This is a genomic window from Cupriavidus pauculus (assembly GCF_002858765.1).
In the GTDB taxonomy this organism is placed as follows: Bacteria; Pseudomonadota; Gammaproteobacteria; order Burkholderiales; family Burkholderiaceae; genus Cupriavidus; species Cupriavidus pauculus_B.
Map to the genome: position 1 here is coordinate 232,598 of NZ_PJRP01000002.1, position 57,671 is coordinate 290,268.

Below are 57,671 nucleotides of genomic sequence, written 5' to 3' on the forward strand. Positions count from 1 at the left end.
CTAATATTCGCCCCCTCGCAACACGAACCGCGCTGCAAACGCAGCAGCGACAAGGGTTGCGGGGTCAGCAGGGGGTTGGGGTTGCGAGGTTTGCAGCGCTGACCGGCAGAAAAAAGTTCTGCAAAAACTGTTGACGAAACGTTGAATGCTCTGCATAATCTCGTTTCTCCGCTGCAACGAAAACGACGCAGCGACAGCGAACGGCAAAGCCGGCCGCTGGAGTTCTTTAACAAACAAACAACCGATAAGTGTGGGCGCTTGATGGCGAACGCCGCGGAGACTTCGGTCTTCGTGATGCTTCAAAAGTTATCAGTGCTCGCACAGTAAAACATGTTGGTTTGCGTCGCGAGACGTGAACCAGTCAGTTTTCTGAGAGTGAGCGACCGCTCGAAAGAGCGAGGTGCTTCGGCACCACACAGAGATTGAACTGAAGAGTTTGATCCTGGCTCAGATTGAACGCTGGCGGCATGCCTTACACATGCAAGTCGAACGGCAGCACGGGAGCAATCCTGGTGGCGAGTGGCGAACGGGTGAGTAATACATCGGAACGTACCCTGTTGTGGGGGATAACTAGTCGAAAGATTAGCTAATACCGCATACGACCTGAGGGTGAAAGCGGGGGACCGAAAGGCCTCGCGCAGCAGGAGCGGCCGATGTCTGATTAGCTAGTTGGTGGGGTAAAGGCCCACCAAGGCGACGATCAGTAGCTGGTCTGAGAGGACGATCAGCCACACTGGGACTGAGACACGGCCCAGACTCCTACGGGAGGCAGCAGTGGGGAATTTTGGACAATGGGGGCAACCCTGATCCAGCAATGCCGCGTGTGTGAAGAAGGCCTTCGGGTTGTAAAGCACTTTTGTCCGGAAAGAAAACGCTCTGGTTAATACCTGGGGCGGATGACGGTACCGGAAGAATAAGCACCGGCTAACTACGTGCCAGCAGCCGCGGTAATACGTAGGGTGCGAGCGTTAATCGGAATTACTGGGCGTAAAGCGTGCGCAGGCGGTTTTGTAAGACAGGCGTGAAATCCCCGAGCTCAACTTGGGAATTGCGCTTGTGACTGCAAGGCTAGAGTATGTCAGAGGGGGGTAGAATTCCACGTGTAGCAGTGAAATGCGTAGAGATGTGGAGGAATACCGATGGCGAAGGCAGCCCCCTGGGACGTCACTGACGCTCATGCACGAAAGCGTGGGGAGCAAACAGGATTAGATACCCTGGTAGTCCACGCCCTAAACGATGTCAACTAGTTGTTGGGGATTCATTTCTTCAGTAACGTAGCTAACGCGTGAAGTTGACCGCCTGGGGAGTACGGTCGCAAGATTAAAACTCAAAGGAATTGACGGGGACCCGCACAAGCGGTGGATGATGTGGATTAATTCGATGCAACGCGAAAAACCTTACCTACCCTTGACATGCCACTAACGAAGCAGAGATGCATTAGGTGCTCGAAAGAGAAAGTGGACACAGGTGCTGCATGGCTGTCGTCAGCTCGTGTCGTGAGATGTTGGGTTAAGTCCCGCAACGAGCGCAACCCTTATCTTTAGTTGCTACGCAAGGGCACTCTAGAGAGACTGCCGGTGACAAACCGGAGGAAGGTGGGGATGACGTCAAGTCCTCATGGCCCTTATGGGTAGGGCTTCACACGTCATACAATGGTGCGTACAGAGGGTTGCCAACCCGCGAGGGGGAGCTAATCCCAGAAAACGCATCGTAGTCCGGATCGTAGTCTGCAACTCGACTACGTGAAGCTGGAATCGCTAGTAATCGCGGATCAGCATGCCGCGGTGAATACGTTCCCGGGTCTTGTACACACCGCCCGTCACACCATGGGAGTGGGTTTTGCCAGAAGTAGTTAGCCTAACCGCAAGGAGGGCGATTACCACGGCAGGGTTCATGACTGGGGTGAAGTCGTAACAAGGTAGCCGTATCGGAAGGTGCGGCTGGATCACCTCCTTTCCAGAGGCTTGTGTTCACAAGTCAAGCGTTCACACTTATCGGTTTGTTTGCTGTTACAGCCAAGGGTCTGTAGCTCAGGTGGTTAGAGCACCGTCTTGATAAGGCGGGGGTCGTAGGTTCAAGTCCTACCAGACCCACCAAGTTATCGCGCGGGGGATTAGCTCAGCTGGGAGAGCACCTGCTTTGCAAGCAGGGGGTCGTCGGTTCGATCCCGTCATCCTCCACCACTACCTTGGGGTTAGTTGTCAAAGAGAAGCACTTGTTGAGTGTTTGTCTTTGGCTATTGCCAACGAGCATTAGCTCGGCTGTTCTTTAACAATATGGGATGTAGTAAAGGTGTCACGGAACGTTGATGAGACGTTCATGTAGTTTAACGTGATACCGGGTTGTGATTGTATCAACCAAAATGTATTTAAGTGATCGAAAGATGACTTGGAATACGGCACAAACGCGAGAACTCAGACCTGTAGCCAGCGTGGATAACGGAAGCGTTAGACACACTCGTTATAGGGTCAAGCGAACAAGTGCATGTGGTGGATGCCTTGGCGATCACAGGCGATGAAGGACGCGGTAGCCTGCGAAAAGCTTCGGGGAGCTGGCAAACAAGCTTTGATCCGGAGATGTCCGAATGGGGAAACCCGGCCCGAATGGGTCATCCCTGACTGAATACATAGGTCAGGGAAGCGAACGCGGCGAACTGAAACATCTAAGTAGCTGCAGGAACAGAAATCAACCGAGATTCCCAGAGTAGTGGCGAACGAAATGGGAAGAGCCTTGCACTCTTTAGCAGAACGGTTAGCAAAACGGGATGGAAAGCCCGGCCATAGCAGGTGATAGCCCTGTATGCGAAAACCGATTTGTGGAACTAGGTGTGCGACAAGTAGGGCGGGACACGTGAAATCCTGTCTGAAGATGGGGGGACCATCCTCCAAGGCTAAATACTCGTGATCGACCGATAGTGAACCAGTACCGTGAGGGAAAGGCGAAAAGAACCCCGGGAGGGGAGTGAAATAGATCCTGAAACCGCATGCATACAAACAGTCGGAGCCTGGAAACGGGTGACGGCGTACCTTTTGTATAATGGGTCAGCGACTTACATTCAGTGGCAAGCTTAACCGATTAGGGAAGGCGTAGCGAAAGCGAGTCCGAATAGGGCGTTGAGTCGCTGGGTGTAGACCCGAAACCAGATGATCTATCCATGGCCAGGTTGAAGGTGCGGTAACACGTACTGGAGGACCGAACCCACTAACGTTGAAAAGTTAGGGGATGAGCTGTGGATAGGGGTGAAAGGCTAAACAAATCTGGAAATAGCTGGTTCTCTCCGAAAACTATTTAGGTAGTGCCTCGTGTCTCACCTTCGGGGGTAGAGCACTGTCATGGTTGGGGGGTCTATTGCTGATTACCCCGCCATAGCAAACTCCGAATACCGAAGAGTGCAATCACGGGAGACAGACATCGGGTGCTAACGTCCGGTGTCAAGAGGGAAACAACCCAGACCGCCAGCTAAGGTCCCCAAATATAGCTAAGTGGGAAACGAAGTGGGAAGGCTAAAACAGTCAGGAGGTTGGCTTAGAAGCAGCCACCCTTTAAAGAAAGCGTAATAGCTCACTGATCGAGTCGTCCTGCGCGGAAGATGTAACGGGGCTAAGCTATATACCGAAGCTGCGGACGCACAGTAATGTGCGTGGTAGGAGAGCGTTCTGTAAGCCTGTGAAGGTGTCTTGTAAAGGATGCTGGAGGTATCAGAAGTGCGAATGCTGACATGAGTAGCGATAAAGGGGGTGAAAGGCCCCCTCGCCGTAAGCCCAAGGTTTCCTACGCAACGTTCATCGGCGTAGGGTGAGTCGGCCCCTAAGGCGAGGCAGAGATGCGTAGCTGATGGGAAGCAGGTTAATATTCCTGCACCGTCGTATGATGCGATGGGGGGACGGATCGCGGAGGGTTGTCCGGGTGTTGGAAGTCCCGGTCCCTGCATTGGAGAAGGCGCTTAGGCAAATCCGGGCGCGGAATTCAAGGATGTGGGGCGAGCGGCTTTATGCTGCGAAGCAATCGGAAGTGGTTCCAAGAAAAGCCTCTAAGCTTCAGTCATACGAGACCGTACCGCAAACCGACACAGGTGGGCGAGATGAGTATTCTAAGGCGCTTGAGAGAACTCGGGAGAAGGAACTCGGCAAATTGGTACCGTAACTTCGGGATAAGGTACGCCCTTGTAGCTTGACTGGCCTGCGCCAGGAGGGTGAAGGGGTTGCAATAAAATGGTGGCTGCGACTGTTTAATAAAAACACAGCACTCTGCAAACACGAAAGTGGACGTATAGGGTGTGACGCCTGCCCGGTGCCGGAAGATTAAATGATGGGGTGCAAGCTCTTGATTGAAGTCCCGGTAAACGGCGGCCGTAACTATAACGGTCCTAAGGTAGCGAAATTCCTTGTCGGGTAAGTTCCGACCTGCACGAATGGCGTAACGATGGCCACACTGTCTCCTCCCGAGACTCAGCGAAGTTGAAGTGTTTGTGATGATGCAATCTCCCCGCGGCTAGACGGAAAGACCCCATGAACCTTTACTGTAGCTTTGCATTGGACTTTGAACCGATCTGTGTAGGATAGGTGGGAGGCTTTGAAGCGTGGACGCTAGTTCACGTGGAGCCGTCCTTGAAATACCACCCTGGTTTGTTTGAGGTTCTAACCTTGGCCCGTGAATCCGGGTCGGGGACAGTGCATGGTAGGCAGTTTGACTGGGGCGGTCTCCTCCCAAAGTGTAACGGAGGAGTTCGAAGGTACGCTTGGTACGGTCGGACATCGTACCTAAAGTGCAATGGCAAAAGCGTGCTTAACTGCGAGACTGACAAGTCGAGCAGGTGCGAAAGCAGGACATAGTGATCCGGTGGTTCTGAATGGAAGGGCCATCGCTCAACGGATAAAAGGTACTCTGGGGATAACAGGCTGATACCGCCCAAGAGTTCATATCGACGGCGGTGTTTGGCACCTCGATGTCGGCTCATCTCATCCTGGGGCTGTAGCCGGTCCCAAGGGTATGGCTGTTCGCCATTTAAAGAGGTACGTGAGCTGGGTTTAAAACGTCGTGAGACAGTTTGGTCCCTATCTGCCGTGGGCGTTGGAATCTTGACGGGGGCTGCTCCTAGTACGAGAGGACCGGAGTGGACGTACCGCTGGTGTACCTGTTGTCTCGCCAGAGGCATCGCAGGGTAGCTATGTACGGAAGAGATAACCGCTGAAAGCATCTAAGCGGGAAACTCGCCTGAAGATGAGGATTCCCTGGAGGCTTGACCTCCTTGAAGGGTCGTTCGAGACCAGGACGTTGATAGGCTGGGTGTGGAAGCGCAGTAATGCGTTAAGCTAACCAGTACTAATTGCCCGTAAGGCTTGATCCTATAACCAGTGTGTTTGACCTGGTTGGACGAGAGTCCGCGTGTGCCACCTGGCATACAACACAACCTCTTTACTACACCCCAAATTCGCTGCGCTGACGCCAGTCAGTGCGGCAACCAGTCATGCCTGGTGACCATAGCGAGTTGGAACCACCCCTTCCCATCCCGAACAGGACCGTGAAACGACTTTGCGCCGATGATAGTGCGGATACCCGTGTGAAAGTAGGTCATCGCCAGGCTCTTATACCCAGAACCCCCAAGCCCTAAAAGCTTGGGGGTTTTGCTTTTGCGGCGCGCGAAACGATATCGCTCCTGCAGTCGGTGCAAATGCCGGCGGGAGTCCTCCCTCTCCCTGTACATAGAACAATTCCGAAAAGCACAGCCCGTCATGTTGGGCTGTTGTATTCAGGGTACCCGAGCATTCCGGCCATTCCGTGCATCTGATATGGTCTGGCCCAAGCGCTGAAAAATTCAGCACGAAGCAGTCAGCAATACCAAGCCTCGGCGCCGAATAGCCAGGACGTTGGGATTTCGACGAACGGGTAAAAATCAGGGTATCAGGGTCCAGGGGGTTATCGTGGCCATGAAGTTTCGGCCAGCACTGGCTTGTGTGGTGAGCACGCTCATGCTCGCCGGTTGTGCATCATCGACGGTCGCACCGACCGATCCATCAAAGTTGGCTGCCGTCTCTGACGGAAATTGCGCGACGTTCGCGGAAAAAGGCTTGTTGAAGGCTTCAATTCGGAGCCAACCAGCCGATGTCCTCGAACTGGCCAATCGCACTGCAAATCTTGCAGCCGAATCCGAAGCGGGTAGCGATGGCGAGGCGGAAGCCGATGCCGCATCGTTGCCGTTGCTGGCGGACCTGCCGCTATTCTCCGCATCCCCTCTCCCGACTGTCGTTCCCACTGGCTGGCAGCCCTGGAGGGTCAATCGCAACAAGACCCCCACGCGATATTCGCTGGTCGAGGTCGACCAGCGCACCGTGCTGCATGCCGAGGCAGATGGTTCAGCGTCGGGTCTCTACGTTCCGCTTACCGAGCGAGATCCCCGGATGCTGCGCTGGATGTGGAAAACACGTGATGTGATTCGCGTAGCGGATAACGCCGTCAGCCATCGTGAGGACGCGCCTCTGCGGATTTTCGTGGCGTTCGATGGCGATCGCAGCACGTTGTCGCTGAAAGACCAGTTGATGTATGAAATGGCCCGGATCACCACGGGCCGGGAAATGCCGTACGCCACGCTGATGTATATCTGGGGCGGAAAGCGTCCGGTCGGCAGCATCCTGAACAATCCCCATACCGACCGGGTCCGCATGATCATCGTGGACTCCGGCACGCGCCATACCAACGAATGGCGATGCCACGAACGCGACCTGCGCGCTGACTATCGCAAGGCGTTTGGTACGGATCCGGGCAAGATCCTCGCGGTCGGCCTGATGACCGATACTGACAACACCAAGAGCCGCGCCGAAGCCTGGTACGGCGATATCGCGCTGGACTGAGCCCGCGCCCGCCTTCAGACCTGGGTCCGCGAGGCGCCTAGCCGACGCCCAGGTCTTCGAGCGCCAGCAGCGCGAAGGTGGCGAGCCAATGCGTGGCAACGTACTGGCCGTCCACCGCTTGCGGTAGCGACACCGCGAGATGGTCGGACCAAGCGCGCACGGCCAGCGGCTGCAGCGCCGATGGCAAGGCCGGGCCCAGCAGCCGCCAGCACCAGGCGCGCGACAGGTTCAGCCCGTCCAGATGCGACATCTTCGGATCTGTCCGGTCCGCGACAGCCACCGGGGTCAGCCAGGTCCCGAGCTCGGCCTGTCCCGGCGAGAACAGCTCCCACCATTCGTCAAAGCCGCAGTCGTCCATCACCTGCCGCATCAGCACGGCTTCCATCAGGCCGCCAGACAGGAATTCGTCGCCGCCCGGCTCGTAGCGGGCTGGATAGCGCAGATCATGCGCGAACCAGCGATGGGCGCGACGGACGATCGACTTGCGCAGCGCGGGATGCTGGTCCTGCCGCGCGTAGAACAGCGCCATCACCAGCGCAAACGCACTATTGAAATGGGTGCCGGTGCGCACCGGAAAATCGGCCACGTCGATATAGTCCATCAGACGTTGCGCCAGATGGTTGGCCAGCGGCGCGCAAGCGGCGGCCCATCTGGCCGCCTGTGCGTCCCTGAGCCCCAGCGCGCCAAGCTCGGCCTGTAGCCGCAGCACCCACGCCCAGCCATAAGGCCGCTCGAAGGTACGGGATCCCGGTCGCTCGAAATAGGCCAGTTCCGCGGCGATGGCCTCCGGGCGGAAGTGAGCATCGAGTGCGGCCCGGATACGGTCCGCATCCGTCAGGTTCGGACGCAAGACCAGCAGCCGTACCAGCAGCCAGTGCATGTGCACCGACGAATGCCAGTCGTAGCTGCCGTAGAAGACCGGATGACTGACGGCCGGTGCGGCCAAGTCACCGGCGTCCACCATCAGATGGTCCACCTTGTATGGGTACGGGCGCACGATGTTGTCGAGCGCCACCCGGGCGAATCGCGCCGCCATGGCGTCATCCAGCAGCGTATGGGGCATCGTCCGTTGCCTGGAAGGTCTCAATCAGTGCCGGATCAGGTCGGCGCGAGCCATTTCTCCACCAGCTTGACGAAGAACGTGGAGCCCACCGGCAGCAGTTCGTCGTTGAAGTCGTAGCTGGGGTTGTGCAGCATGCACGGCCCCATGCCGTGGCCGGCCTCGCGATGCGAGCCCTCGCCGTTGCCGATGAACAGGTAGCAGCCCGGCTTCTCTTGCAGCATGAACGAGAAGTCCTCGGCGCCCATGGTCGGTTCCACGTTGCCGTCGACGTTGTCGGCGCCCACCAGTTCGCTGGCGATGCCCACGGCGAATTCGGCTTCTGCGGCGCTGTTGATGGTGGGCGGATAGTTGCGGCGGAATTCAAAATCGATCGTGCAATCGAACGCCTGCGCCACGGCGCGCGACACTTCTTCCATGCGACGCTCGATCAGGTCGAGCACTTCCACGGTGAAGGTGCGCACCGTGCCGCCCAGCCAGACTTCATTGGGCACGATGTTGGTGGCGTCGCCGCCGTGGAACTGCGTGACCGAGATCACCGCGGTATCGATCGGCCGCTTATTGCGGGTGATGATGCCTTGTAGCGCCGACACGATCTGGGCGCCCGTGAACACCGGATCGGCACCGTTGTGCGGCATGGCCGCGTGCGCGCCCTTGCCACGCACGGTAATCTTGAATTCGTTGCTCGATGCCATCAGCGGGCCGGCCGTGGTGCCGAACGAGCCGACCGGCATGCCCGGCCAGTTGTGCATGCCGAACACGGCGTCGCACGGAAACCGGTCGAACAGGCCGTCCTTGATCATCTCGCGGGCGCCGCCGCCGCCTTCCTCGGCCGGCTGGAAGATCAGGTGAACGGTGCCGTCGAAATTGCGATGCTCGGCCAGGTAGCGCGCCGCGCCGAGCAGCATCGCGGTATGGCCATCGTGGCCGCACGCGTGCATCTTGCCCTCGTGCTGCGAGCGATGGCCGAAGGTGTTCGCTTCCTGCAGCGGCAGCGCGTCCATATCGGCACGCAGGCCGATGGATTTGGCGCTTTTGCCATTGCGGATGATGCCGACCAGACCCGTGGTGCCCAGGCCGCGATGGACCTCGATGCCCCAGGATTCCAGGTTCTTGGCCACCACGTCGGCGGTGCGCTGTTCCTCGAAACACAGTTCGGGATGCGCGTGGATGTCACGTCGAATGGTGCGGATTTCGGCTTGCGCCTGCAGGATTTCAGGGATGAGCTTCATGATGCCGGTCCGGGCGAATGGGGCAATTGGATACCCCCGATCATACGATGCCTATCGTAGAAGCGCCAAAACAAGGCGTTCCCGGCACCTCGCGGCAACGGCGGTCGCATGCCGGTGCGCAGACTTCCCGAGCGGGCATACATTGCTGCGGCGACGGCCCCGCTGCTCTTGATCCGCACCGCACGAACTGACGCAGCGCAGCATGGCCGATGCCCCCCCGGGCGGGTGGGTTTCCCCGCATGGCGGACGCCTTGCACTGCTGGAACAGTTCATGCTTGAAGTGCCCGGCCGGTCGCGCGCCACGTTGCCCAGCAGAACGCCGCACCAAAATGCGGCGCTTCTGGTGAGACATTCGGGACATGCGCGACTGATCCTTTTCGTCATTTCAAGACTTCCCACTGGGAGAATCGTGCGATGTCCCTTCGTCACGTCAAGAAGGCTGTCGGCAAGGCGGTCGGTGCTGTCCTGCTGACCGGTGCCCTCGGCCTGGGCCTTACCACTCAGGCCCAGGCGGTTGATCTCAAGATCGCCATGAGTTCGCCGCCCACCTCGATGGATCCGCATTTCTACAATCTCTTCTCGAACATCAATGTGTCCGAACACGTGTTCGAGTCGCTGATCAAGCTCGACCCTGACAGCAAGGTGGTGCCGGGCCTGGCCGAGTCGTGGAAGCTGGTCAACAACCTCACGTGGGAATTCAAGATCCGCAAGGGCGTGAAGTGGCATGACGGCACCGAGCTGACCACCGAGGACATCGCGTGGTCGCTGGATCGCCCGGCCACCATCGTCAACAGCCCGGGCAAGTTCGATGTGTACACCAAGGCGATCATCAACAAGAAGATCATCGACAAGTACACCATCCAGCTGACCACCAACCAGCCGTACCCGCTGATGCTCAACGATCTGACGTCGGTGTTCATGGTCCAGAAGAAGGCCACGCAGGGCCTGTCCTCGGACGACTTTGCACAGGGCAAGGGCATGATCGGCACCGGCCCGTTCAAGTTCGTCAGCTATGCGCGCGACGACCGGGTCGAACTGGTGAAAAACCCCGACTACTGGGGCGCCAAGTCGGCATGGGACAAAGTGACGCTGCGATTCATCCCGAACCCGGCCACGCGCCTGGCCGCGCTGCTGTCAGGCGACGTGCAGGCCATCGAGAACGTGCCCACGCCCGACCTGCCGAAGGTGCGAAGCGATCCCAAGCTGTCGTTCTTCTCGAAGATCTCGCACCGCGTGATCTACCTGTACTTCGACGTCAAGCGCGACAAGTCGCCGTTCGTGACGACCAAGGATGGCCAGCCGATGGACAAGAACCCGCTGAAGGACGCGCGCGTGCGCATCGCCATCAGCACGGCCATCAACCGCCAGGGCATCAAGGACCGATTGATGGAAGGCCTGTCCGAGCCGACCAACAACCTGGTGCCGCCGACGCTGTTTGGCTACAACCCGGCGCTGAAGACGCTCAAGTACGATCCGGAGGCGGCCAAGAAGCTGCTGGCGGACGCCGGCTATCCGAACGGCTTCGGGCTGACGCTGCATACGCCGAACAACCGCTACGTCAACGACGAGAAGATCGCGCAGACCATCGCGCAGAACCTGACGCGTATCGGCATCAACACCAAGGTGGAAGGCATGCCGATGGCCACGTACTCGTCGAAGGCGATCAAGCGTGAATGGTCGTTCGGCCTGGTTGGCTGGGGTGCCCAGACCGGCGAGGTCAGCTCGCCGCTGCGCGCGCTGGTGGCCTGCGAAGACTCGAAGAAGGGCTTTGGCACGACCAACTGGGGCGAGTACTGCAATCCGAAGATGGATGCCGAGTTGGAGAAGGCCCTGGCGACCGTGGATGACAACGAGCGCTCGAAGCTGCTGCAGGACGCCACGGCCATCGCGGTGCTGGACGGCGGCATCATCCCGGTCCACCATCAGGTGACCACGTGGGCCACGCAGAAGGGCATCACGTACGTGCCGCGTACCGACGAACGTACCTACGCGCACCTGTTCAAGCCTGCCCAGTAAGCCAGCCGGGCAGCGCGGAGCCGCCAAGGGCTGGCGGCTCCGGTATGATCGCGGCCCCGGTCTTCCACGAGAAGCCGGGGCGATGTTCCCACGATGTCCCCCGTGGGCCGCGAACCCGCCGGCAGTGCGCCACCGTGCGCCGGCGAAAGGATAGGCGTCTGGAAAATGCTGGTATTCATCATCCGGCGACTGATGCAGAGCGTGGTTGTGCTGCTGGTCATGTCGTTGCTCGTGTTTCTTGGCGTTTTTGCGATTGGCAATCCGATCGACATCCTGATCAGCCCGCAGGCCGATCAGGAAGACATCAAACGCACCATTGCCGCGCTCGGCCTCGACAAGCCACTCTGGGAGCAATACTGGATATTCCTGCAGAACGCGCTGCACGGGAATCTGGGCACGTCGTTCGCACATGGCACCCCGGCACTCAAGCTGATCTTTGAACGCATGCCGGCCACGCTGGAACTGGCGGTGTGCGCCATCCTGCTGGCCATCGTGCTGGGCATCCCCCTGGGCCTGTGGGCGGGGCTGCGGCCGAACGGGGCGGCCGGCAAGACCATCATGACCGTATCGATCCTGGGCTTTTCGCTGCCCACGTTCTGGGTCGGGCTGATGCTGATTATGGTGTTTGCCGTGCAACTGGGCTGGCTGCCCTCGAACGGCCGCGGTGAAACCGTCCGCGTGCTGGGCGTGCCGCTGAGCTTTCTGACCGTGGACGGCATCCGGCACCTGATCCTGCCCGCCGTGACACTGTCGCTGCTGAACATCGCCATGGTGATCCGGCTCACGCGCGCCGGCACCCAGGAGGCGATGCTGCAGGACTACGTGAAGTTCGCCCGCGCCAAGGGGTTGTCCAACACGCGCATCGTCGGCGTCCACGTTCTTAAGAATATTCTGATCCCGATCGTCACCGTGATCGCGCTGCAGTTCGGCTCGATCATCGCGTTTGCGATCGTGACCGAATCGATTTTCGCGTGGCCCGGCATGGGCAAGCTGATCATCGATTCGATCCAGTTGCTGGACCGCCCGGTGATCGTGGCCTACCTGATGGTGATCGTGACGCTGTTCATCCTGATCAACCTGGTGGTGGACATCGTCTACAGCATGCTCGATCCGCGCGTGCGCATTGCCGACAACAAGGGCTGAGCCATGAGTACATCGACCGTCCCCCAGCAAGCCCCGGCCCAGCCGACACCGGCGCCAAAGGACCAGACCCCGTGGCGCCGCTTCGCGCGGCAATTCTTCGAGAGCAAGCTCGCGGTGGTGGGCCTGGTGGCATTGCTGCTGATCATCCTGATCGCAATCTTCGCGCCGCTGCTGGCACCGCAGAATCCTTATGACCTGGCCACGCTGGACGTGCTCGACGCGCGCCTGGCCCCGGGCGAGCAGGCCGGCAGCGGCATGACCTTCCTGCTTGGCTCGGACGAGCAAGGGCGCGACATGCTGTCCGCCGTGATGTACGGCCTGCGCATCAGCGTGGGCGTGGGCGTGGTCAGCACGGTCATCGCGCTGCTGCTGGGCGCCACGCTGGGCCTGCTGGCCGGCTTTCTCGGCGGGCGCACCGAGGCGTTCATCATGCGCGTGGCCGACCTGCAGCTGTCGTTCCCGCCGATCCTGCTGGCGCTGATTCTTCTGGCGTTTTTGCGACCCGGCATCGGCAACATCGTGATCGCGCTGGTGGCGGTGCAGTGGGCCTACTACGCCCGCACCACGCGCAGCGCGGCGCTGGTGGAGCGGCGCAAGGAGTACATCGAGGCCGCCACCTGCCTGGGGCTGCCGCCGCAGCGCATCATGTTCCGCCATCTGCTGCCGAACTGCCTGCCGCCGCTGATCGTGATCGCCGCGCTGCAGGTGGCATCGGCCATCACGCTCGAAGCCACGCTGTCGTTCCTGGGGCTGGGCGTGCCGGTCACGGAGCCGTCGCTGGGCATGCTGATCGCCAACGGGCAGCAGTACATGCTGTCCGGCAAGTACTGGATCAGCTTCTTCCCGGGCATCGCGCTGGTGGTCACCATCGTGGCGATGAACCTCGTGGCTGACCAGTTGCGCGACGTGCTGAACCCGCGCCTGCAGACGCAGTAACACACCAGGAGAGCCGATATGACCCAGCCAACCCTGGTCGTAGAAAATCTAAAAACGCAGTTCTTCACACGCGCCGGCGTGGCCAAGGCCGTGGACGACGTGTCGTTCTCGGTGGGCCGCGGCGAGATCATGGGCCTGGTGGGCGAATCGGGCTCGGGCAAGTCGATGACCGGCTATTCGATCATGGGATTGATCGATCCGCCGGGCAAGGTCGTGGACGGCCGCATCGCCCTGACCAGCCGCGACGGCGTGACGCGAGACCTGCGCGCCCTGACGCCGGCCCAGCAGCGCGACGTGCGCGGCAACCGCATCGCCATGATCTTCCAGGACCCGATGATGACGCTGAACCCGGTCCTGCGCATCGACACGCAGATGATCGAGGCGGTGCGCGCCCACGACGATGTCAGTAAGGCCGCCGCCCGCGAGCGGGCCCGCAATGCACTGGCGCGTGTGGGCATCCCGTCGCCGGACGAGCGTCTGCAGGCCTACCCGCACCAGTTCTCGGGCGGCATGCGCCAGCGCGTGGCCATTGCCATCGCATTGCTGAACAAGCCCGACCTGATCATCGCCGACGAGCCCACCACGGCGCTCGACGTGACCATTCAGGGCCAGATCCTCTACGAGATGCAGACGCTGTGCCGCGAATCGGGCACCGCCCTGATCTGGATTACCCACGACCTGTCCGTGGTGGCGGGTCTGGCGGACAAGGTCTGCGTGATGTACGCGGGCAAGATCGTTGAATCGGGCGATGTGCGCCAGGTGCTGGAGCGCCCCGAGCATCCGTACACGCACGGGCTGATCGGCTCGGCGCCGTCGCGCAATCCGCGCGGTGCGCCGCTGCGGCAGATTCCGGGCATGACGCCGTCGCTGTTGAACCTGCCCGGCGGCTGCGCGTTTCGCAACCGCTGCCCGTACGCCACCGATGTGTGCAAGAAGGACCCACCCCTGGCCATTTCGCCAGATGGCCGGCAGTTGCGCTGCTTCCACCCGGTGCATAGCCAGCAGGAGGCCGCATGAGTACGCCCGTGATCGATACGCCGAAGACCGCCACCGTGGGCGCACCTCCCGACGCCGCCACGCCGCCGGCGCCGCTGCTGGAACTGCGCGAGGTGTCCAAGCGCTTCGTCAAGTCGCTGGACGTGGCGGCCAAGATCGCCAACGTCTTCGGTGCGAAGCAGAAGATGGAAGTGGTGCATGCCGTCGACAAGGTCGACCTGGCCATCCGTACCGGCGAGGTGGTGGGGCTGGTGGGCGAGTCGGGGTGCGGCAAGTCCACGCTCGGCCGCATGGCCGTGGGCCTGCATTCGCTGACCGAGGGCGAGCGGCTCTGGCGCGGCACCGACCTGGACCGCCTGCCGCCCGACAAGCGGCGCGAGAAGCAACTGGCGATCCAGATGATCTTCCAGGACCCCTATGCGTCGCTGAACCCGCGCCTGCGCGTGCTGGACATCGTCGGCGAGGCGCCTGTCGTGCATGGCATGGTGGAGCGCGGCGCGCAGAAGGCCTATGTGGAAGACATGCTCGTACGCGTGGGCATGGACCCCACGGTGCTGCGGCGCTTTCCGCACCAGTTCTCGGGTGGCCAGCGGGCGCGCATCGGTATTGCGCGCGCCCTGGCCGTGAAGCCGGAATTCCTGGTCTGCGATGAATCGGTGGCGGCGCTCGACGTGTCGATCCAGGCCCAGGTGCTGAACCTGTTCATGCGCCTGCGCGAAGAGCTGAACCTGACCTACCTGTTCATCAGCCACGACCTGGGGGTGGTCAAGCACATCAGCGACCGCGTGGTGATCATGTACCTGGGGCGCGTGGTGGAATCGGCGCCGACCGAGGAAGTGTTCGCATCGCCCAACCATCCGTACACCCAGGCACTGCTGGCCGAGGCGCCGAAGCTTGAGGTGGGCAAGAAGACCTATGTGGCGATTCGCGGCGAAATTCCGTCGCCGCTCAATCCGCCGACGGGCTGCCACTTCCACCCGCGCTGCCCGCATGCGATGCCACGCTGCAAGGAGGAGCAGCCGGCGCTCAAGGAGATCGCGCCGCTACGGTGGTCGGCGTGCCACCTGAATGACATGGTGTGATCTCGCCTGACGGTTTGCTCCCCGCTCCCGCTCTGCGGGAGCGGGGAGCAAACTTCAGCGGCTCGCGAATCAGCGAATCACCACGCCCCGTGAATTGATGATCGTCATTTCGACGAATTTCGAGCCCACGTGGCTGTCTGGACCGAACTGGACGATGAATCCGCCCAGGTCCACATTGCGCATGCTTTCCAGCGCCATCACGAAACGCTCGCGTGTCAGGTCCTTGCCGGCGCGGCGCAGGCCTTCCACGAATGCCTTGGCGGCGATGAAGCCTTCGATACTGGCGTAGTCGAAGTCGTTCTGCTTGCCGGCGGCCTGCAGCAGGCGCAGGTATTCGCGCACCACCGGCAGCGTTGCGTTGCCCGGATGCGGCATCACCTGGGAAATGATCACGCCGCTGCCCTGCGGGCCTACTTCCTTGGCCAGCGCCTGGGTGCCCACGAACGACACGTTGTAGAACTGCCCGCTGTAGCTGCGGCGCAGCGCCTCCTTCACGAAGGCACCGGCCGTGCGGTAGGCGCTGATCAGCACCACGGCATCGGGCTTTGCCTTCATGGCCTCCTGCATCGCATCGCCGATTTCCACGGTGTTGCGGACCACGCTGGACTGCGCCACCAGCTTCACACCGCTGTCCGCCGGCAGTGCCTTGATGGCGTGCTCGATGCCCGCCAGGCCGGCCTTGCCGTAGCCGTCGTCGTTGTAGACCACGGCAACCCGCTTCAGGCCCGTGGTGCGAATCTGGCGCACGATGGCGCCGGTTTCTTCCTCGTAGCCCGCCCGCACGTGGAACACGTAGCGGTTGGACGGGTCGCGCAGCGTCTGCGCGCCGCTGAAGGGGGCGAAGAACGGAATGCGTGCCTGGCCGACCAGCGGCAGCGCGGCCTGGCTGGTGGGTGTGCCCACGTAGCCGAACAGCGCAAAGACGCGGTCTTCCTCGATCAGCTTCTTCGTGTTCTTGACGGCCTCGTCGGGCTCGTAGGCATCGTCCAGCGCCTTGAGTTCGATCTTGCGGCCGAACACGCCGCCATGGCTGTTGATGTAGTCGAAGTAGAGGCGCGCGCCGGCGTTCATCTGCTTGCCCAGCACGGCTGTGGGGCCGGTCAGCGCGGCCGATTGTCCCAGCAGGATCGAATCGGCGGTCACGCCGGTCTCGGCGGGCGTGGTATTGGCGGCAAACGCGGCGCCTGGTACGCCGCTGGCCGCGAGCGCGGCCGCCATCATCAGGCCGACCATTTGCCGGCGCTTGACCCCAGAAGTGAAACCCATGTGAATCCCCGTCAAAAATCCGTAAAACGTTCTGCGTTGCGTCTTCTTTGCTGCTTTCGGACCCCGCGGATGCCGTCCGGATCTTGTGCCGGTACGGCTCCCGGCCCTGCGGGGCCGGACAGTTCACGGCCTTGGCCGGACTGCGCCGGCACATCATAATCGAATACAATTGGAGCCAAACAATTTCTCCCGGTCAGCAATGTTTGGCCGACGTCACTGCGCCACAGTCACGCCGTTGACAAACGCCACGCCGTCAGCCCGCCGCATGCCCGTACCGGGCGCCCCACCCGCCGTATCTGCCTGCCGAAGCCCACCATGGCCACCCGCATCGTCCGCGCCGCCTGCCCTCATGATTGTCCCGACACCTGTGCGCTGCTCGTCACCGTCGAGGACGGCCGCGCCACCAAGGTGGCTGGCGATCCCGAGCATCCCACCACGGGGGGCGTGCTCTGCGCCAAGGTGTCGCGCTACACCGAACGTACCTATCACGCCGACCGCCTGCTGACGCCGCTGCGCCGCGTGGGCAAGAAGGGCGAAGGCAAGTTCGAGCCCATTTCGTGGGAAGCCGCGCTCGACGAGATCGCCACGCGGCTGGGCGCCATCGCCGCGCGCAATCCCGAGGCGATCGTGCCGTACAGCTACGCGGGCACGATGGGCCTGGTGCAGGGCGAAAGCATGGCCGCGCGGTTCTTTCACAAGCTCGGTGCGTCGCTGCTGGATCGCACGATCTGTGCCAGTGCCGGTGCCACGGCGCTGCGTTACAGCTATGGCGCCAGCGTCGGCATGGACATGGAGCACGTGGTCGGCGCGAAGCTGGTCATCATCTGGGGCGGCAACCCGATTGCGTCGAACCTGCATTTCTGGACCCGCGCGCAGGAAGCCAAGCGCCGCGGCGCCACGCTGGTGGCGATCGATCCGTACCGCTCGCTGACGGCCGAGAAGTGCCATCGCCATATCGCACCGATGCCCGGCACCGACGGCGCGCTGGCGCTGGCGATGATCCACATCCTGATTCGCGATGACCTGCTGGACCACGACTACATCGCGCAACACACGGTTGGTTTCGATGCGCTGCGCGAGCGGGCGATGGACTATCCGCCTGCCCGGGCGGCCGAAATCTGCGGCGTGCCGGTGGAAGACATCGAATGGCTGGCCGGCCTGTATGGTCAGTTGGCGGTCAAGGAACGCCAGGCCGTGGCCATCCGCCTGAACTACGGCGTGCAGCGCGTGCGCGGCGGTGGCCAGGCGGTGCGCGCGGTGGCCTGTCTGCCGTCGCTGGTGGGCGCCTGGCGCCAGCCGGCGGGCGGCCTGCAGTTGTCCACGTCGGGCTTCTTCCCGATCGATACCGCGTCGCTGCAGCGCCCGGACCTGCTGCCCACGTGGCCCGAGCTGCCGCGCACCGTGAACATGAGCACGATCGGCGACGCGCTGCTGGACGACGGCGCGCGCGGCAACGGCCCGAAGATCGAAGCCGTGGTGGTCTACAACAGCAACCCCGTGGCGGTGGCGCCGGAGTCGGCCAAGGTCGCCCAGGGGTTTGCGCGCGAAGACCTGTTCACCGTGGTGCTGGAACACTTCCGCACCGATACGGCCGACTACGCCGATATCGTACTGCCCGCCACCACGCAGCTCGAACATGTGGACGTGCACAAGACGTACGGCCACGTCTACTTCATGGCCAACAACCAGGCCGTGGCCCCGCTGGGCCAGGCGCTGCCGAACACGGAGATCTTCCGCCGGCTGGCCGCGCGCATGGGGTTTGCCGATCCGTGCTTTGCCGATACCGATGAAGCCATTGCCGGCCAGGCCATCCTGCGCGACGACAAGCGGGCCGAGGGCATCAGCTGGGACACGCTGAAGGCGCGCGGCTGGCAGCGGCTGAATATCGACGCGGCGCCGTTCGCCAACGGCGGCTTCCCGACGCCATCGGGAAAATGCGAGTTCTATTCGGCAGCCATGGCGCGCGACGGGCTCGACCCGCTGCCGGCCTATGTGGCGCCGTATGAGACCCCGTCGTCGGCACCGGAGCTGGCGGCAAGGTATCCGCTGGCGATGATCTCGCCGCCGGCGCGCAATTTCCTGAACAGCTCGTTCGTCAACGTCGACAGCCTGCGCGCCACCGAAGGCGAGCCCCATCTGGACATCCATCCGGTGGACGCCGCCGCGCGCAACATCGCCCACGGCGACCTGGTGCGCGCCTACAACGATCGCGGCAGCATGCAGGCGCGCGCCCGCGTGACCGATCGCGCCAAGCAGGGGCTGGTGGTGGGCCTGTCGATCTGGTGGAAGAAGCTCGCCCCCGATGGCAAGAACGCCAACGAACTGACCAGCCAGCACCTGACCGACCTGGGTCGCGCGCCGGTGTTCTATGACTGCCTCGTGGAAGTGGAGGCGGTGCGGGCCGAGGCCTTGGCATCATGAAACGGTGGCCGGCCCACCGGCGCCTGGCGGGTATCCTCGCGATACTCGCTGGAGCGATGCTGGCGGCCGGCTGCGATACGGTTGGCTATTACTATCAGTCGATCGGTGGCCACCTGGGCGTGATGGCTTCGGCGCAGTCGCTGGACGACGCCATCGCCACGGCCAACGGCGCCAACGACCGGAAACTGGCCCAGCGGCTGGAACTGGCGCGCCGCATTCGCGACTACGCATCGCGCGAACTGAAGCTGCCCGACAACGGCAGCTATCGCCGTTACGCCAATTTGCACCGGCCCTATGTGGTGTGGAGTGTGTTCGCCACGCCCGAACTGTCGCTGGACTTGCGCAAGTGGTGCTTCCCGATCGTCGGCTGCATCACGTACCGGGGCTACTACAGCCAGGACGATGCCGACCACTATGCCAAGGGGTTGCGCCGCGACGGCTTTGAAACCTACGTGGCGGGCATCCCGGCCTATTCCACGCTCGGTTATTTCGACGATCCGCTACTCAATACCTTCGTCTACCAGCCCGAGGGCGAACTGGCCCGGCTGATCTTCCACGAACTCGCGCACCAGGTGGTGTACGTGCGCAACGACACCGCGTTCAACGAGTCGTTCGCCACGGCCGTGGAAGTGGCCGGCGTAGAGCACTGGCTGGCGCAGGACGGATCGGCCGACGCGCGCGCCAGCTACAAGATCTACGACGGCCGGCGCCGCCAGTTCCGCGCGATGCTGCTCAGCACACGCGACAAGCTCGTGACGCTGTACAAGTCGCCGCAGGACGATGAAGCCAAGCGCCAGGGCAAGGCGCGCATCTTCGACGAACTGCGGCAGGAATATGCGGCGCTAAAGGTCGAGTGGGCCGGCTACACCGGCTACGACCGCTGGTTCGACCAGCCGCTGACCAATGCCCACCTGGCCGCCGTGGCCACGTACCAGCAATGGGTGCCGGCCTTCACGGCGCTGCTGGCGCAGTGCGGCGGCGACTGGGAGCGCTTCTATGCGGCCGCTCGCAAGATCGGCGACCTGCCGCCGGCCGAGCGCGACGCGGCGCTGCGCAAGCTGGCGCCGCCGGCCACCGAAGTCACGCCGCTGACGGCGCGTGGCAACACGGGTGCCATGGCTGATACGCCAAAACCCTGACGCGGGAGTTTCCCGATGGTGACGCACGCCCTGCATGCGAAAATGGCGGCCATGTCTCATGCCCCCAAGAAATCCGGCAATCTGCCGCGCGCAACCGCCGCCGCCACGCTGAGCGACGACGGCCCCGCGCGCACGCACGTGGCCGAGCGCCAGGAAATGCGCCGCCGCCAGATCCTGGACACCGCCGCACAGCTTTTCTACACGAAAGGTTATCCGGGCATGACGATGAACGACCTGTGCCGGGCCCTGGGCGTGACCAAGCCGGCGGTCTACTACTACTTCGCCGACAAGTACGAGATCTTCGACATCCTGTGCCGCGAATCGGCACAGACCTGCCTGACGGTGATTCGGGAAACGGCCAACCCTGCGCTGCCGGTGCGCGAGCGCCTGCACGCCTGCCTGCTGGAAATGGCCCGCCGTTGCGTCAAGTGTCACGTGGCGGCGGCGCTGAGTTTTCGCGACAACCAGTACCTGAAGGGCGATACGGTCGAGTGGCTCAACAGCATGGCCCGCGAGTTCTACCGCGACCTGTACGTGCTGCTGGAGGAAGGCCTGGCAGCCGGTGTGTTCGCGTTTGGCGATGCACGGGTGACGGCCCATTCCATGGGCGGCGTTATCGGTTTCATGTACACATGGCATGAGCCGGGGCGCATGGATCCGGAGGCGCTGGCGCACGAACTGGCGCAGAACATGATGAAGCTGGTGCTGCCTCCGGCTTGATCGGCACCAAGGACGGCTGCGTTTCCGGCCAGATTCGTCAGGGTATTCCCTCGATCCCACCATTGGGTGGCGCATAATTCACGATTTCGACGGTCCAATTCGTGGAGGACTTCGTCTAACGGGTTGTCTTCACATGGGGCACGCGTTTAGCATTCCCAAAAAATCGAACGATCATTCAGAAATTCAGGAGACGGTATGGAAAAGCTGTGGCTGAAAAACTATCCGGCGGGCGTACCGGCAGAGATCGACGCCAGTCAGTTCCGTTCGCTGGCCCAGTTGCTCGAGCATTCGTTCCGTACCTACGCCGACCGCCGTGCGTTCATCTGCATGGACAAGGCCATCACCTATGGCGAACTGGACCAGCTGTCGCGCCAGTTCGCGGCCTGGCTGCAGTCGCGCGGGCTGCGTCCCGGCGCCCGCGTGGCCCTCATGATGCCGAACGTGCTGCAGTATCCGGTGGCGCTGGCCGCCGTGCTGCGCGCCGGCTACGTGGTGGTCAACGTGAATCCGCTATACACGCCGCGCGAGCTGGAACACCAGCTCAAGGACAGCGGCGCCGAAGCCATCGTCATCCTTGAGAATTTCGCGGCCACGCTGCAGGCCGTGCTGCCCGCGACGCCGGTCAAGCATGTGGTGGTGGCCAGCATGGGCGACATGCTGGGCGGCCTGAAGGGCGCCATCGTCAATTTCGTGGTCCGCAACGTCAAGAAGATGGTGCCGGCCTGGGAACTGCCCAACTGCGTGCGCTTCAACGACGTGCTGGCCGAAGGGCGCAAGATGGAACTGAGGCCCGTGAGCACGGGCCCGGACGACATCGCGTTCCTGCAGTACACGGGCGGCACCACGGGGGTGTCGAAGGGCGCCACGCTGCTGCACCGGAATATCGTGGCCAACGTGCTGCAGTCCGAGGCGTGGATGCAGCCGGCGCTGGCCAAGGGCGCCCCTATCGACCAGGTGGTGACGATCACCGCGCTGCCGCTGTATCACATCTTTGCGTTGACGGTCTGCTGCCTGCTGGGCATGCGCAGCGGCGGCCTGAGCATCCTGATTCCGAATCCGCGCGACATCCCGGGCTTCATCAAGGAACTGCAGAAGTACAAGTTCCATATGTTCCCGGCCGTGAACACGCTGTACAACGCGCTGCTGAACCATCCCGACTTCGGCAAGATCGACTGCTCGGGCCTGCGCGTGGCCAATGGCGGCGGCATGGCCGTGCAGGAAGCGGTGGCCAAGAACTGGCTGGCCAAGACGGGCTGCCCGATCATCGAGGGCTATGGCCTGTCGGAAACCTCGCCGTCGGCCACCTGCAATCCGACCGATTCCGACGCGTTCTCGGGCACCATCGGCCTGCCGCTGCCGTCCACCGAAGTGTCGATCCGCGACGACGATGGCAATGAGCTGCCGCTGGGCCAGCCCGGCGAGATCTGCCTGCGCGGCCCGCAGGTGATGGCTGGCTACTGGAACCGCCCGGACGAGACCGCCAAGGTCATGACCCCGGACGGCTTCTTCAAGACCGGCGACATCGGCGTGATGGACGAGCGCGGCTACACGAAGATCGTCGACCGCAAGAAGGACATGATCCTGGTGTCGGGCTTCAACGTGTATCCGAACGAAGTGGAAGGCGTGGTCGCCGAATGCCCGGGCGTGCTGGAAGTGGCAGCGGTTGGTGTGCCCGACCAGCACTCGGGCGAGGTGGTGAAGCTGTTCGTGGTCAAGAAGGACCCGGCCCTGTCGGAAGCCGACGTGATCGCGTTCTGCAAGGACCGCCTGACCGGCTACAAGCGTCCGAAGTACGTCGAGTTCCGCACCGAACTGCCGAAGACCAACGTCGGCAAGATCCTGCGCCGCGAACTGCGCGACAGCCGCAAGGCTGCATAGGTTCTCTCCCTCTCCCGCCTGCGGGAGAGGGCGTCACTACCCTAGCACTCGTTCGACGGCGCCATCTGCGGCTGGGGCGATCCATCGGGATAGATCAGCCGCACGCACGTGCCGGGTTCCAGCCCCGGGGCGGCCGGGCCATTCACCTGGGCCACCGTACCATCGGCCGTCCGGACCTTGTACTGGTAAAGGTCCATCTGCATGGGCGGAGGCGGCGGATTCAGCAGCCGCGACAGGTCTACCGAGAAACCCACGCCCACACCCCCGCCTCCACCCCCGCCGCCGGCGGCCACGCCGCCAACGCCCATGCCATAGCCGCCGTAGCTGCTGCCTTGCGGTACATCCACGCGTGACAGGAAGGTCTTCTCGGTCACGCGGCCGAGCTTGATCGTGGCGTTGACCGGCGTGATCTGCGGGCCGGCCGGCGTGCTGATGCATCCCGCGCCGAGCGTGGCCAGCGCGGCCGCGCACAGTGTGGGTATCCATCGCATTGCGGGATTTGCGAGTCGGGTCATGGCGAAGTCGTCAGGCTGGATTTCAGGCGACCCAGCAGTCGGAAGAGGGCGCGTCGATCCGTTTCGGCAAGTCCCGAGAACAATTGTTCCACCCAGGTTTCGTGCGCGCGCGCCATGCGCGAGAACGCCTCGCGGCCGGCTGGGGTCAGGCGGATCAGATACGCCCGGCGGTCCGTGGGCAGGGCCTCGCGCGTGACCAGGCCCTCTTGCTGCAGCTGGTCGGTGATGCCCGTGACGTTGCCGCCGGTCACCATCATGCGGCGCGACAGCTCGCCCATCTTGAGCCCTTCGGGGTGGCGGTCGAGTTGCGACATCAGGTCGAAGCGCGGCAGCGTCACCGCAAAGTCCTGGCGCAGGCGCGAGCGGATGTCGCCCTCGATCAGCGTGGTGCAGGTGAGCAGGCGAAGCCAGAGCCGCAGCGCCTCGTGGTCCGATTCGCCGGCACTGGTTTCCAGGTCGACCGGAGAGTCATCGGCGCTGCTGGCGGCGGAGGGATTGGGCATCGGGATTCGGGTAACTCGAACATTTGATGCCTCAAGTATATGCGCTGCCCGGCGTTCTCCCTATCCGCCGTCTTTCCAGTTGCCGGCGCGGCGTCAATCCACCTTGGCGCCCGAATCCTTGACGACCTTGGCCCACTTGGCAGTCTCGGAGCGGATCAGCGCGGCGAACTGCTCGGGCGTATTGCCCACCGGATCGGCACCCTGCGCCATCAGCCGTTCACGCACGGCCGGCGTGTTCAGGCTCTTGGCCACTTCCTGCTGGATGCGATGGATGATTTCCGGCGGCGTGCCGGCGGGCGCCAGCAGGCCAAACCACGAGCTGGCCTCGAAGTTCGGCAGGTTGGCCGCCTGCGCCACCGTGGGCACGCCTGGCAGGGCCGGCGACGGCTTGGCGCTGGTCACGGCCAGTGCCTTGAGCTTGCCCGCCTTGATCAGCTGCATCGACGACGGCAGGTTGTCGAACATCACCTGCATGGTGCCGCCGGTCATGTCCGTCAGGGCCGGGCCGCTGCCGCGGTACGGAAAGTGGACCATGAAGGTCTTGGTCTGCGTCTTGAACAGCTCGCCGGCCAGGTGGATCGACGTGCCGTTGCCGCTCGACGCCATGTTGAGCTTGCCCGGATTGGCGCGCGCATAGGCAATCAGGTCGTTGACGCTATTGATCTTGTTCTGCTGGGCGAAGGCGGGATTGACCACCAGCACGTTGGGCACTGCCGCCACCAGAGTGATCGGGGCGAAGTCCTTGATCGGGTCGAACGGCAGCTTGCCGTAGAGAGACTGGTTGATGCCGTGCGTGCCGACCGTGCCCATCAGCAGCGTGTAGCCGTCGGGGGCGGACTTGGCCACGATGTCCGAGCCGATGTTGCCGCCCGCGCCAGGTTTGTTGTCGACCACCACGTTCCAGCCCTGCAGCTTCGACAGCTCGGCCGAGACGGCCCGCGCCATGATGTCGGTGGTGCCGCCGGCCGGGAAGGGCACGACCAGCCGGATCGGCCGCGTCGGGTAGGCATCGTTGGCGAGCGCCGTGGCTGCGGCCAGCGGACCCAGGGCAACCGACAGGAGCAGGGCGATGGTGCGCCGGCGAGGTTGATGCATGGCAATGTCTCCAGGTAAGGCGGCCGGGTGTTCCGGTCTGCAGGCCATTCTAGTCGGGCACGCGCCACTTCGCGGATGAGGTGAAACCCGTTGAGACATTCATGCGGGGGGATGAAAAAAGGCGCCAGAGGGACGCAAAAAAGGCGCCCGAAGGCGCCTTGAAAATAAGGAACAGTGTCGAACTGCGTAAAGCTTCGGATCAGAACTTGTGGCGGATACCCACTGCCACGCCAACCTGGCTGGTTTTGCCTTGTTCCAGCGGGTAGCCGTTGGCAAAGCTCACTGCCGAGGTATCGAAGTTCAGGCCCGAGTTCTTCACGTAGCCGGCCGTCAGGTAGACGTCGGTGCGCTTCGAGAAGTTGTAGTCGGCCACGAAGCTGATCTGCCACGGGTTCTTGGGGTTGTCGGCCAGGAAGGCCGACGACGCGCGCATCGTCTTCACGTCGTCGTAGAAGTACGCCAGCGTCAGGCCCAGCGGCGCGGTCACCTGGTAGTTCACGCCGAACCAGTAGTAGTTGTCGCGCAGCAGCTCGGCGCCGGTGTTGTCGGTCGTGCGACCGTAGCGGTAGCCGGCCATCAGCTTTGCCGGGCCGACCGTGTAGCTACCGGCGGCACCCACCTTGCGCGAACGGCCAGGCTGGCCGATCGTGATCGTCGGGCGCCATTCGTCGTACGCCAGCGTCAGGCCCAGCGGGCCGCTCATGTACAGCACGCCGGCACCACCGCCCGCGTTGTTGTTGAAGTTGCCCGGCGATTCGCCAGCGCCCGAGGCAGCCAGCGGCACCGGACCGATTGCGGCGACGCCCGTACCGAAGCTCCAGTGCGCCTCGGCGGTGACCGGGCCGAACACGGCCGTGTACTTGACGGTGTTGTCCGAACGGAAGTTGGTACCCAGCTGGGCCACCACCGGTTCGTAGATCGTCGCGTAGCCGGTCGGCGAGAAGTTCGCGAACATGTCGAACATGGTCGTGTACTGACGACCCATGGTCAGACGGCCGTAGCTGTCGCTCTGCAGCCCCAGGAACGCCTGACGACCGAACAGTCGGCCGCCTTGCTGCGACTTGCCGTCGTCAAGGCCGAAGCCGCTTTCCAGCACGAACAGTGCCTTCAGGCCGCCGCCCAGATCTTCGGTGCCGCGCAGACCCCAGCGCGAGCCGGACAGGCCGCCACCGGTCTGCAGGCCCACACGGCTGCCGCCGCCGGCCAGCGAAGGCGGACGGCCATTCGGGCCCCACGATGCGGGATTGGTGTTGAAGCCGGGTGCCAGATTGTTGTTGTATTCGATTGGCAGGTCGACGACGCCGTACAGGGTCACGCTGGTTTGCGCATTTGCAGCCGTGGCAAAAGCGCTCATCGCGGCAAGCGCGAGTAGCGATTTTTTCATGCTGGGTGATCTCCACTTAAGAATTATTAGTTGAAGCTATGCGGAAGGACCTCCTGTCAGCCCTCTTCATCCTTCCGTGCTTGACTTCCATGGAAGCTGCTGATCACTCTAGCAAAAGCGCTATTTTTTTTGACCCTGTGGTAAACGTCTTGTCTGGTTTTCACAACTCAGGGTTATCCGGGACCCGGGCTCAGCGAAAACGCGCCCTTGCATGCCAATGCGCAAACCTGCACAAAATCACGCGGGTACAATGCGGGAAATCCCGGTACGCTGTCGAGGCAAAGCTCTACCCATCAGTGGGGCACGCGCGAATGGCGGCCGCAGACCTTCCATTGACACCTATGGATACGTTGATTCACGAATTCGATGTCGCGCTGCGCGCCATCGCCGGTGCGACCCGTGCGGACCGCGACAACCCCGCCGACCGGCTCACGCCCGATACGGAACAGATGACTGCCGAGGAGCGCCGCCATGTGGCCGGGCTCATGCGCATCAACCATGTGGGCGAAGTCTGTGCGCAGGCCCTGTACCAGGCGCAGAAGCTGACGGCCCGCAGCGCGCCAGTGCGCGCGCAGATGGATGCCGCGGCGCGCGAAGAGGAAGACCACCTGGCCTGGTGCGCCGAGCGCCTGCGCGAACTCGGTTCGCGGCCGAGCCTGCTCAATCCGCTCTGGTATGCCGGCGCGTTTGCCATCGGTGTCGTGGCGGGCCGGGCTGGCGACCGCATCAGCCTGGGCTTCGTGGCCGAGACCGAACGCCAGGTCGAGCATCACCTGACCGGCCACCTGGACCGACTGCCGCCTGCCGATGGCCGCTCGCGCGCCATTCTCGAGCAGATGCGCGACGACGAGATCCGCCATGGCGATGCCGCCCGCGATGCCGGCGGCGTGCCGTTGCCCGGCCCGGTGCGCGCACTGATGCGCGTCGCATCCAGGATCATGACCACGGCGGCCTATCGTATCTAGCAGCGACGACGACGGCGTGTCACAAATGGCGACGGGCGTGTACGCATCGTCGCCATTTTCATTTTCGGGGTGCATCTGAACGCTGCCTCGCACAGCTGTGGAAAACTGCCCCGAGCCCTTGGTTGGTCGGGGCTGGCGGCAAAACGTTGTATCCTTCCCGACGGCGCAGAACTGGATGCGATTCTCGCCGTCGGCAGTCCTCCCCCAGATTGTTCTCAGGTGGTTTCTCTGCTTTCCTCCCCAAGTACTTCATTTCATTAAGGATTCACTGTTGCGGTGCGTGAAGTTGGCGCGCTAAGTCTTTGTTCTGATTAAAAAAACCCTGTTTTTTGCCCCTTAGCGAGCCTTGACCGGCCAAAATGCTTCCTCTAAAGTGGGAAATAGTGTGAGGAAGTGTATTTTTGTGTGAAATGCCGCCCTGTCTCTGCGATGATTTGCATCGGACCGGACGGTTGCGGACAAGGACGAATCGACCTGCCAAAGGCTGAAATAGCCGGCGGTTACCGGGGGAAAGAGCTTGTTTCAGGGAGCATCGGCGCTGTCGCTCGATGCCAAGGGCCGGATGTCCATTCCGGCCAGGCACCGCGAAGCGCTGCAAACGCAGGCCGAGGGCCGGGTTACGCTGACCAAGCACCCGGACGGCTGCCTTTTGCTCTTTCCCAGGCCCGAATGGGAGGTTTTCCGCGGCCGCATCGCGGCGCTGCCAATGGATGCCCACTGGTGGAAGCGGATCTTTCTGGGCAACGCCGCCGACGTGGAAATGGATGGCGCGGGCCGTGTGCTGATTGCACCGGAGCTGCGCAGTGCCGCCATGCTCGACAAGGAAGTGATGCTGCTCGGTATGGGCAGCCATTTCGAAGTCTGGGATGCCGCTACCTACGCCGCCAAGGAACAGGCGGCGATGGCACAGGGCATGCCGGACGCATTGAAGAATTTCTCTTTCTGAAGAGGTCATGACCCCTACCGAAACGCCGGGGACCACCGCCCTGCGCCATCGCACCGTGTTGCTGGACGAGGCCGTCGACGCGCTCGTCTGGCGGCCCGACGGCGCCTACGTGGACGGCACCTTCGGAAGAGGCGGTCACAGCCGTGCCGTGCTGGCGCGGCTGGGGCCGGCCGGCAGCCTCGTCGCGTTCGACAAGGATCCGGCAGCAATCGCAGAAGCGGGCACCATCAAGGATGCCCGCTTCTCCATTGAGCACGCGAGCTTTGCGGAGATGGGCGACCGGCTGGCCGGCCGCCCGCCCGTGGCTGGCGTGCTGTTCGACCTGGGCATCAGCTCGCCCCAGATCGACGAGGCGGCGAGGGGATTTTCCTTTCGTTTCGAGGGCCCGCTGGACATGCGCATGGACACCACGCGCGGCGTCACTGCCGCCGAGTGGCTTGCACGGGCGGACGAGCACGACATTGCCAGGGTGATACGAGACTATGGGGAAGAACGGTTTGCTGTACAGATTGCAAAGGCGATTGTTGCTCGCCGGAGCGAACCCGGCGATGGCGGACCAGTCGCCACTACTTCAGAACTTGCCGCGCTCGTGGCGAAAACCGTCAAGACACGCGAGAAGGGTCAGGACCCTGCGACCCGCACCTTTCAAGCTCTACGGATTCACGTCAATCAAGAGCTTGCGGACCTCGAAAGAGGCCTGAAGGCGGCGTACGAGCTGCTGCAGGTCGGAGGCCGCCTCGTGGTGATCAGCTTTCACTCGCTCGAGGACCGCATCGTCAAGCGGTTCATGCAGGCGCACGCCCATCCGGACCGCGACGCGGATCCGGCGCTGCGCCGCGCGCCGCTGCGCGCCGCCGACCTGCCGCAGCCGACGATGAAGCTGCTGGGCCGTTTCAAGCCTGGCACCCAGGAGGTGGCCGACAACCCGCGCGCCCGCTCGGCCGTGATGCGCGTGGCGGAAAAGCTCGGAGGCCGCGACGCATGAACCGCCTGACCTTCTTCCTGCTTGCCGCGCTGATGCTGTGCGCGCTGTCGCTGGTGAGCGCGCAGCACCAGGCCCGCACGCTGTTTGTGGCGCTGGAGCGGGCGCAGACCGAGGAAAAGCAGCTCGACATCGACTGGTCGCGCCTGCAATACCAGCAGAGTTCGCTCAGCAAGAGCGCGCGCATTGCCGATTCGGCGCGTGCGCAGCTGAAGATGGCGCCGGCCATGGCCGGCCGTACCCAATACCTGCAGGGCGTGGTGCTGCCTGATACCCCGCCCGATGCCCAGCAACCCGCCGGGGGACCCGCCAAATGAGCCTGGCTCGCCCGAGCCTGAATCGCGCCCGCGCCGGCAACAAGCCGCGTGGCGAGGCCGCGCGCCCGCGCACCGGCCAGTTCTCGGCCAGCCCGGTGCTGGGCCTGCGCCTGCCGATGTGGCGCTCGAAGTTCGTGGTGTTCCTGATGTTCGCTGCGTTTGTGGCGCTGGCCGCGCGGGCGATGTGGATCCAGGGCCCGGGCAACCAGTTCTACGAGATGGAGGGCAAGAAGCGCTTCCAGCGCACGCTGGAGCTGCCCGCCACGCGCGGCAAAATCCTGGACCGCAATGGCCTGGTGCTGGCCACCAGCCTGCCGGTCAAGGCGATCTGGGCCGTGCCCGAGGATGTGCCCGACAATCTGGAACCGCAGCACATGCGCCAGCTGGCCAAGCTGCTGGACATGTCCGAGAAGGACCTGCGCGCCAAGTTCAATGAAGACAAGAGCTTTGTCTATCTGAAGCGCCAGGTGCTGCCCGATGCGGCCGACAAGATCGCCGCGCTCAAGATCGACGGCGTCCATCAGACGCGGGAGTACAAGCGCTTCTATCCGGAAGGCGAGGCGATGGCGCACATCGTCGGCTTCACCAACGTCGAAGACAAGGGGCAGGAAGGCGTGGAACTGGCGCGCGAAGGCGTGCTGGCCGGCAGCCCCGGCGCGCGCCAGGTGATCAAGGACCGCCTGGGCCGCGTGGTGGAGGACGTGGGCATCCTGAAGACGCCGCGTGACGGCCAGGACATGCAGTTGTCGATCGACGCCAAGATCCAGTACCTGGCCTACAACGAGGTCAAGGCCGTGGTGGAGCGCAACAAGGCCAAGGCCGCCAGTGCCGTGGTGCTCGACGCCCAGACCGGCGAAGTGCTGGCGCTGGCCAACTGGCCCACCTACAACCCGAACGACCGCAGCCGCCTGTCGGGCGAACAGCTGCGCAACCGCGTGCTGACCGACACCTTCGAGCCCGGCTCGATGATGAAGCCGATCACCATCGGCCTGGCGCTGCAGCTGGGCCGCGTGACGCCGGCCACCACGGTGGTCACCACCGGCAAGTTCAACTTCGAGGGCGCCACGATCTCGGATACCCACAACTACGGCACGCTCACGGTAGGCGGCGTGATCCAGAAGTCGAGCAACATCGGCACGACCAAGATCGCGATGATGATGAAGCCGCAGGAGATGTGGGACATGTTCACCAGTGTCGGCCTGGGCCAGGCGCCGAAGATCGGCTTCCCGGGCGCGGTGGCTGGCCGCGTGCGGCCGTGGAAGAGCTGGCGCCCGATCGAGCAGGCCACCATGTCATATGGCTACGGCCTGTCGGTGTCGCTGTTCCAGGTGGCGCACGCCTATACGATCTTTGCCCACGATGGCGAACTGATCCCGGTATCGATTTTCAAGACCAACGGCCCGGCCACCGGCGAACGCATCCTAACCCCGCAGATCGCGCGTGAAGTGCGCGGTATGCTGGAAACCGTGACCGCCCCGGGCGGCACGGCGCCGGAAGCCCAGGTGATGGGCTACCGCGTGGGCGGCAAGACCGGTACCGCGTACAAGCACGTGGGGCGTGGCTACGACCGCAGCAAGTACCGCGCGTCGTTCATCGGCCTGGCGCCGATGTCCAACCCGCGGGTGATCGTGGCGGTGAGCGTCGACGAACCGACCGCCGGCAGCCACTACGGCGGCGCGGTGGCCGGCCCGGTCTTCTCGGCCATTACCGGTGGCGCGCTGCGCTCGCTAAACGTGCAGCCCGATTCGCCGATCCGGCAGTTGATGGTCACCGACAAGGTCCAGGAAAGCGAACCACCGTGGAGCGCCACGCCATGACGGCCAAGCCGCTGCTCCCGATCGAGGTGTCCACCCAGGCCAGCGTCGCGCTGGCCTGGCTGCATGCGCACGCGCCGGCCGGCGCAAAGCTGACCGGCGATACGCGTCGCCTGCAGCCGGGCGACGTGTTTTTCGCCTACATGCTGGGCAACGAGCGCCTGGCGACCGATGGCCGTCCGCATATTGACAAGGCCATCGCCGCCGGCGCGTCGGCTGTGATCTACGAGGCCGATGGCTTCGACTGGCCGCACGGCGACGCCGTGCCGCACCTGGCCCTGTCGCAACTGCACTGGCTGGCCGGTCCGATCGCGGCCGGCTGGTATGGCATCGGCGCGCGCAATCTGGCGGTGACCGGCATCACCGGCACCAACGGCAAGACATCGTGCGCGCAGTGGCTGGCGCGCCTGCTGCAGGCCGCCGGCACGCCGTGCGCGACGATCGGCACGCTGGGCACGGGCTTTCCCGATGCGCTCCGGATCACCGGTTTCACCACGCCCGACGCCGTGCAGCTTCAGGCCAGCCTGGCCGAACTGAACGATGCGGGCGCGCGCGGCATCGCTATGGAAGTGTCGTCGCACGGCCTGGAGCAGGGCCGCGTGGCCGGCACCGGGTTTGGCGTGGCGGTGCTGACCAACCTGACGCAGGACCACCTCGACTATCACGGCACGATGGCCGAGTACGAGGCGGCCAAGGCGCTGCTGTTCCAGTGGGACGGCCTGCGCGCGGCCGTGATCAACCGCGACGACGCCATGGGCGGCCGCCTGCTGGCCGGCAATGCCGCCGGCGTCAGCGCGCCGCAGGTGATCGAATACGGCATCGACGGCAAGGCTGGCGCCACGGCGTCGGGCACGGCGTTCCATGTCGACGGCAGCTTTGGCAGCGCCGACGTGACCACGCCGATGATCGGCGCCTTCAACGTCAGCAATCTGCTGGCCGTGCTGGGCGCCGCGCTGGCGCAGGGCGTGGCCTGGGATGCGGCGATTGCCGCCCTGCGGCAGTTGACGCCGGTCGATGGCCGCATGGAACTGTTCGGCGGCCACGACGCGCCGCTGGCCGTGGTCGACTACGCCCACACGCCCGACGCGCTGGTGCAGACGCTGACCGCGCTGCGCCCCGTGTCCGATGCCCGCCAGGGCCGGCTCTGGTGCGTATTCGGCTGCGGCGGCGACCGCGACGCCACCAAGCGCCCGCTGATGGGCGGTGTGGCCGAGCGCCTGGCCGACGACGTGGTGCTGACCAGCGACAACCCGCGTAGCGAAGATCCGCTCGACATCCTCGAGCAGATCGCCGACGGCATGCAGGACCGCAGCCGCGTGCGGCTGATCGAGGATCGCGCCGCGGCCATTCTTTACGCAATCAAGCACGCCGCCCCGGCCGACGTAGTGCTCGTGGCCGGCAAGGGCCATGAAGCCACGCAGGAGATCCAGGGCCGCAAGCGGCCGTTCTCGGACCGCGAACATGTGCGCCTGACCCTGGGCACGCGGGGGGTGTCGGCATGAACGGACACCAGATGACGAATTTGCAGCAAGCCGCCGGCTGGATGGCCGGCGCACGTATTTCCGGCGATGCCACGCGCACGTTCTCGCGCGTGCATACCGACAGCCGTACCGTACAGCCGGGCGATCTGTTCGTGGCGCTCAAGGGCGACCGCTTCGACGCCCATGACTTCCTGCCCGATGTGGTGGCGCGCGGCGCTGCCGCTGTGCTGGTCAGCCGTGATATCGACCTCGACGTGCCGGCGCTGATCGTGCCGGACACGCGCATCGGCCTGGGCGAGCTTGGCGCCGGCTGGCGCCGCCAGTTCACGCCGCCGACGGTGGCCGTGACCGGCAGCAACGGCAAGACCACGGTCAAGGAAATGATCGCGGCGATCTTTGCCGCTGCCGTGGGCGAGGACGACCGGCTGGCCACGGGCGGCAACCTGAACAACGATATCGGCCTGCCGCTGACGGTGCTGCGCCTGCGCGCGCACCACAAGCTGGCAGTGCTGGAACTGGGCATGAACCACCCGGGCGAAACGGTCTACCTGGCAGCCATCGCCCAGCCGACCGTGGCCGTGATTACCAACGCCCAGCGCGAGCACCAGGAGTTCATGGTCAGCGTGGAAGCGGTGGCCCACGAGCACGCCAGCGCCATTGCCGCGCTGCCGGCCGATGGCGTGGCCGTGTTCCCGGTGGATGCCGAGAGCGGCGGCGCGCATGCCGCGATCTGGCGCCAGGCGGCCGGCAAGCGCCGCGTGCTGGCGTTTGGCACCGACGCGTCGGCCGATGTGCGCGCGACGGTGACGCTGGATGACGGCGTGCAGGTGCTGCACGTGACGGCCCCGGGACAGACGTTCGACCTGCGGCTGCAACCGCTGGGCGCACACAACGTGCGCAATGCGCTGGCGGCCACGGCGTGCGCGCTGGCGGCCGGGGTGGCGGTGGATGCCATCCAGCGCGGCATCGCGGGCTTTTCGGCCGTGAAGGGACGCCTGCAGGTCAAGCACACGCCGGCCGGCACGGTGGTCGTCGACGATACGTACAACGCGAATCCGGATTCCATGCGCGCCGCCATCGACGTGCTGGCCGGGTTTGCCGCGCCGCGCGTCCTGGTGCTGGGCGACATGGGCGAAGTGGGCGATCAGGGCCCGGCGTTCCATACGGAGATCGGCGCCTATGCCCGCGAGCGTGGCATCGAGACGCTATGGGCCCTGGGCGATCTGGCGCGGCATGCCGTGCAGGCATACGGCCCGGACGCGCGTCATTTTGCCGGTGCCGACGACCTGACGCAGGCGCTGAAGGAAGACAAGGAGGGCGTGGTGGCCGGTGCGGCCGTCGTGCTCGTGAAGGGATCGCGCTTCATGCGCATGGAACGGATGGTCGATGCGCTGGTCGCATCACCTTCCGCTCACTAAGAAAGAAAGACGATGTTATTGGCACTGGCCCAGTGGCTGCAAAACGATTACAGCTTCCTGCGGGTCGTTAACTACCTGACCTTCCGCGCGGTGATGGCCAACCTCACCGCGCTGGTGATCGGCCTCGGTTTCGGGCCGTGGGTCATCCGTCGCCTGACCGAACTCAAGATCGGCCAGGCTGTGCGTACCATCGGCCCGCAGACGCACCTGGTGAAGTCTGGCACGCCCACCATGGGCGGCGTGCTGGTGCTGATCTCGATCTGCGTGTCGACGCTGCTCTGGTGCGACTGGGGCAACCGCTTCATCTGGGTGGTGCTGCTGGTCACGCTGGGCTATGGCGCCGTGGGCTGGGTCGACGACTACCGCAAGGTGGTGTATCGCGACCCGCGCGGCATGTCGAGCCGCGAGAAGTTCTTCTGGCAGACGCTCATCGGCCTGGTGGCCGCCGTGTACCTGGCGTTCTCGGTGACCGAGGCCAGCAACGTGCGGGTCTGGAGCCTGTTTCTGAGCTGGATCGAAGGCGGCATGTTCGCCGACGTGCCGTACAAGACAAATCTGATCGTCCCGTTCTTCAAGGAGATCAGCTATCCGCTGGGCGTGACCGGCTTCATCGTGCTGACGTACCTGGTGATCGTCGGCTCCAGCAACGCGGTGAACCTGACCGACGGCCTGGACGGCCTGGTGATCATGCCCGTGGTGCTGGTCGGCGGCGGCCTGGGCGTGTTCGCCTACGTGATGGGCAACGCGGTCTACAGCAAGTATCTGCTGTTCCCGCATATCCCGGGCGCCGGCGAACTGCTGATCTTCTGCTCGGCGATGGCCGGCGCGGGCCTGGCCTTCCTCTGGTTCAACGCGCACCCGGCGCGCGTGTTCATGGGCGATGTCGGCGCGCTGGCGCTGGGCGGCGCGCTGGGCACTATCGCCGTGATCGTGCGCCAGGAAATCGTGCTGTTCGTGATGGGCGGCATCTTTGTGGTGGAAACGCTGTCGGTGATGCTGCAGGTGACGTGGTTCAAGTTCACGAAGAAGCGCTATGGCGAAGGCCGACGCCTGTTCCGGATGGCGCCGCTGCACCACCACTTTGAACTGAGTGGCTGGAAGGAAACGCAGGTCACCGTGCGGTTCTGGATCATCACGATGCTGCTGGTACTGATCGGCCTGTCGACGCTGAAGCTGCGCTAGCGTCCCCCAGAAAACTGAAGCTCTCTATATATAGGCAGGAAATCGAAGTGTTTGGCGTGTTGCAGAAACCTCATGTGCTGGTACTTGGCCTCGGTGAATCGGGGCTGGCCATGGCACGCTGGTGCGGCCTGAACGGCTGCCGCGTGCGCGTGGCCGACACACGCGAGGCGCCCGCCAACCTTGCCCTCCTGCAGGTCGAGCTGAGCACGGCGCAGTTCGCGGGCGGCCCGTTTGCCGAAAGCCTGCTCGACGACATCGGCCTGGTGGCGATCAGCCCGGGCCTGTCGCCGCTGGAGGCCGGCACCAAGGCGCTGCTCGATGCCGCCCAGGCGCGCGGCATCCCGGTCTGGGGCGAGATCGAACTGTTCGCCCAGGCGCTGGGTTACCTGGAGGCCACGTCGGGCTACGCGCCGCGCGTGCTGGCCATCACCGGCACCAATGGCAAGACGACCACCACGGCGCTGACCGGCCGCCTGATCGAGCGCGCCGGCAAGACCGTGGGCGTGGCCGGCAACATCAGCCCGTCGGCGCTGGACAAGCTGTCGGCCTGCATCGCCAGCACCACGCTGCCTGATGTCTGGGTGCTGGAGCTGTCGAGTTTCCAGCTGGAATACACGTTCTCGCTGGCGCCGCACGCGGCGACAGTGCTCAACGTCACGCAGGATCACCTGGACTGGCACGGCACTATGGAAGCCTATGCCGCCGCCAAGGCCCGCATCTTCGGTCCGGCCGGCAAGGGCTGCGTGCAGGTGCTGAACCGCCAGGACAAGCTGACGCTGGACATGGCCCGCCCGGGCGCGACGCCTGTGACCTTCGGCACCGACCTGCCCGAGACCGCCGGCAGCTATGGCGTGCTGCGCGACGGCGGCATGCCTTGGTTGATCGTGGCCGAGCCGGATACGGAAGGCGAGCCGGAGCAGAAGCCGCGCCGCCGCAAGAAGGACGAGGTCGTCGAGCAAGCCGTGCCGGTGCGCCACAAGCGCCTGATGCCGGCCGACGCCCTGCATATCCGTGGCCTGCACAACGCCACCAACGCCATGGCGGCACTGGCGCTGTGCCGCGCCATCGACCTGCCGCTGAGCGCGCTGCTGCATGGCCTGCGCGAGTATCGCGGCGAGCCGCACCGTGTGGAATGGGTGGCCACCATCGACGAAGTCGAGTACTTCGACGACAGCAAGGGCACCAATGTGGGCGCCACCGTGGCCGCATTGAACGGACTGGACAAGCACGTGGTGCTGATCGCCGGCGGCGAAGGCAAGGGCCAGGACTTTTCTCCGCTGGCCGCGCCGGTGACGCAATATGCACGCGCCGTGGTGCTGATCGGCAAGGACGCCGGCGCCATCCGCGAGGCACTGGCCGACACCGGCACGCAGATCGTTGACGCCGCCACGCTGGAAGAGGCGGTCGAGAAGTCGGCTGGCCTGGCCGAATCGGGCGATGTCGTATTGCTGTCGCCAGCCTGTGCCAGCCTCGACATGTTCCGCAATTACGTGCATCGCGCGCAGGTGTTCCGCGGCGCGGTGGAAGAACTGGCCCTGTCCCGGGGGATCATGCCATGAGCGACTCGCAGGTCAAGCGCAGCGGATTCATCGGCGCCACCATCGGCAACGCCTGGGGTGGCCTGCGCGACGCGGTGTCGGGCGTCAAGCCGACCCGTTCGCGCATGATGGAGTACGACCAGCCCCTGCTCTGGGTGGCCATCGTGTTGCTGACGTTCGGCCTGGTGATGGTCTATTCGGCATCGATCGCGTTGCCCGACTCGCCGCGCTACGCCAACTACCGCGAGGTGCACTTCCTGATGCGCCATGCGTTCGCGCTGTTCATCGGCCTGTCGGTGGGGCTGGCGGCGTTCCAGGTGCCGGTCAAGGTGTGGGACAAGTACGCGCCCAAGCTGTTCATCATCGCGCTGGTGCTGCTGGTGATGGTGCTGGTGCCGTTCGTGGGCAAGGGCGTGAACGGCGCGCGGCGCTGGATTCCGCTGGGCGTCATGAACTTCCAGCCCTCGGAACTGATGAAGCTGGCCGTGGTGCTGTACGCGGCCAACTACACGGTACGTAAGCAGGAATGGATGCAGACCGTGAGCAAGGGCTTCCTTCCGATGGGCGTGGCCGTGGTGGTGGTGGGCATGCTGCTGCTGTTGGAGCCCGACATGGGCGCGTTCCTGGTGATCGCCGCCGTGGCCATGGGCATCCTGTTCCTGGGCGGCATCAACGGCAAGCTGTTCGCCGGCCTGGTGGGCGTGGCCGTGGGCGCGTTCGCGCTGCTGATCACGGCATCGCCGTGGCGCCGCGAGCGGATCTTCGCGTACCTGAACCCGTGGGAAGAGAGCAACGCGCTGGGCAAGGCGTATCAGCTGACGCACTCGCTGATCGCCTTCGGCCGTGGCGAATGGACGGGCGTGGGGCTGGGCGGCAGCATCGAGAAGCTCCACTACCTGCCCGAGGCGCATACCGACTTCATCCTGGCGGTGATCGGCGAGGAATTCGGCTTCATCGGCGTGCTGGTGATGATCGTGCTGTTCTACTGGCTGGTGCGCCGCTGCTTCAACATCGGCCGCACCGCGCTGCAGCTCGACCGCACGTTTGCCGGCCTGGTGGCCAAGGGCATTGGCGTGTGGGTCGGCTGGCAGACCTTCATCAACATGGGCGTGAACCTGGGCCTGCTGCCCACCAAAGGGCTGACGCTGCCGCTGGTGAGCTACGGCGGCTCGGGCATCCTGATGAACTGCGTGGCGCTGGCCATTGTGCTGCGGATTGACTATGAAAATCGAGTGTTGATGCGTGGAGGGAAGGTATGACCGACCGTACGCTGCTCGTCATGGCTGGCGGCACCGGGGGCCATGTGTTCCCGGGGCTGGCGGTCGCGCGTGAATTGCGCGACGAGGGCTGGCGTGTGGTCTGGCTGGGCAATCGCGCTGGCATGGAAGCCACGCTGGTGCCCAGGCACGACATCCCGATGGAGTACATCCAGTTTGGCGGCCTGCGCGGCAAGGGTCTGGTGACCAAGCTGCTGCTGCCGCTGAACCTGCTGCGCGCGTTCTGGCAGAGCATTGGCGCGCTGCGCCGCGTGAAGCCCGACGTGGTGCTGGGCATGGGCGGCTACATCACGTTCCCGGCCGGGATGATGGCGTCGCTGCTGGGCCGGCCGCTGGTGCTGCACGAGCAGAATTCCATCGCCGGGCTGGCCAACAAGGTGCTGGCGAAGGTGGCGGACCGCGTGCTGTGCGCGTTCCCGGACGCGCTGCCGGGCAGCGAATGGACCGGCAACCCGGTGCGCGCCGAACTGGCGGCGATTCCCGAGCCGGCGTCGCGCTACGACCATCACACCGGGCCGCTGCGGATCCTTGTGGTGGGCGGCAGCCTGGGCGCGGCGGCCTTGAACGACGTGGTACCGAAGGCCTTGGCCCTGCTGCCCGAGGCCACGCGCCCGGTGGTCAAGCACCAGGCCGGGGCGAAACAGATCGACCAACTGCGCGCGAACTATGCGGCGGCGGGCGTGGCCGGCGAGACCGTGCCATTCATCGACGACATGGCGGCGGCCTACGCCGACGCCGATCTGGTCATCTGCCGCGCTGGCGCGATGACGGTTTCGGAAGTGGCGGCCGCCGGGGTGGCCGCGCTGTTCGTGCCGTTCCCGCACGCGGTGGACGACCACCAGACCACCAACGCCAAGTTCCTGTCGAAGCAGGGCGCGGCGTTGCTGGTGCAACAGAACGCACTGACCGCGGAGGGCCTGGCGCAAACGATCGCCGGCCTGGACCGCGGCCAGTTGAAGGACATGGCGCGCGCTGCGCGCAGCCTGGCCAAACCTGAGGCAACCCGGCGTGTCGCCGAGATCTGTCGTCAGATGGCGGGCGAAAAATGAAACGGAAGCAATGAAGCATATCGTCAAGAACATCCACTTCGTAGGGATCGGCGGGGCCGGCATGAGCGGCATCGCGGAGGTCCTGTTGAACCTGGGCTACAAGGTCTCGGGCTCCGACATGGGCAGCAACGCCGCCACGCGGCGCCTGGCCTCGCTGGGCGCGCGCGTGTGCCACGGCCATGACGCCGCCAATGTGGAAGGCGCCAACGCCGTGGTCGTGTCGACCGCGGTGACCAACGACAACCCCGAAGTGCTGGCCGCGCGTGCCAAGCGCATTCCGGTGGTGCCGCGCGCCGTGATGCTGGCCGAACTGATGCGCCTGAAGCAGGGTGTGGCCATCGCCGGCACGCACGGCAAGACCACCACCACCAGCCTGGTGGCGTCGGTGCTGGCCGAGGGCGGGCTCGACCCGACCTTCGTGATCGGCGGCCGCCTGAACTCGGCCGGCGCCAACGCGCGTCTGGGCACCGGCGACTTCATCGTGGCCGAGGCCGACGAGTCGGACGCGTCGTTCCTGAACCTGTTCCCGGTGATGGAAGTCATCACCAACATCGACGCCGACCACATGGACACGTACGGGCATGACTTTGCCCGTCTGAAGCAGGCGTTCGTGGAATTTACCCAGCGCCTGCCGTTCTATGGCATCGCCGTGCTGTGCGTGGATGACCCGAACGTGCGCGAGATCATGCCGTTCGTGTCCAAGCCCGTGGTGCGCTACGGCTTTGCCGAGGACGCCCAGATCCGTGCCATCAACGCCCGCGCGGTGGACGGCCAGATGCATTTCACGGTCTTGCGCCAGCTCAACGGCCATGCCGAGCCGCCGCTGGACGTGGTGCTGAACCTGCCGGGCCTGCACAACGTGCAGAACGCGCTGGCCGCCATCGCCATCGCCACCGAACTGGAGGTGCCCGACGCCGCCATCGTCAAGGCGCTGCGCGAATTCCACGGCGTGGGCCGTCGCTTCCAACGCTACGGGGAGGTAGCCACGCCCGACGGCGCCGGCACGTTCACGCTGGTGGACGACTATGGCCACCATCCGGTGGAAATGGCCGCCACGCTGGCCGCCGCACGCGGGGCGTTCCCGGACCGCCGGCTGGTGTTGGCCTTCCAGCCGCACCGGTTCACGCGGACGCGCGACTGCTTCGAGGACTTCGTGAAGGTGCTGGGCACCGTCGACGCGCTGCTGCTGGCCGAGGTGTACGCCGCCGGCGAGGCGCCCATCGTGGCTGCCGACGGTCGCGCGATGACCCGCGCGCTGCGGGTGGCCAGCAAGGTAGAACCCGTTTTTGTGGAACAGATCGAAGATATGCCCCAGGCGATCCTGGATGCCGTGCGACCTGGCGATGTGGTCGTGACCATGGGTGCAGGCACCATCGGCGCCGTACCGGGACAACTGGTGTCGCACCAGACGGGAGGTCAGCAATGAGCTTCGTGGCCCATCCCAATATCGATCCGAAGTCGCTGGGCAAGGTTGGCGTGCTGCTGGGCGGCCGTTCGGCCGAGCGCGAAATCTCGCTGATGTCCGGCAACGGCGTGCTGGCGGCGCTGAAGTCGCGCGGCGTGGACGCTCACGCGTTCGACCCGGCGCTGCAGTCCGTGGCAGACCTAGCCGCGGCCGGCTTCGACCGCGTCTTCATCGCGCTGCATGGCCGCTATGGCGAGGACGGCACGATGCAGGGTCTGCTGGAACAACTGGGCGTGCCCTATACGGGCAGCGGCGTGCTGGCGTCGGCCCTGGCCATGGACAAGCAGGCCACCAAGCGTCTGTGGATGACGCACGGCCTGGCCACGCCGCGCTTTGCGATGCTGTACGCCAACACCGATTTCGACGCCGTGGTGCGGGATCTGGGGCTGCCGCTGATCGTCAAGCCGGCCCGCGAGGGGTCGTCGATCGGCCTGACCAAGGTCACCGAGGCCGGCCAGATGCGCGAGGCGTTCGAGAAGGCGGCGGGGCTCGATGCCGACGTCATCGCCGAGACTTTTATCGATGGCGACGAGCTGACTTGCCCCGTGGTGGGGGAGGGCGCAACGGCCGAAGCGCTGCCTGTTATCAAGATTGTCGCGCCCGAGTCGAACTACGACTATCAAAATAAGTACTTTACTGACGTTACCCAATACCTGTGCCCGTCAACTTTGCCGGAAGCGCTGGAGAACGAAGTGCGGGCGCTGGCCGTCGAAGCGTTTCGCGTGCTGGGTTGCCGTGGCTGGGCCCGCGCGGACGTGATGCTGACCCGCGATGGCCGCCCGCATCTGCTCGAAATGAACACGTCGCCTGGCATGACCGGCCATTCGCTCGTGCCGATGGCGGCGCGGGCTGCTGGCATCAGCTACGAGGATTTCGTGATGCAGGTGCTGGCTGCCGCCACGCTGGACCTGCATCCGAACGAGCACTGGAAACCCGAATAACCGCAGCACCAAACGGCTGACCGCCCGACCAAACGACCATGTGGCACAACGCGCGCCTGCTCAACCTGATCGCCTCAGCGCTATATGCGCTGGTGGCGCTCATGGCGCTTGGCGCCGGCTTGCTGTGGCTGGCGCAGCGGCCCGTTTTCGCCATCACCCACGTGGAACTTACGTCGCTGGACGGCAGCCAGCTGCGCCACGTGAACGCGCCGAGCGTGCGGGCCAACGCACTGAACAAGCTGTCGGGCAACTTTTTCACGCTGGACCTGAACGCCGCGCGCCAGGCGTTCGAGTCCGTGCCTTGGGTGCGCCATGCCAGCGTGCGCCGCGAATGGCCGAACGGCCTGGCGGTGCAGGTGGAAGAGCATGAGGCCCTGGGCACGTGGGGCGGATCGGACAGCGGCCGGCTGATCAACACCTATGGCGAGGTATTCGTGGCCAACACGGCCGAAGCCGAGGAAGACGCACAGTTGCTGGCGCTGGACGGGCCGGCCGACAGCGAGGAAGACGTGGTCGAGAAGCTGGAAACCATGCGCGAGTGGTTCAAGCCGATCAAGGTCGAGCCGCTGGCGGTGGCGCTGTCGGGCCGCTACGCGTGGCGCGCGAAGCTGTCCAACGGCATGGTGATCGAGTTCGGGCGCGAGCAGAACGACGAAGACCGCTCCGCCATGGAGGCGCGGGTCAAGCGCTTCGTGGCGTCGTGGCCGCAGCTGACCCAGCAGTGGGGCAAGCAGATCGAGTACGCCGACCTGCGGTATCCCAATGGTTTTGCCATTCGCACGGCCAGCGTGCGCTTCCTGACCGATGCCCAGGCGCAGGCCGCGGCCAAGGCAGCGGCCAAGGCGGCAGCGGGCACGGCAGGTTCCCAGGCGGCTTCGGCCGGTAACACCAACAACAATCCGACGCGACTCAAGAGTAAGAACGCGGAGAAAACTCGATGAGCAAGGAATACAAGGACCTTCTGGTCGGTCTCGACATCGGCACCTCGAAGGTGGCGGCCGTGGTGGCGGAACTGCGCCCCGACGGCAGCTATGAGGTCATCGGGATGGGCCAGTCAGAGTCCAAGGGTTTGAAGAAGGGGGTCGTGGTCAACATCGAGGCCACCGTGCAGTCGATCCAGCGGGCGCTGGAAGAGGCCGAACTGATGGCCGATTGCAAGATTGCCGAGGTATTCACGGGCATTGCCGGCAGCCATATCCGCAGCTTCAACTCCAGCGGCATGGTGGCAATCAAGGACAAGGAAGTCACGCAGACTGACGTGGCCCGCGTGATCGAGACCGCCAAGGCGGTGAATATCCCGACAGACCAGCAGATCCTGCACATCCTGACGCAGGAATTCATCATCGACGGCCAGGAAGACGTGCGCGAGCCCATCGGCATGAGCGGCATCCGCCTGGAAGTGAAGGTGCATATCGTCACGGGCGCGGTCAGCGCGGCGCAGAACATCGTCAAGTGCGTGCGCCGGTGCGGACTGGAAGTGCATGACCTGATCCTGCAGCCGCTGGCGTCGAGCCTGGCGGTGCTGACCGAGGACGAGAAGGAACTGGGCGTGGTGCTGGTCGACATCGGCGGCGGCACCACCGACATCGCCATCTTCAGCGAGGGCGCGATCCGCCATACGGCCGTGATCCCCATTGCCGGCGACCAGATTACCAACGACATCGCCATGGCGCTGCGCACGCCGACGCCCGATGCCGAGGACATCAAGATGCAGTACGGCATTGCCAAGCAGGCGATTGCCGACCCGGAAGACATGATCGAGGTGCCTGGCGTGGGCGACCGCGGCACGCGCACGCTGAGCCGCCAGGCGCTGGCCGCTGTGATCGAGCCGCGTATCGAGGAGCTGTATTCGCTGGTCCACCAGGTGGTGCGCGAGTCGGGCTACGAGGAACTGCTGTCGTCGGGCGTGGTCATCACCGGTGGCACGGCGATGATGCCGGGCATGGTCGAGCTGGGCGAGGACATTTTCCTGAAGCCGGTGCGCGTAGGCGTGCCCGAGTACCGCGGCAACCTGCACGAGGTGGTGAAGAGTCCGCGCTATTCGACCGTTATGGGTCTGCTGCAGGAAGGCTGCGTGCAGCGCATGCGTGGCCGCAAGGTGGCCGTGCAGAGCGGCCAGGTGAAACAGGTGTGGACGCGCATGAAGGAATGGTTTGTCGGCAACTTCTGAGCCGTATGCGTGTCAGGATTTTTTCAGTGTGACGATCTTGTTGCAGTCAGCCGATCGGATCGTGGCACGTTGAGCAGGTCAAGCAGTTTTCTGGATGTATTGGCTAGTAGTTCTTTGATGGTTTCTTGTTCAGAAACCAAGGGTTGCGGCGGGGAGGCCGCAGCGTTTGGGGACTGATTTTTCTCGGAGGCAGTGATGGACTTTGACATGATCGAAACGGAGATTCAGGACGGCACCATCATCAAGGTGGTGGGCGTGGGCGGTGCGGGCGGCAACGCCGTGCAGCACATGATCAGCCGTGGCGTGCAGGGCGTGGAATTCATCTGCATGAATACCGACGCCCAGGCGCTGAAGCGTTCGAGCGCTTCGCGCGTGCTGCAGCTTGGCAATTCCGGCCTGGGCGCAGGCGCCAAGCCTGAAGTGGGCCGTAACTGCGCAGAGCAGGCGCGCGAGCAGATCGCCGACTCGCTGCGCGGTGCCCACATGGTCTTCATCACTGCCGGCATGGGCGGCGGTACCGGTACCGGTGCCGCGCCGATCGTGGCGCAGGTGGCCAAGGAAATGGGCATCCTGACCGTGGGCGTGGTCAGCAAGCCGTTCGACTTTGAAGGCGCGCGCCGCGCCAAGGTGGCCGAACATGGCTCGGGCGAGCTGGAATCGTCGGTGGACTCGCTGATCGTTGTGCTCAACGAGAAGCTGTTCGAGGTGATGGGCGACGACGCCGAGATGGACAAGTGCTTCCAGTGCGCCGATGACGTGCTGCACAACGCCGTGGCCGGTATCGCCGAAATCATCAATGTCGATGGCCTGGTGAACGTCGACTTCGAGGACGTGAAGACGGTGATGGGCGAGCAGGGCAAGGCCATGATGGGCACGGCAACCGTGTCCGGCGTGGATCGCGCCCGTCTGGCGGCCGAGCAGGCCGTGGCCAGCCCGCTGCTGGAAGGCGTGGACCTGTCCGGCGCGCGTGGCGTGCTGGTCAACATCACGGCCAGCCGTTCGCTGAAGCTGTCGGAAACCAAGGAAGTCATGAACACGATTCGCAGCTACGCCGCGGAAGATGCGACCGTGATCTTCGGTACGGTGTACGACGACTCGATGAGCGACGCCCTGCGCGTGACCGTGGTGGCCACGGGCCTGGGCCGTTCGGCCAAGAAGCAGCAGCCGATGACGCTGCTGAAGACCGGCACGGACAACATCCCGGTGCAGATGATGGCGGGTCTGACGGCTTCGCCGGCCCATGCATCGCCGGACTACAGCAACCTGGATACCCCGGCGGTGTGGCGCAGTTCGCGTGAGTCGGCATCGGCCCACGTGGCGGCGCTGCAAGAAAAGGGTGTGGATACGTACGACATCCCGGCCTTCCTGCGCAAGCAGGCGGACTAAGTTGGGAACCGGCAGGGCAGCGGCAACCGCCGCGCGCCTGGCAGGTTGCCAGAGGTCCGTCACGCATCGCCTGGGCGCTCCCTATCCGCCCGGCGTTTGCCTGGACTGACGCAACCCGTCAGCGTGTGCGGCTGCGCCGCGCCACGCCGCATGTTGTCCGTCGCATCCCGTTGCCGGGCAGGCAGGCCGTCGGCCGCCTCCCCGGACTGGTTTCCCGCCCCCGGCGGCGGGATGTCTCCGTCCGCGCGGCGCGTTTACCCAACGCGCCGCGCGGCGTTTTGAAGCCCAGGTATTTCCTCCTGCACCCGCATGCCGCGCCGCTTGGTGGCGGCGGCATCCGCCCCTATGATGCAGGCAGGTTTTCGATACTCCCCGTCACGCTAGAGGACTCTTCAAGATGATCGCCGTTGGCCAGCGCGTCCCCGACGCCACGTTGTACGAATTCTTTGAAACCGAGACCGGCGGCTGCGCGCTCGGCCCCAACGCCTTTCCCGTGGCCGAACTGGTCAAGGGCAAGAAGATCGTGGTGTTTGGCCTGCCCGGCGCCTTTACGCCCACCTGCTCGGCCAAGCACGTGCCGGGTTTCGTCAAGCTCAACGACTCGTTGCGCGCCGCGGGCGTGGACGAGGTCTGGTGCCATTCGGTCAACGATGCCTTCGTGATGGGCGCCTGGGGCCGCGAGCAGAAGACCGACGGCAAGGTCCGCATGATGGCGGATGGCGCGGGCCAGTGGACCAAGGCCCTGGGCCTGGACCAGGATCTGAGCCAGCGCGGTCTGGGCGTGCGTGCCAAGCGCTATGCGATGATCATCGACGATGGCGTGGTTACGCACCTGGCTGTGGAAGAACCGGGCGAATTCAAGGTCAGCAGCGCCGAAGCCATTCTGGAAGCGTTGCGCGCCTGACACGAAGCGTGTCAAAAGAAGTGATGTATTGGGCGTTTCATTAACATTGCATAACACCCGGACACAAAGTGGTGCAGCGCAATACAACCAGTAATGGTAGTATCGCGTTATTGGAAATTTACGCCCAATAGCTTTTAATAATAGTTGAGGCCGTCATGCTCAAACAGCGCACTATCAAATCCGTGGTGAAGACGGTCGGCATTGGTTTGCACTCGGGTCGCAAGGTGACGCTGTCGCTGAGGCCGGCCCCGGCCGATACCGGCATCGTGTTCACCCGCGTCGATCTGCCTGAAGCGGTGGAAATTCCCGTGGCTGCCAGCGCCATTGGCGATACCCGCCTGGCGTCGGTTCTGCAGAAGGACGGCGCCCGCGTTTCGACCGTCGAGCACCTGATGTCGGCCTGCTGCGGCCTGGGCATCGACAACCTCTACGTCGACGTCGACGCCGAGGAAATCCCGATCATGGACGGCAGCGCGGCTTCGTTCGTGTTCCTGCTGCAGTCCGCAGGCATCGAGGAGCAGCCGACCGCCAAGCGTTTCATCCGCGTCAAGAAGGCGGTGGAAGTGCGCGAAGGCGACAAGCTGGCCCGCCTGGAGCCGTTCTTCGGTTTCAAGCTCGCGTTCACGATTGACTTCCGCCATCCGGCCGTCGACAAGACCGGCCAGACGTTCTCGATCGACTTTGCCGATACGAGCTATGTCCGCGAGATTGCCCGTGCCCGCACGTTCGGTTTCGCGCATGAGGTGGAAGCGCTGCGCGAAATGGGCCTGGCCCGTGGCGGCAGCCTGGACAACGCGATCGTGCTCGACGAGCACCGCATGCTGAACAACGAGGAACTGCGCTACGGCGACGAGTTCGTGCGTCACAAGATCCTCGATGCGATTGGCGACCTGTACGTGGTGGGTCATCCGCTGATTGGCTCGTACATTGCCCACAAGTCGGGCCATGGCCTGAACAACCAGTTGCTGCGCGCGCTCCTGGCCGATCAGGAAGCCTACGAGATCGTGACGTTCGACAAGGTCGAGGAAGCGCCGACGGCCTTCCTGCCGCAGGTACAGCCGGCCTTCGCCTGATCGTCCACAGACGGTTTCGCCAGATCGAAAAAAGCCCCCGTTCGAGAGAGCGGGGGCTTTTTGTTTGGGCCGCCGATCCGGCAGGCTGCGGGCTCCGGGATCTTGCTGCGTCAGCGGTGATGCGCCAGCAATGCCCGGACGGCGTCCTTCAGCGGCGAATCCTCGAGGTCGCGCGCCAGCGCGTCCATGCTCTGCATGCCGGCCTGCGACAGATTCTGCGAGCGCGGCTTGCGCTCGACCGTCCCGGTGTCCCAGTCGCCGCGTCCCACCTCGGGTTGTACCCGCACCCGGATTGCAGTAACCTGCGAGCCTCGTTGTTGCAGCCGGGAAAGCAATGTGGGCACCACTTGCCTGACCCGCGCGGCGGCCGCGCCATGGGCGGCCAGTAACAGCAGCGTCTGCTCCGCCTGCGGGCCACGGTTGTCGGTCTTGATGCCGCCCACCGCAATGCCGCTCCGCAGGGCTGGCGGCAGCAACGCGAAGACTTCCGCTTCCAGTGACGCCAGTTGCCGCGCGGTCTGCATCAGCGCGGAAACGGGTCCGGACTTGGCCAGCCAATCATTGAGAGGCTTGGCAATCTGGGTCTGGTGAGCGTGGTGGGTGAACAGGCGCATGCGCGCATTCTAGCGCGCAATCCTTGCCCGTCCGAGAGCCGGGATGCGATGCCTGCATGCGCGCCGGTGCCTTTTTTGGCGCCGTCCTTTTGGATATTGGGGAACGGTCATGCAGATCATCGTGCTGCATCCGCGCGAGCCGCGGGTGTTTCGCTTTCATTTGACGCGGCTGCGCGTCGTGTTGTCCGGCCTGGCGCTGTGCGCGCTGGTGGCGGTGGCATCGTCAGGGCTGACCTGGCTGGTGGCCCGCAACGCGGCGGCGCCGGAAATCACCCGCCAGGCGCGCGACAATGCTTACCTGCGCGAGAACCTGGCCGTCATGGCCACCCGGCTGGGCGAACTGCAGGCCCAGATGGTGCGCCTGGATGCGCTCGGCGAGCGCGTGTCCGGCCTGGCAGGCATCTCCCCCCAGGACTTCGATTTCCGGCATCGCCCAGCACGTGGCGGTCCGGCCAGTCCTGCGCAGTCCAGCGACCTGACGATGCCCGAACTGCGCGACGAACTGGCGCAGCTGGGCCGGCAGGCCGACCATCGCGTCGACTACTTCGATGTGATCGAAACCGCGCTGATGGACCGCCAGTTGCGCGAGCGGCGTCAGCCCAGCGTGCTGCCTGTGGCGTCGGGTTACGACGGATCCAGTTTTGGCACGCGCATCGATCCCTTTAGCGGCCGCCGCTCGCAACACGATGGCGTGGATTTCGTCGCGCCCACCGGCACGCCGATCGTGGCCGCTGCTGGCGGGGTCGTGGTGGCGTCCGAATGGCACCACGAGTACGGCAACATGATCGATATCGACCATGGCAATGGCCTCAAGACGCGTTACGCGCACGCATCGAAAGTGCTGGTCAAGGCAGGTGACCTGGTCCGGCCGGGCCAGCTGATTGCTCGCGTGGGCAGCACCGGCCGATCCACCGGTGCACACCTGCATTTCGAGGTCCATGTGAACGGCGTGCCGCGCAACCCGGGCGGGTTCCTGGCTGCCGCGGCGCCTGCGCCTGCGCCGGCCCAGGCACCCCTTGGACCCCTGGCCGTCGCTCCGGCGGCGACCGACCGGACCGCCATCCGCTGATGACCGCCGACCGCCTTCGGGAGGAATGGCCGGAACATTGAAGGCGGCGCACTTGTCCCAACCTGCTGCACGGGCCGCCAGTCAAGGGGCTGGGCTGTTGCACCTGTACAGAAACTGTGCTGGCGACAGGCCCGGTCAGGACATCGGCACATGATAAACTCGGCGTTTTGCGCCAATCTACCCATTCCTCGCGCGGATTTGGCGGGTCTCGTACCGGTCTGCCGCGCAGGTGAAAGCACTCGATGATCACGGGCCTTCTCAAGAAAGTCTTCGGCAGCCGCAATGAGCGGCTGATCAAACAATATCGCCGCACGGTCACGCAGATCAACGCGCTCGAGCCGAAGTTCGAGGTGCTTTCGGACGACGAACTGCGTGGCATGACGGAGACGTTCCGCCAGCGCCATGCTGGCGGCGAATCGCTCGAATCCCTGTTGCCAGAAGCCTTTGCCGTGTGCCGCGAAGCCAGCAAGCGCGTGATGAAGATGCGCCACTTCGACGTGCAGATGATTGGCGGCATGGTGCTGAACGACAACAAGATCGCCGAAATGCGTACCGGCGAAGGCAAGACGCTGACCGCCACGCTGGCCGTGTACCTGAACGCGCTGACCGGCAAGGGTGTGCACGTGGTGACGGTGAACGACTACCTGGCCCAGCGTGACGCCGAGTGGATGGGGCGCCTGTACAACTTCCTGGGCCTGTCGGTGGGTGTGAACCTGTCGCAGATGCCGCACGACCAGAAGCAGCTGGCCTACAACTCCGACATCACCTACGGCACAAACAACGAGTTCGGCTTCGACTACCTGCGCGACAACATGGTCTACGACCCGTCGCAGCGCGTACAGCGTCCGCTGCACTACGCGATCGTCGACGAAGTGGACTCGATCCTGGTCGATGAGGCGCGTACGCCGCTGATCATCTCGGGCCAGGCCGAGAACCAGACCGACCTGTACCAGCGCATGAACGGTATTCCGAAGCTGCTGGAACGCCAGATCGGCGAGGAAAAGGCCGACGGCACGGGCGTCGAGAAGCCAGGCGACTATTACGTGGACGAGAAGGGTCACCAGGTCTACCTGACCGAAGCCGGTCACGAGAAGGCCGAAGAGATCCTGGCCGCGCAAGGGCTGATCGGCGAGGGCGAATCGCTCTACGCGCCGCAGAACATCACGCTGATGCACCACCTGTACGCCGCCCTGCGTGCGCAAAGCCTGTTCCATCGGGACCAGCACTACGTGGTGCAGAACGACGAAGTGGTGATCGTCGACGAATTCACGGGCCGCCTGATGACGGGCCGCCGCTGGTCCGACGGCCTGCACCAGGCCGTGGAAGCCAAGGAAGGCGTGACGATCCAGCAGGAAAACCAGACGCTGGCCACGATCACGTTCCAGAACTACTTCCGCATGTACGAGAAGCTGGCCGGCATGACCGGTACGGCCGATACCGAAGCGTACGAATTCCAGGAAATCTACGGCCTGGAAGTGGTTGTGATCCCGACCAACCGCCAGGCCCAGCGCAAGGACCTGCAGGATCAGATCTACAAGACTTCGAAGGAACGCTACGACGCTGTGGTGCGCGATATCCGCGACTGCTACGACCGTGGCCAGCCGGTGCTGGTGGGTACGACGTCGATCGAAACGTCCGAGTACCTGTCGGACCTGCTGACCAAGGAAAAGCTGCCGCACCAGGTACTGAACGCTAAGCAGCACGAGCGTGAAGCCGAGATCGTGGCGCAGGCCGGACGGCCCAAGATGGTCACGATTGCCACGAACATGGCCGGTCGCGGTACCGACATCGTGCTGGGCGGCAACGTGGAAAAGCAGTCGGGCTTCATCGAAGCGGACCCGAACCTGTCGGACGCCGAGAAGGCCGCGAAGATCGAGCAGCTCAAGGGCGAATGGCAGTCCCTGCACGAGCAGGTCAAGGCATCGGGCGGCCTGCATATCGTGGGCACCGAGCGCCACGAGTCGCGCCGGATCGACAACCAGCTGCGTGGCCGTGCCGGCCGCCAGGGCGACCCGGGTTCGTCGCGCTTCTACCTGTCGCTGGACGACCAGTTGCTGCGCATCTTCGCCGGCGACCGCGTGCGCGCGATCATGGAACGCCTGAAGATGCCCGAGGGCGAGCCGATCGAGGCGGGTATCGTCACGCGCTCGATCGAATCGGCGCAGCGCAAGGTGGAAGGCCGCAACTTCGACATCCGCAAGCAGCTGCTGCAGTACGACGACGTTGCCAACGACCAGCGCAAGGAAATCTACAAGCTCCGTAACGACGTGCTGGAAGCCAAGGACGTCGGCGACATGGTGGGCAACCTGCGTGAAAGCGTGATCGTGGAAATTTTCCGCGACTACGTGCCGGCCGAAAGCATGGAAGAGCAGTGGGACATCGCCGGGCTGGAGCAGCGTCTGCGAGACGACTGGAGCCTGGATGTGCCGCTGGCCAAGACCATCGAGGGTGCGCAGAGCATCGAGGACGAAGAGCTGCTGAACTTGGTCCTGAAGACGGCGCGCGAGACCTACGACGCCAAGGTGACGCAGGTTGGCCGCGAGTCGTTTGCGGGCTTTGAGCGGTCGGTCATGCTGCAGAGCATCGACACGCACTGGCGCGAGCACCTGGCTGCGCTGGATCACCTGCGCCAGGGTATCCACCTGCGCGGCTACGCGCAGAAGGACCCGAAGCAGGAATACAAGCGCGAATCGTTCGAACTGTTCGCCCGCCTGCTGGACGTCATCAAGAACGAAGTCACGCGCGTGGTGTTCAACGTGCAGATCCAGTCGCCGGAGCAACTGGAGCAGGCATCCGAGGAAATCGAGGAAGGCCTGTCGCACCTGGCCAACGTGCAGTACAAGCACGACGAATTCGCCGACGCCGGCGAGCCAGTGGAAGAGGCGTCGCCGCGCAGCAGCACGGCCGCCGCTGCAATGGCCGCGATGGGTGGCGACGTGGCGCTGGCCGGCATGCCCAAGGTCGGCCGCAACGACCCCTGCCCGTGCGGATCGGGCAAGAAGTTCAAGCAGTGCCACGGCAAGCTGAGCTGACGCCGGACCGCCACTGCCGGTGTCGCGCCCACGCGGCGCGACATCGACCGAATCCCTGGACATGCCCGCTTGAGCCCGCCGCTCAAGCGGGCATGTTCATCAGGTGCACCACATAATTTGCAGCAAAGGAAACGAACATGCCCGTGAACTTGCCCCTGCCGCAGGCAGAAAACCTGAAATCCGTTGCTGGCGTCGAACTCGGCTGGGCCGAGGGCGGCATCCGCAAGGCCAATCGCAAGGACGTGCTGGTGGTCAAGGTGGCCGAAGGCAGCACGGTGGCAGGCGTCTTCACGCAGAACCGCTTCTGCGCCGCGCCGGTGCAGGTTTGCCGCGAGCACCTGGCCGCGGACGCCGGCATCCGCGCGCTGGTAGTCAACACGGGCAATGCCAACGCCGGCACCGGCGAACCGGGCCTGGCCGCCGCGCGCGCCACCTGCGACGCGCTGGCGAAGCAGCTTGGCATCGCTGCCAACCAGGTGCTGCCGTTTTCGACCGGCGTGATTCTGGAGCAGTTGCCCGTGGATCGCCTGACTGCCGCGCTGCCCACGGCGATCGCCAATGCGCGCGCCGACAACTGGCTGGCCGCCGCCGAATCGATCATGACCACTGACACGCAGCCCAAGGCCGCGTCGCGCACGTTGCAGATCGACGGCAAGACCGTGACGCTGTCGGGCATCAGCAAGGGCGCCGGCATGATCCGTCCGAACATGGCGACGATGCTTGGCTTTATTGCCATGGACGCCGCAGTGACCCAGCCGGTGCTGCAGAAGCTGGTGTCGCACGCAGCCGATCACTCGTTCAACAGCATCACGATCGATGGCGATACGTCAACCAATGACTCGTTCGTACTGATTGCCTCGGGCAAGTCGGGCGCCAGCGTGACCACCGCCGACGGCGCGGCGTTCGACGCGCTGCGCGACGCGGTGACGTCGCTGGCCCAGGAACTGGCCCAGATGATCGTGCGCGATGGCGAAGGCGCCACCAAGCTGATGTCGATTCACGTGGAAGGCGGCAAGGATGTTGCCGAATGCCGCCAGATCGCCTATGCCGTGGCCCATTCGCCGCTGGTCAAGACCGCGTTCTATGCGTCGGACCCCAACTTGGGCCGTATCCTGGCCGCTGTCGGCTATGCCGGCGTGAACGATCTCGATGTGAACCGCGTCAACCTGTGGCTCGACGACGTCTGGGTGGCGCGCGATGGCGGCCGCAACCCCGACTATCGCGAGGAAGACGGCCAGCGCGTGATGAAGCAGGCCGAGATCACGGTGCGTATCGCGCTGGGCCGTGGCAACGCCGAGGCCACGGTGTGGACCTGCGACCTGTCGCACGACTACGTGTCGATCAACGCCGACTACCGGTCGTAAATAGTAGAACGTCCAAGTTTTCGTCTTTCGTCTGTCGCCTTTCGCCCTGGAAGAAGTGCCCCACCATGTCTGATCTTGCTACCCGCCTCGATAGCTTCCTTGCCCGTCTTGAACAATGGCTGCCGCCCGAACTGACCGAGGCGGACTGGAAGGAGGCGGTAGCGTTCCGCTGGCGCAAGCGGCAGAGCCTGTTCGGCAACATCGGCTATCTGCAGGCCATCCGCCAGTTGCCGCCGATCCACTTGAACGATCTGAAGAACATCGATCGCCAGAAGGACTCGATCGTGGCCAACACGCGCCAGTTCGTCAAAAGCCTGCCGGCCAATAACGTGCTGCTGACTGGCGCACGCGGCACGGGCAAGTCGTCGCTGATCAAGGCCATCCTGAACGAATTTGTGCAGCAGGGCCTGCGTCTGGTGGAAGTGGACAAAGACGACCTGGGCGACCTGGGCGATATCGTCGAAAAACTGGCCTCGCGGTCGGAGCGCTTTGTGATCTTCTGCGACGACCTCTCGTTTGAGGAGGGCGAGTCGGGCTACAAGTCGCTGAAGTCGGCACTCGACGGCTCGGTGGCCGCCCAGTCTGACAACGTACTGATCTACGCCACGTCGAACCGCCGCCATCTGCTGCCCGAGTACATGACAGACAACGAGACGTACCAGCACACGTCAGATGGCGAGATCCATCCGGGCGAAGTGGTGGAAGAGAAGATCTCGCTGTCCGAGCGGTTCGGCCTGTGGCTGTCGTTCTACCCGCCGAAGCAGGACGAGTACCTGGCGATCGTCGGACACTGGCTGTCGCACTTTGGGTGCACGCCGGCCGATATCGAGGCGGCGCGCGGCGACGCGCTTGTGTGGGCGCTGGAACGCGGCTCGCGCTCGGGCCGGGTGGCCTGGCAATTTGCGCGCGACTGGGGCGGCAAGCATGGCAAGCCGTTCGTGGCTGACAAGGAATAACTGGGCATGACGGCGCAGGTGGAAACCGTGACGATGGCCGACGGACAGACGCGCAAGGTCACCGAGGTGGCAGTGGGCGTGATGATCCAGCCCGATGGGCGCTTCCTGCTGGCGCAACGCCCGGCCGGCAAGCCGTACGAGGGCTTCTGGGAATTCCCGGGCGGCAAGCTGGAACCGGGCGAATCGGTGGAGGATGCGCTGGCGCGCGAGTTGCACGAGGAGCTTGGGCTCGACATCCTGCGCAGCGAACGCTGGCACACGCTCGAACATGATTATCCGCACGCCTATGTGCGGCTGTATTTCTGCAAAATCACCGACTGGCGCGGCGAGCCGGTTGGCAGGGAAGGCCAGGCATTTTCCTGGCAGGCGGTGCCCGTGGACGTGGGACCGCTGCTACCGGCGACCATCCCGGTCGTCGAATGGCTGGCGGAGGAATCTCGCGCCAGTTGAACGCAGGTAAAGCATGCCCGGCCACAAGCCGGGCATTTTCGTTAACCAGCCGGAAAACGAATCAGGAGGCTCCATGCAACGTGTCGATCGTATCGATGATGCTGTCTCGCTGCCCGAACTGACCCTGCGCGGCATCATCCTCGGTGCCCTCATTACGGTGGTGTTCACCGCTTCCAACATCTACCTTGGCCTGAAGGTCGGGCTGACGTTCTCGTCGGCCATTCCGGCCGCCGTGATCTCGATGGCCGTGCTGCGGCTGTTTCCGGGTGCCAACATCCTGGAAAACAACATGGTGCAGACGCAGGCGTCAGCGGCGGGCACCTTGTCTTCGATCATCTTCATCCTGCCCGGCCTGGTGATGCTGGGCCACTGGCAGGGTTTTCCGTTCTGGCAAACGCTGGCAATCTGCGCGGCCGGCGGCATGCTGGGCGTGATTTTCAGCATTCCGCTACGCCACGCGATGGTGGTGCAAAGCGACCTGCCGTACCCCGAGGGCGTGGCGGCGGCCGAAATCCTGCGCGTGGGCAGCGCCGGACAGGACGCCACGGGCAAGAAGCAGGCGACCGGCCTGGCCGATCTGATGGCCGGTGGCCTGGCGGCGGGCCTGTTCAGCATTGCGGCGGGTGGCCTGCGCGTGCTGGCCGAAGGCGCCAATGCCTGGCTAGCCGCGGGGGCTTCGGTGGTGCGCCTGTCGATGGGCTTTTCGTTGGCGCTGGTAGGCGCCGGCTATTTGGTGGGCATCGTCGGCGGGTTGGCGATGCTGCTCGGCCTGGTGCTGACCTGGGGGATTGCGGTGCCGTGGCTGACGGCGGTCACGCCGATGCCGGCGGGCGCGACGCTGCAGAGCTTCGGCACGTCGATCTGGAGCACGCAGGCGCGGTTCATCGGCGCCGGCACGATTGGTATCGCGGCCATCTGGACGCTCGGCACGCTGTTCAAGCCGATGGTGGAGGGCGTGCGCGCGTCGATGGGCGCACTGCGCGGCGGCGCGGGCGGGGCAGGTGGCCAGATGCCCCGCACGCAGCGCGACATGCCGGCGGCCTGGATCGGAATCATCACACTGGTGCTGCTGGGGGTGCTGGCCGTGACGTTCGGATACTTCCTGGCCCCGGCGCCGCTCGACAGCAGCGCCACGTGGAAGCTCGTGGCGTGCGCGGTGCTGTTTGCTTTCGTCTTCGGCTTTCTGGTGGCGGCCGCGTGTGGCTACATGGCTGGCCTGGTCGGCTCGTCGGCCAGCCCGATCTCGGGCATCGGCATCATCGCCGTGATCCTGGTGTCGCTGCTGATCCTGGGCCTGGGCACGCTCGAGGGACTGCTCGATACACCGGAAGGCGGCAGGTTCGCCATTGCGCTGGCGATATTCACGACGTCGGCAGTGGTGGCCGTGGCATCGATCTCGAACGACAACCTGCAGGACCTGAAGACGGGCTGGCTGGTGGGCGCCACGCCGTGGCGCCAGCAGGTGGCACTGCTGATTGGCTGCGCGGTGGGCGCGGCGGTGATCCCGCCGGTGCTGGAACTGCTTTATCACGCCTACGGCTTCGCGGGTGCGTTGCCGCGCGCCGACATGGACCCGAACGCGGCCCTGGCAGCGCCGCAAGCCACGCTGATGACGGCGATTGCCACGGGCATTTTCACGCACCAGTTGAACTGGACCATGATCCTGATCGGCGTCGGGTTAGGCGTGGTGCTGATCGCCATCGATGAAATGCTGCGTCGACGCGGCGGCGTGGCCCGCCTGCCGGTGCTGGCCGTGGGCATCGGCATCTATCTGCCGCCGACGATCAGTTCGGCGCTGGTGGTGGGCGCGGTGCTGTCTTGGTGGCTGCTGCGCACGGAGCGGCGCCGCGCCGAGGCGCGTGGTGATGACGTGAAGACGGTAGTCGAACACGCGGAGCGACGTGGCACGCTGTTGGCATCGGGACTGATCGTCGGCGAAAGCCTGGTCGGCGTGGCACTGGCGGCGGTGATCGGCCTGTCTGGCAAGGAGGCGCCGCTGGCGCTGGTGGGCGAAGGGTTTGCCACAACGGCGCAGTGGCTGGGCCTGGCGGCGTTTATTGCCGTGTGCGCCGGGTTCTGCCGGAGAGTGCTGACGGCGCGGTAACGCGTGTGCGGTTGCCTTGTGATCCTCTCCCCTACGCTGCGGGAGAGGGGCGCAACCTGCGGGAAGGACGGATCAGTCTTCCTCGTCCGCGGGCAGGTCCGGCGATGGCGTTTCGTCCGGCTTTCCGCCGATGACATACTTCTCGGCCGCCCAAGCGCCAAGATCGATCTGTTTGCAGCGATCGGAACAGAACGGGCGGAACTTGTTTTCCGGCACCCAGGCAACGTCCTTGCCGCAGGTGGGACATTTGACGACGGCTGGCATTGCTGACTTCAGAAATTGCAGAGTTTGAGCAGGAAGGGGATGTCCGCGTCCACGGAGCGCGGCCGCATATCGCCGTCCTGCTGAGTAAAGCGCACCCAGAGCATGTACTTGTTAGCGCTCATCTCGGGGATGAAGGCCAGCAGCGATTCGTCCAGATACACCTGCATCAACTGGTAGCTGCGGCCGGACAGCATCTGCTGATAGCTGCCGCCCGTGGCGATGACCTTGCCGCTCTGGCCCGATTCGCGCAGCAAACGCAGCACGATGGTCGCGCCCATGCGCAGCGAGGTCAGCGGCCGGGCCCACTTGAGGATATCGGCCTGGCGATCTTCGGCGGGACGGTGTTGCCAGGCATAGTAGGCCGGCAGGTCGAATTCGCAGGTGCCGCCGGGAATGATCGCCCGGCTGCGGATGCTGGTGAGCCACTCGTTGTCGGTCAGCAGCTGGCCGGCCTTACCAACCGTCTGGCTCAGTGCCGCGATACCCTGTTCGACTTCGGTGATGACGTTGACCAGCGCGTCCTGATCGATCTGCGGATTGGCACGCAGCGGCGCTAGCGCCTGGCGCTGACGCTCCAGTTCCTTGATCAGGTCGGTCTTGAGATCGGCACGGCCGGCCACGTCGATGATCTCAAAAATCGTCGTGATGGCAACGTGGTGCTGCAGCGGATGTTCCC

At 64.4% G+C, this 57,671-nt stretch carries 44 protein-coding genes, 2 tRNA genes and 3 rRNA genes (1 of these 49 cut by a window edge); 39 read left to right on the forward strand and 10 right to left on the reverse strand.

What is annotated here, in order from left to right; translation table 11 throughout:
* Positions 1 to 424 precede the first annotated feature (424 nt).
* The 6 genes from CYJ10_RS05920 to CYJ10_RS05945 all read left to right on the forward strand — a co-directional run bounded on the left by CYJ10_RS05920 (position 425) and on the right by CYJ10_RS05945 (position 6,848).
* Positions 425 to 1,956 (forward strand): 16S ribosomal RNA (locus CYJ10_RS05920).
* Positions 1,957 to 2,019: 63 nt separating this feature from the next.
* Positions 2,020 to 2,096, forward strand: a tRNA-Ile gene (locus CYJ10_RS05925).
* Between the two features lie 11 nt (positions 2,097 to 2,107).
* Positions 2,108 to 2,183: transfer RNA gene (locus CYJ10_RS05930), tRNA-Ala, on the forward strand.
* Positions 2,184 to 2,466: 283 nt separating this feature from the next.
* Positions 2,467 to 5,347 (forward strand): 23S ribosomal RNA (locus CYJ10_RS05935).
* 123 nt (positions 5,348 to 5,470) lie between these two features.
* Positions 5,471 to 5,583 (forward strand): 5S ribosomal RNA (gene rrf / locus CYJ10_RS05940).
* The 16S, 23S and 5S rRNA genes sit together here with 2 tRNA genes alongside, the layout of an rRNA operon.
* A gap of 335 nt (positions 5,584 to 5,918) precedes the next feature.
* Positions 5,919 to 6,848 carry a DUF3047 domain-containing protein gene (locus CYJ10_RS05945; protein WP_374703240.1) on the forward strand — a complete coding sequence of 310 codons (930 nt, stop codon included), beginning with the start codon at positions 5,919 to 5,921 and terminating at the stop codon, positions 6,846 to 6,848.
* 37 nt (positions 6,849 to 6,885) lie between these two features.
* Here CYJ10_RS05945 and CYJ10_RS05950 read toward each other — a convergent pair whose 3' ends face one another.
* Both CYJ10_RS05950 and CYJ10_RS05955 read right to left on the reverse strand, forming a co-directional pair.
* Positions 6,886 to 7,911, reverse strand: a complete 1,026-nt coding sequence (locus CYJ10_RS05950; RefSeq protein ID WP_101680595.1) for a DUF2891 domain-containing protein — start codon at positions 7,909 to 7,911, stop codon at positions 6,886 to 6,888.
* Between the two features lie 35 nt (positions 7,912 to 7,946).
* On the reverse strand, positions 7,947 to 9,140 hold the full coding sequence (locus tag CYJ10_RS05955; RefSeq protein ID WP_101680596.1) for a M20 aminoacylase family protein: 1,194 nt from the start codon (positions 9,138 to 9,140) through the stop codon (positions 7,947 to 7,949).
* A gap of 414 nt (positions 9,141 to 9,554) precedes the next feature.
* On the opposite strand from CYJ10_RS05955, the gene CYJ10_RS05960 reads away from it, so the two are divergent.
* From CYJ10_RS05960 to CYJ10_RS05980, 5 genes are all read left to right on the forward strand, one after another.
* A complete protein-coding gene (locus CYJ10_RS05960) occupies positions 9,555 to 11,156 on the forward strand; it encodes an ABC transporter substrate-binding protein (RefSeq protein WP_101680597.1) in 1,602 nt (533 codons plus the stop codon).
* Positions 11,157 to 11,321: 165 nt separating this feature from the next.
* Entirely contained in the window at positions 11,322 to 12,299 is a 978-nt protein-coding gene (locus CYJ10_RS05965) for an ABC transporter permease (protein ID WP_101680598.1), read from the forward strand.
* 3 nt (positions 12,300 to 12,302) lie between these two features.
* On the forward strand, positions 12,303 to 13,235 hold the full coding sequence (locus tag CYJ10_RS05970) for an ABC transporter permease (protein ID WP_101680599.1): 933 nt from the start codon (positions 12,303 to 12,305) through the stop codon (positions 13,233 to 13,235).
* An 18-nt stretch (positions 13,236 to 13,253) separates the two neighbouring features.
* On the forward strand, positions 13,254 to 14,252 hold the full coding sequence (locus CYJ10_RS05975; RefSeq protein WP_101680600.1) for an ABC transporter ATP-binding protein: 999 nt from the start codon (positions 13,254 to 13,256) through the stop codon (positions 14,250 to 14,252).
* A complete protein-coding gene (locus CYJ10_RS05980) occupies positions 14,249 to 15,313 on the forward strand; it encodes an ABC transporter ATP-binding protein (protein WP_101680601.1) in 1,065 nt (354 codons plus the stop codon). The genes CYJ10_RS05975 and CYJ10_RS05980 overlap by 4 nt, the downstream gene beginning before the upstream one ends.
* A gap of 69 nt (positions 15,314 to 15,382) precedes the next feature.
* Here CYJ10_RS05980 and CYJ10_RS05985 read toward each other — a convergent pair whose 3' ends face one another.
* A complete protein-coding gene (locus tag CYJ10_RS05985; protein WP_101680602.1) occupies positions 15,383 to 16,579 on the reverse strand; it encodes an ABC transporter substrate-binding protein in 1,197 nt (398 codons plus the stop codon).
* A gap of 315 nt (positions 16,580 to 16,894) precedes the next feature.
* On the opposite strand from CYJ10_RS05985, the gene CYJ10_RS05990 reads away from it, so the two are divergent.
* The 4 genes from CYJ10_RS05990 (at position 16,895) to CYJ10_RS06005 (ending at position 22,737) form a co-directional block, all read left to right on the forward strand.
* Complete coding sequence (locus CYJ10_RS05990; protein WP_101680603.1) at positions 16,895 to 19,000, forward strand: molybdopterin-containing oxidoreductase family protein; 2,106 nt, start codon at positions 16,895 to 16,897, stop codon at positions 18,998 to 19,000.
* Positions 18,997 to 20,139: an aminopeptidase gene (locus tag CYJ10_RS05995; protein ID WP_101680604.1), complete on the forward strand. Its 1,143-nt coding sequence runs from the start codon at positions 18,997 to 18,999 to the stop codon at positions 20,137 to 20,139. The genes CYJ10_RS05990 and CYJ10_RS05995 overlap by 4 nt, the downstream gene beginning before the upstream one ends.
* Positions 20,140 to 20,190: 51 nt before the next feature.
* Complete coding sequence (locus CYJ10_RS06000; protein ID WP_180862850.1) at positions 20,191 to 20,859, forward strand: TetR/AcrR family transcriptional regulator; 669 nt, start codon at positions 20,191 to 20,193, stop codon at positions 20,857 to 20,859.
* A 195-nt stretch (positions 20,860 to 21,054) separates the two neighbouring features.
* On the forward strand, positions 21,055 to 22,737 hold the full coding sequence (locus CYJ10_RS06005; protein WP_101680606.1) for a long-chain fatty acid--CoA ligase: 1,683 nt from the start codon (positions 21,055 to 21,057) through the stop codon (positions 22,735 to 22,737).
* Between the two features lie 41 nt (positions 22,738 to 22,778).
* On the opposite strand, the gene CYJ10_RS06010 is transcribed toward CYJ10_RS06005, so the two are convergent.
* From CYJ10_RS06010 to CYJ10_RS06025, 4 genes are all read right to left on the reverse strand, one after another.
* On the reverse strand, positions 22,779 to 23,228 hold the full coding sequence (locus CYJ10_RS06010) for a hypothetical protein (RefSeq protein ID WP_180862865.1): 450 nt from the start codon (positions 23,226 to 23,228) through the stop codon (positions 22,779 to 22,781).
* Positions 23,229 to 23,248: 20 nt separating this feature from the next.
* Entirely contained in the window at positions 23,249 to 23,755 is a 507-nt protein-coding gene (locus CYJ10_RS06015) for a MarR family winged helix-turn-helix transcriptional regulator (RefSeq protein ID WP_101680608.1), read from the reverse strand.
* 93 nt (positions 23,756 to 23,848) lie between these two features.
* Positions 23,849 to 24,850 (reverse strand): tripartite tricarboxylate transporter substrate binding protein, encoded by a 1,002-nt coding sequence (locus CYJ10_RS06020; protein WP_101680609.1) that lies wholly within the window; start codon positions 24,848 to 24,850, stop codon positions 23,849 to 23,851.
* Between the two features lie 199 nt (positions 24,851 to 25,049).
* The gene (locus CYJ10_RS06025; RefSeq protein WP_101680610.1) at positions 25,050 to 26,234 is read right to left on the reverse strand and encodes a porin; all 1,185 of its coding nucleotides are present in this window, start codon (positions 26,232 to 26,234) and stop codon (positions 25,050 to 25,052) included.
* 341 nt (positions 26,235 to 26,575) lie between these two features.
* Between CYJ10_RS06025 and coq7 the strand changes: the two genes are divergently transcribed.
* The 18 genes from coq7 (at position 26,576) to lpxC (ending at position 47,142) form a co-directional block, all read left to right on the forward strand.
* On the forward strand, positions 26,576 to 27,199 hold the full coding sequence (gene coq7 / locus CYJ10_RS06030) for a 2-polyprenyl-3-methyl-6-methoxy-1,4-benzoquinone monooxygenase (protein ID WP_101680611.1): 624 nt from the start codon (positions 26,576 to 26,578) through the stop codon (positions 27,197 to 27,199).
* Positions 27,200 to 27,716: 517 nt separating this feature from the next.
* On the forward strand, positions 27,717 to 28,145 hold the full coding sequence (mraZ, locus tag CYJ10_RS06035) for a division/cell wall cluster transcriptional repressor MraZ (RefSeq protein ID WP_101680612.1): 429 nt from the start codon (positions 27,717 to 27,719) through the stop codon (positions 28,143 to 28,145).
* Between the two features lie 7 nt (positions 28,146 to 28,152).
* On the forward strand, positions 28,153 to 29,130 hold the full coding sequence (gene rsmH, locus CYJ10_RS06040; RefSeq protein WP_101680613.1) for a 16S rRNA (cytosine(1402)-N(4))-methyltransferase RsmH: 978 nt from the start codon (positions 28,153 to 28,155) through the stop codon (positions 29,128 to 29,130).
* Positions 29,127 to 29,444: a cell division protein FtsL gene (ftsL, locus tag CYJ10_RS06045; protein WP_092601229.1), complete on the forward strand. Its 318-nt coding sequence runs from the start codon at positions 29,127 to 29,129 to the stop codon at positions 29,442 to 29,444. The genes rsmH and ftsL overlap by 4 nt, the downstream gene beginning before the upstream one ends.
* Positions 29,441 to 31,261: a peptidoglycan D,D-transpeptidase FtsI family protein gene (locus tag CYJ10_RS06050; RefSeq protein ID WP_101680614.1), complete on the forward strand. Its 1,821-nt coding sequence runs from the start codon at positions 29,441 to 29,443 to the stop codon at positions 31,259 to 31,261. Before ftsL ends, CYJ10_RS06050 begins: the two co-directional genes overlap by 4 nt.
* Complete coding sequence (locus CYJ10_RS06055; RefSeq protein WP_101681048.1) at positions 31,258 to 32,760, forward strand: UDP-N-acetylmuramoyl-L-alanyl-D-glutamate--2,6-diaminopimelate ligase; 1,503 nt, start codon at positions 31,258 to 31,260, stop codon at positions 32,758 to 32,760. The genes CYJ10_RS06050 and CYJ10_RS06055 overlap by 4 nt, the downstream gene beginning before the upstream one ends.
* Complete coding sequence (locus CYJ10_RS06060; protein WP_101680615.1) at positions 32,757 to 34,157, forward strand: UDP-N-acetylmuramoyl-tripeptide--D-alanyl-D-alanine ligase; 1,401 nt, start codon at positions 32,757 to 32,759, stop codon at positions 34,155 to 34,157. The genes CYJ10_RS06055 and CYJ10_RS06060 overlap by 4 nt, the downstream gene beginning before the upstream one ends.
* 12 nt (positions 34,158 to 34,169) lie before the next feature.
* Entirely contained in the window at positions 34,170 to 35,339 is a 1,170-nt protein-coding gene (mraY, locus tag CYJ10_RS06065) for a phospho-N-acetylmuramoyl-pentapeptide-transferase (RefSeq protein ID WP_066732432.1), read from the forward strand.
* A 47-nt stretch (positions 35,340 to 35,386) separates the two neighbouring features.
* Positions 35,387 to 36,898, forward strand: coding sequence for a UDP-N-acetylmuramoyl-L-alanine--D-glutamate ligase (murD, locus tag CYJ10_RS06070; protein ID WP_101680616.1), 1,512 nt, complete (start codon positions 35,387 to 35,389; stop codon positions 36,896 to 36,898).
* Positions 36,895 to 38,136 carry a putative lipid II flippase FtsW gene (gene ftsW / locus CYJ10_RS06075; protein ID WP_101680617.1) on the forward strand — a complete coding sequence of 414 codons (1,242 nt, stop codon included), beginning with the start codon at positions 36,895 to 36,897 and terminating at the stop codon, positions 38,134 to 38,136. Before murD ends, ftsW begins: the two co-directional genes overlap by 4 nt.
* On the forward strand, positions 38,133 to 39,203 hold the full coding sequence (gene murG, locus CYJ10_RS06080) for an undecaprenyldiphospho-muramoylpentapeptide beta-N-acetylglucosaminyltransferase (RefSeq protein ID WP_101680618.1): 1,071 nt from the start codon (positions 38,133 to 38,135) through the stop codon (positions 39,201 to 39,203). Before ftsW ends, murG begins: the two co-directional genes overlap by 4 nt.
* A gap of 10 nt (positions 39,204 to 39,213) precedes the next feature.
* Positions 39,214 to 40,629, forward strand: a complete 1,416-nt coding sequence (murC, locus tag CYJ10_RS06085; protein WP_101680619.1) for a UDP-N-acetylmuramate--L-alanine ligase — start codon at positions 39,214 to 39,216, stop codon at positions 40,627 to 40,629.
* Complete coding sequence (locus CYJ10_RS06090) at positions 40,626 to 41,609, forward strand: D-alanine--D-alanine ligase (protein ID WP_101680620.1); 984 nt, start codon at positions 40,626 to 40,628, stop codon at positions 41,607 to 41,609. Before murC ends, CYJ10_RS06090 begins: the two co-directional genes overlap by 4 nt.
* 38 nt (positions 41,610 to 41,647) lie before the next feature.
* On the forward strand, positions 41,648 to 42,550 hold the full coding sequence (locus CYJ10_RS06095; RefSeq protein ID WP_101680621.1) for a cell division protein FtsQ/DivIB: 903 nt from the start codon (positions 41,648 to 41,650) through the stop codon (positions 42,548 to 42,550).
* The gene (gene ftsA / locus CYJ10_RS06100) at positions 42,547 to 43,779 is read left to right on the forward strand and encodes a cell division protein FtsA (RefSeq protein ID WP_061955279.1); all 1,233 of its coding nucleotides are present in this window, start codon (positions 42,547 to 42,549) and stop codon (positions 43,777 to 43,779) included. Before CYJ10_RS06095 ends, ftsA begins: the two co-directional genes overlap by 4 nt.
* A 195-nt stretch (positions 43,780 to 43,974) precedes the next feature.
* On the forward strand, positions 43,975 to 45,165 hold the full coding sequence (ftsZ, locus tag CYJ10_RS06105; RefSeq protein WP_101680622.1) for a cell division protein FtsZ: 1,191 nt from the start codon (positions 43,975 to 43,977) through the stop codon (positions 45,163 to 45,165).
* A 397-nt stretch (positions 45,166 to 45,562) separates the two neighbouring features.
* Positions 45,563 to 46,069: a peroxiredoxin gene (locus tag CYJ10_RS06110; RefSeq protein WP_101680623.1), complete on the forward strand. Its 507-nt coding sequence runs from the start codon at positions 45,563 to 45,565 to the stop codon at positions 46,067 to 46,069.
* Positions 46,070 to 46,224: 155 nt separating this feature from the next.
* Positions 46,225 to 47,142 carry a UDP-3-O-acyl-N-acetylglucosamine deacetylase gene (gene lpxC, locus CYJ10_RS06115; RefSeq protein WP_101680624.1) on the forward strand — a complete coding sequence of 306 codons (918 nt, stop codon included), beginning with the start codon at positions 46,225 to 46,227 and terminating at the stop codon, positions 47,140 to 47,142.
* Positions 47,143 to 47,252: 110 nt separating this feature from the next.
* Here lpxC and CYJ10_RS06120 read toward each other — a convergent pair whose 3' ends face one another.
* The gene (locus CYJ10_RS06120) at positions 47,253 to 47,756 is read right to left on the reverse strand and encodes a DciA family protein (RefSeq protein ID WP_101680625.1); all 504 of its coding nucleotides are present in this window, start codon (positions 47,754 to 47,756) and stop codon (positions 47,253 to 47,255) included.
* A gap of 109 nt (positions 47,757 to 47,865) precedes the next feature.
* Here CYJ10_RS06120 and CYJ10_RS06125 point away from each other — a divergent pair, with 109 nt between their 5' ends.
* From CYJ10_RS06125 to CYJ10_RS06150, 6 genes are all read left to right on the forward strand, one after another.
* On the forward strand, positions 47,866 to 48,825 hold the full coding sequence (locus tag CYJ10_RS06125; RefSeq protein ID WP_101680626.1) for a M23 family metallopeptidase: 960 nt from the start codon (positions 47,866 to 47,868) through the stop codon (positions 48,823 to 48,825).
* A 242-nt stretch (positions 48,826 to 49,067) separates the two neighbouring features.
* On the forward strand, positions 49,068 to 51,857 hold the full coding sequence (gene secA, locus CYJ10_RS06130) for a preprotein translocase subunit SecA (RefSeq protein WP_101680627.1): 2,790 nt from the start codon (positions 49,068 to 49,070) through the stop codon (positions 51,855 to 51,857).
* Between the two features lie 137 nt (positions 51,858 to 51,994).
* Complete coding sequence (gene argJ / locus CYJ10_RS06135) at positions 51,995 to 53,221, forward strand: bifunctional glutamate N-acetyltransferase/amino-acid acetyltransferase ArgJ (protein ID WP_101680628.1); 1,227 nt, start codon at positions 51,995 to 51,997, stop codon at positions 53,219 to 53,221.
* 65 nt (positions 53,222 to 53,286) lie between these two features.
* Entirely contained in the window at positions 53,287 to 54,177 is an 891-nt protein-coding gene (locus CYJ10_RS06140) for an ATP-binding protein (protein WP_101680629.1), read from the forward strand.
* A 6-nt stretch (positions 54,178 to 54,183) separates the two neighbouring features.
* A complete protein-coding gene (locus CYJ10_RS06145) occupies positions 54,184 to 54,627 on the forward strand; it encodes an NUDIX domain-containing protein (RefSeq protein ID WP_101680630.1) in 444 nt (147 codons plus the stop codon).
* A gap of 73 nt (positions 54,628 to 54,700) precedes the next feature.
* The gene (locus CYJ10_RS06150) at positions 54,701 to 56,731 is read left to right on the forward strand and encodes an OPT family oligopeptide transporter (protein ID WP_101681049.1); all 2,031 of its coding nucleotides are present in this window, start codon (positions 54,701 to 54,703) and stop codon (positions 56,729 to 56,731) included.
* Positions 56,732 to 56,803: 72 nt separating this feature from the next.
* Here CYJ10_RS06150 and CYJ10_RS06155 read toward each other — a convergent pair whose 3' ends face one another.
* Positions 56,804 to 56,995 (reverse strand): DNA gyrase inhibitor YacG, encoded by a 192-nt coding sequence (locus tag CYJ10_RS06155; RefSeq protein WP_101680631.1) that lies wholly within the window; start codon positions 56,993 to 56,995, stop codon positions 56,804 to 56,806.
* An 8-nt stretch (positions 56,996 to 57,003) separates the two neighbouring features.
* Positions 57,004 to 57,671 carry the 3' portion of a cell division protein ZapD gene (gene zapD, locus CYJ10_RS06160; RefSeq protein ID WP_101680632.1) on the reverse strand. The gene runs 91 nt beyond the window's last position, so the window shows 668 of its 759 coding nt (coding positions 92-759); its start codon lies off the right edge, out of view; it ends in the stop codon at positions 57,004 to 57,006.

Excerpts from the sequence above, each read along its gene's own strand:
- CYJ10_RS05950 (WP_101680595.1), bottom strand. The coding sequence starts at position 7,911 with ATGCCCCATACGCTGCTGGATGACGCCATGGCGGCGCGATTCGCCCGG.
- CYJ10_RS05955 (WP_101680596.1), bottom strand. The coding sequence starts at position 9,140 with ATGAAGCTCATCCCTGAAATCCTGCAGGCGCAAGCCGAAATCCGCACC.
- CYJ10_RS05960 (WP_101680597.1), top strand. The coding sequence starts at position 9,555 with ATGTCCCTTCGTCACGTCAAGAAGGCTGTCGGCAAGGCGGTCGGTGCT.
- CYJ10_RS05965 (WP_101680598.1), top strand. The coding sequence starts at position 11,322 with ATGCTGGTATTCATCATCCGGCGACTGATGCAGAGCGTGGTTGTGCTG.
- CYJ10_RS05970 (WP_101680599.1), top strand. The coding sequence starts at position 12,303 with ATGAGTACATCGACCGTCCCCCAGCAAGCCCCGGCCCAGCCGACACCG.
- CYJ10_RS05975 (WP_101680600.1), top strand. The coding sequence starts at position 13,254 with ATGACCCAGCCAACCCTGGTCGTAGAAAATCTAAAAACGCAGTTCTTC.
- CYJ10_RS05980 (WP_101680601.1), top strand. The coding sequence starts at position 14,249 with ATGAGTACGCCCGTGATCGATACGCCGAAGACCGCCACCGTGGGCGCA.
- CYJ10_RS05985 (WP_101680602.1), bottom strand. The coding sequence starts at position 16,579 with ATGGGTTTCACTTCTGGGGTCAAGCGCCGGCAAATGGTCGGCCTGATG.
- CYJ10_RS05990 (WP_101680603.1), top strand. The coding sequence starts at position 16,895 with ATGGCCACCCGCATCGTCCGCGCCGCCTGCCCTCATGATTGTCCCGAC.
- CYJ10_RS05995 (WP_101680604.1), top strand. The coding sequence starts at position 18,997 with ATGAAACGGTGGCCGGCCCACCGGCGCCTGGCGGGTATCCTCGCGATA.
- CYJ10_RS06000 (WP_180862850.1), top strand. The coding sequence starts at position 20,191 with ATGTCTCATGCCCCCAAGAAATCCGGCAATCTGCCGCGCGCAACCGCC.
- CYJ10_RS06005 (WP_101680606.1), top strand. The coding sequence starts at position 21,055 with ATGGAAAAGCTGTGGCTGAAAAACTATCCGGCGGGCGTACCGGCAGAG.
- CYJ10_RS06010 (WP_180862865.1), bottom strand. The coding sequence starts at position 23,228 with ATGCGATGGATACCCACACTGTGCGCGGCCGCGCTGGCCACGCTCGGC.
- CYJ10_RS06015 (WP_101680608.1), bottom strand. The coding sequence starts at position 23,755 with ATGCCCAATCCCTCCGCCGCCAGCAGCGCCGATGACTCTCCGGTCGAC.
- CYJ10_RS06020 (WP_101680609.1), bottom strand. The coding sequence starts at position 24,850 with ATGCATCAACCTCGCCGGCGCACCATCGCCCTGCTCCTGTCGGTTGCC.
- CYJ10_RS06025 (WP_101680610.1), bottom strand. The coding sequence starts at position 26,234 with ATGAAAAAATCGCTACTCGCGCTTGCCGCGATGAGCGCTTTTGCCACG.
- coq7 (WP_101680611.1), top strand. The coding sequence starts at position 26,576 with ATGGATACGTTGATTCACGAATTCGATGTCGCGCTGCGCGCCATCGCC.
- rsmH (WP_101680613.1), top strand. The coding sequence starts at position 28,153 with ATGACCCCTACCGAAACGCCGGGGACCACCGCCCTGCGCCATCGCACC.
- ftsL (WP_092601229.1), top strand. The coding sequence starts at position 29,127 with ATGAACCGCCTGACCTTCTTCCTGCTTGCCGCGCTGATGCTGTGCGCG.
- CYJ10_RS06050 (WP_101680614.1), top strand. The coding sequence starts at position 29,441 with ATGAGCCTGGCTCGCCCGAGCCTGAATCGCGCCCGCGCCGGCAACAAG.
- CYJ10_RS06055 (WP_101681048.1), top strand. The coding sequence starts at position 31,258 with ATGACGGCCAAGCCGCTGCTCCCGATCGAGGTGTCCACCCAGGCCAGC.
- CYJ10_RS06060 (WP_101680615.1), top strand. The coding sequence starts at position 32,757 with ATGAACGGACACCAGATGACGAATTTGCAGCAAGCCGCCGGCTGGATG.
- mraY (WP_066732432.1), top strand. The coding sequence starts at position 34,170 with ATGTTATTGGCACTGGCCCAGTGGCTGCAAAACGATTACAGCTTCCTG.
- ftsW (WP_101680617.1), top strand. The coding sequence starts at position 36,895 with ATGAGCGACTCGCAGGTCAAGCGCAGCGGATTCATCGGCGCCACCATC.
- murG (WP_101680618.1), top strand. The coding sequence starts at position 38,133 with ATGACCGACCGTACGCTGCTCGTCATGGCTGGCGGCACCGGGGGCCAT.
- murC (WP_101680619.1), top strand. The coding sequence starts at position 39,214 with ATGAAGCATATCGTCAAGAACATCCACTTCGTAGGGATCGGCGGGGCC.
- CYJ10_RS06090 (WP_101680620.1), top strand. The coding sequence starts at position 40,626 with ATGAGCTTCGTGGCCCATCCCAATATCGATCCGAAGTCGCTGGGCAAG.
- CYJ10_RS06095 (WP_101680621.1), top strand. The coding sequence starts at position 41,648 with ATGTGGCACAACGCGCGCCTGCTCAACCTGATCGCCTCAGCGCTATAT.
- ftsA (WP_061955279.1), top strand. The coding sequence starts at position 42,547 with ATGAGCAAGGAATACAAGGACCTTCTGGTCGGTCTCGACATCGGCACC.
- ftsZ (WP_101680622.1), top strand. The coding sequence starts at position 43,975 with ATGGACTTTGACATGATCGAAACGGAGATTCAGGACGGCACCATCATC.
- CYJ10_RS06110 (WP_101680623.1), top strand. The coding sequence starts at position 45,563 with ATGATCGCCGTTGGCCAGCGCGTCCCCGACGCCACGTTGTACGAATTC.
- lpxC (WP_101680624.1), top strand. The coding sequence starts at position 46,225 with ATGCTCAAACAGCGCACTATCAAATCCGTGGTGAAGACGGTCGGCATT.
- CYJ10_RS06120 (WP_101680625.1), bottom strand. The coding sequence starts at position 47,756 with ATGCGCCTGTTCACCCACCACGCTCACCAGACCCAGATTGCCAAGCCT.
- CYJ10_RS06125 (WP_101680626.1), top strand. The coding sequence starts at position 47,866 with ATGCAGATCATCGTGCTGCATCCGCGCGAGCCGCGGGTGTTTCGCTTT.
- secA (WP_101680627.1), top strand. The coding sequence starts at position 49,068 with ATGATCACGGGCCTTCTCAAGAAAGTCTTCGGCAGCCGCAATGAGCGG.
- argJ (WP_101680628.1), top strand. The coding sequence starts at position 51,995 with ATGCCCGTGAACTTGCCCCTGCCGCAGGCAGAAAACCTGAAATCCGTT.
- CYJ10_RS06140 (WP_101680629.1), top strand. The coding sequence starts at position 53,287 with ATGTCTGATCTTGCTACCCGCCTCGATAGCTTCCTTGCCCGTCTTGAA.
- CYJ10_RS06145 (WP_101680630.1), top strand. The coding sequence starts at position 54,184 with ATGACGGCGCAGGTGGAAACCGTGACGATGGCCGACGGACAGACGCGC.
- CYJ10_RS06150 (WP_101681049.1), top strand. The coding sequence starts at position 54,701 with ATGCAACGTGTCGATCGTATCGATGATGCTGTCTCGCTGCCCGAACTG.
- CYJ10_RS06155 (WP_101680631.1), bottom strand. The coding sequence starts at position 56,995 with ATGCCAGCCGTCGTCAAATGTCCCACCTGCGGCAAGGACGTTGCCTGG.